The 53,875-nt window shown below is 38.0% G+C and carries 48 protein-coding genes and 2 other annotated features (1 of these 50 running past the window's edge); of the genes, 14 read left to right on the top strand and 34 right to left on the bottom strand.

The window, feature by feature from the left end; genetic code table 11:
• Positions 1 to 482: 482 nt before the first annotated feature.
• Positions 483 to 2,831 (top strand): nitric-oxide reductase large subunit, encoded by a 2,349-nt coding sequence (locus J2Z82_RS14225; RefSeq protein ID WP_209481440.1) that lies wholly within the window; start codon positions 483 to 485, stop codon positions 2,829 to 2,831.
• 116 nt (positions 2,832 to 2,947) lie between these two features.
• Here the strand turns inward: J2Z82_RS14225 and J2Z82_RS14220 are convergent, their stop codons facing one another.
• The 7 genes from J2Z82_RS14220 to guaC all read right to left on the bottom strand — a co-directional run bounded on the left by J2Z82_RS14220 (position 2,948) and on the right by guaC (position 12,095).
• The gene (locus J2Z82_RS14220; RefSeq protein WP_209481439.1) at positions 2,948 to 4,765 is read right to left on the bottom strand and encodes a M6 family metalloprotease domain-containing protein; all 1,818 of its coding nucleotides are present in this window, start codon (positions 4,763 to 4,765) and stop codon (positions 2,948 to 2,950) included.
• Positions 4,766 to 5,075: 310 nt separating this feature from the next.
• On the bottom strand, positions 5,076 to 5,954 hold the full coding sequence (locus tag J2Z82_RS14215; RefSeq protein WP_209481438.1) for a glycine betaine ABC transporter substrate-binding protein: 879 nt from the start codon (positions 5,952 to 5,954) through the stop codon (positions 5,076 to 5,078).
• A gap of 249 nt (positions 5,955 to 6,203) precedes the next feature.
• On the bottom strand, positions 6,204 to 6,812 hold the full coding sequence (safA, locus tag J2Z82_RS14210; protein WP_209481437.1) for a SafA/ExsA family spore coat assembly protein: 609 nt from the start codon (positions 6,810 to 6,812) through the stop codon (positions 6,204 to 6,206).
• Positions 6,813 to 7,071: 259 nt separating this feature from the next.
• Entirely contained in the window at positions 7,072 to 8,325 is a 1,254-nt protein-coding gene (locus tag J2Z82_RS14205; RefSeq protein WP_209481436.1) for a YeeE/YedE family protein, read from the bottom strand.
• A gap of 149 nt (positions 8,326 to 8,474) precedes the next feature.
• Entirely contained in the window at positions 8,475 to 9,095 is a 621-nt protein-coding gene (locus tag J2Z82_RS14200; RefSeq protein WP_209481435.1) for an NUDIX hydrolase, read from the bottom strand.
• A gap of 128 nt (positions 9,096 to 9,223) precedes the next feature.
• Entirely contained in the window at positions 9,224 to 10,396 is a 1,173-nt protein-coding gene (locus tag J2Z82_RS14195) for a hydroxymethylglutaryl-CoA synthase (RefSeq protein ID WP_209481434.1), read from the bottom strand.
• A gap of 715 nt (positions 10,397 to 11,111) precedes the next feature.
• Positions 11,112 to 12,095, bottom strand: coding sequence for a GMP reductase (gene guaC / locus J2Z82_RS14190; protein WP_209481433.1), 984 nt, complete (start codon positions 12,093 to 12,095; stop codon positions 11,112 to 11,114).
• A gap of 199 nt (positions 12,096 to 12,294) precedes the next feature.
• Here guaC and J2Z82_RS14185 point away from each other — a divergent pair, with 199 nt between their 5' ends.
• From J2Z82_RS14185 to J2Z82_RS14175, 3 genes are all read left to right on the top strand, one after another.
• A complete protein-coding gene (locus J2Z82_RS14185) occupies positions 12,295 to 12,756 on the top strand; it encodes a divergent PAP2 family protein (RefSeq protein WP_209481432.1) in 462 nt (153 codons plus the stop codon).
• 200 nt (positions 12,757 to 12,956) lie between these two features.
• Entirely contained in the window at positions 12,957 to 13,304 is a 348-nt protein-coding gene (locus tag J2Z82_RS14180; protein WP_209481431.1) for a four-helix bundle copper-binding protein, read from the top strand.
• Between the two features lie 58 nt (positions 13,305 to 13,362).
• A complete protein-coding gene (locus J2Z82_RS14175; protein ID WP_209481430.1) occupies positions 13,363 to 14,817 on the top strand; it encodes a Na+/H+ antiporter NhaC family protein in 1,455 nt (484 codons plus the stop codon).
• A gap of 53 nt (positions 14,818 to 14,870) precedes the next feature.
• On the opposite strand, the gene J2Z82_RS14170 is transcribed toward J2Z82_RS14175, so the two are convergent.
• The 4 genes from J2Z82_RS14170 to J2Z82_RS14155 all read right to left on the bottom strand — a co-directional run bounded on the left by J2Z82_RS14170 (position 14,871) and on the right by J2Z82_RS14155 (position 18,582).
• Entirely contained in the window at positions 14,871 to 15,593 is a 723-nt protein-coding gene (locus tag J2Z82_RS14170; RefSeq protein ID WP_209481429.1) for an amino acid ABC transporter ATP-binding protein, read from the bottom strand.
• Positions 15,594 to 16,259 (bottom strand): amino acid ABC transporter permease, encoded by a 666-nt coding sequence (locus J2Z82_RS14165; protein ID WP_092493900.1) that lies wholly within the window; start codon positions 16,257 to 16,259, stop codon positions 15,594 to 15,596.
• A 224-nt stretch (positions 16,260 to 16,483) separates the two neighbouring features.
• Positions 16,484 to 17,260: a transporter substrate-binding domain-containing protein gene (locus J2Z82_RS14160; RefSeq protein ID WP_209481428.1), complete on the bottom strand. Its 777-nt coding sequence runs from the start codon at positions 17,258 to 17,260 to the stop codon at positions 16,484 to 16,486.
• Between the two features lie 245 nt (positions 17,261 to 17,505).
• Positions 17,506 to 18,582: a bifunctional 3-deoxy-7-phosphoheptulonate synthase/chorismate mutase gene (locus J2Z82_RS14155; RefSeq protein ID WP_209481427.1), complete on the bottom strand. Its 1,077-nt coding sequence runs from the start codon at positions 18,580 to 18,582 to the stop codon at positions 17,506 to 17,508.
• Between the two features lie 231 nt (positions 18,583 to 18,813).
• Positions 18,814 to 19,048: a binding site (T-box leader), on the bottom strand.
• Positions 19,049 to 19,094: 46 nt separating this feature from the next.
• Positions 19,095 to 19,324, bottom strand: a binding site (T-box leader).
• A 346-nt stretch (positions 19,325 to 19,670) separates the two neighbouring features.
• Between J2Z82_RS14155 and J2Z82_RS14150 the strand changes: the two genes are divergently transcribed.
• A complete protein-coding gene (locus J2Z82_RS14150) occupies positions 19,671 to 20,555 on the top strand; it encodes a GNAT family N-acetyltransferase (protein WP_209481426.1) in 885 nt (294 codons plus the stop codon).
• A gap of 220 nt (positions 20,556 to 20,775) precedes the next feature.
• Here the strand turns inward: J2Z82_RS14150 and J2Z82_RS14145 are convergent, their stop codons facing one another.
• Positions 20,776 to 21,537: an SDR family oxidoreductase gene (locus J2Z82_RS14145; RefSeq protein ID WP_209481425.1), complete on the bottom strand. Its 762-nt coding sequence runs from the start codon at positions 21,535 to 21,537 to the stop codon at positions 20,776 to 20,778.
• Positions 21,538 to 21,800: 263 nt separating this feature from the next.
• Here J2Z82_RS14145 and J2Z82_RS14140 point away from each other — a divergent pair, with 263 nt between their 5' ends.
• From J2Z82_RS14140 to J2Z82_RS14130, 3 genes are all read left to right on the top strand, one after another.
• Positions 21,801 to 22,034, top strand: coding sequence for an SPOR domain-containing protein (locus J2Z82_RS14140; RefSeq protein WP_209481424.1), 234 nt, complete (start codon positions 21,801 to 21,803; stop codon positions 22,032 to 22,034).
• 206 nt (positions 22,035 to 22,240) lie between these two features.
• Positions 22,241 to 22,621: a cupredoxin domain-containing protein gene (locus tag J2Z82_RS14135; RefSeq protein ID WP_209481423.1), complete on the top strand. Its 381-nt coding sequence runs from the start codon at positions 22,241 to 22,243 to the stop codon at positions 22,619 to 22,621.
• 71 nt (positions 22,622 to 22,692) lie between these two features.
• Positions 22,693 to 23,109, top strand: a complete 417-nt coding sequence (locus J2Z82_RS14130; RefSeq protein ID WP_209481422.1) for a hypothetical protein — start codon at positions 22,693 to 22,695, stop codon at positions 23,107 to 23,109.
• Between the two features lie 77 nt (positions 23,110 to 23,186).
• Here the strand turns inward: J2Z82_RS14130 and J2Z82_RS14125 are convergent, their stop codons facing one another.
• The 14 genes from J2Z82_RS14125 to J2Z82_RS14060 form a co-directional block, all read right to left on the bottom strand.
• A complete protein-coding gene (locus J2Z82_RS14125) occupies positions 23,187 to 25,256 on the bottom strand; it encodes a heavy metal translocating P-type ATPase (protein ID WP_209481421.1) in 2,070 nt (689 codons plus the stop codon).
• 291 nt (positions 25,257 to 25,547) lie between these two features.
• Entirely contained in the window at positions 25,548 to 25,793 is a 246-nt protein-coding gene (locus J2Z82_RS14120; protein WP_209481420.1) for a hypothetical protein, read from the bottom strand.
• A 90-nt stretch (positions 25,794 to 25,883) separates the two neighbouring features.
• The gene (locus J2Z82_RS14115; protein WP_209481419.1) at positions 25,884 to 26,552 is read right to left on the bottom strand and encodes a response regulator transcription factor; all 669 of its coding nucleotides are present in this window, start codon (positions 26,550 to 26,552) and stop codon (positions 25,884 to 25,886) included.
• Positions 26,545 to 27,933: a sensor histidine kinase gene (locus J2Z82_RS14110; protein ID WP_209481418.1), complete on the bottom strand. Its 1,389-nt coding sequence runs from the start codon at positions 27,931 to 27,933 to the stop codon at positions 26,545 to 26,547. Before J2Z82_RS14110 ends, J2Z82_RS14115 begins: the two co-directional genes overlap by 8 nt.
• Before the next feature lie 48 nt (positions 27,934 to 27,981).
• On the bottom strand, positions 27,982 to 28,887 hold the full coding sequence (locus J2Z82_RS14105; protein ID WP_209481417.1) for a F510_1955 family glycosylhydrolase: 906 nt from the start codon (positions 28,885 to 28,887) through the stop codon (positions 27,982 to 27,984).
• Between the two features lie 39 nt (positions 28,888 to 28,926).
• Positions 28,927 to 29,535 carry a class I SAM-dependent methyltransferase gene (locus J2Z82_RS14100; RefSeq protein WP_245251719.1) on the bottom strand — a complete coding sequence of 203 codons (609 nt, stop codon included), beginning with the start codon at positions 29,533 to 29,535 and terminating at the stop codon, positions 28,927 to 28,929.
• Positions 29,536 to 29,540: 5 nt separating this feature from the next.
• Positions 29,541 to 29,759, bottom strand: a complete 219-nt coding sequence (locus tag J2Z82_RS14095; protein WP_209481415.1) for an SHOCT domain-containing protein — start codon at positions 29,757 to 29,759, stop codon at positions 29,541 to 29,543.
• 291 nt (positions 29,760 to 30,050) lie between these two features.
• Positions 30,051 to 30,323, bottom strand: a complete 273-nt coding sequence (locus J2Z82_RS14090) for a hypothetical protein (protein ID WP_209481414.1) — start codon at positions 30,321 to 30,323, stop codon at positions 30,051 to 30,053.
• Positions 30,324 to 31,001: 678 nt separating this feature from the next.
• Positions 31,002 to 31,568: an NADPH-dependent FMN reductase gene (locus J2Z82_RS14085; protein WP_209481413.1), complete on the bottom strand. Its 567-nt coding sequence runs from the start codon at positions 31,566 to 31,568 to the stop codon at positions 31,002 to 31,004.
• 11 nt (positions 31,569 to 31,579) lie between these two features.
• The gene (locus tag J2Z82_RS14080; RefSeq protein WP_209481412.1) at positions 31,580 to 32,638 is read right to left on the bottom strand and encodes an LLM class flavin-dependent oxidoreductase; all 1,059 of its coding nucleotides are present in this window, start codon (positions 32,636 to 32,638) and stop codon (positions 31,580 to 31,582) included.
• A gap of 381 nt (positions 32,639 to 33,019) precedes the next feature.
• Positions 33,020 to 34,597, bottom strand: a complete 1,578-nt coding sequence (locus tag J2Z82_RS14075) for a BCCT family transporter (protein WP_209481411.1) — start codon at positions 34,595 to 34,597, stop codon at positions 33,020 to 33,022.
• Between the two features lie 503 nt (positions 34,598 to 35,100).
• Positions 35,101 to 35,313 (bottom strand): hypothetical protein, encoded by a 213-nt coding sequence (locus J2Z82_RS14070; RefSeq protein ID WP_245251727.1) that lies wholly within the window; start codon positions 35,311 to 35,313, stop codon positions 35,101 to 35,103.
• Positions 35,314 to 35,421: 108 nt separating this feature from the next.
• Complete coding sequence (locus tag J2Z82_RS14065; protein ID WP_342453651.1) at positions 35,422 to 36,063, bottom strand: hypothetical protein; 642 nt, start codon at positions 36,061 to 36,063, stop codon at positions 35,422 to 35,424.
• Between the two features lie 39 nt (positions 36,064 to 36,102).
• Positions 36,103 to 36,837 (bottom strand): gamma-glutamyl-gamma-aminobutyrate hydrolase family protein, encoded by a 735-nt coding sequence (locus J2Z82_RS14060; protein WP_209481410.1) that lies wholly within the window; start codon positions 36,835 to 36,837, stop codon positions 36,103 to 36,105.
• A 431-nt stretch (positions 36,838 to 37,268) separates the two neighbouring features.
• On the opposite strand from J2Z82_RS14060, the gene helD reads away from it, so the two are divergent.
• A complete protein-coding gene (gene helD, locus J2Z82_RS14055; RefSeq protein ID WP_209481409.1) occupies positions 37,269 to 39,557 on the top strand; it encodes an RNA polymerase recycling motor HelD in 2,289 nt (762 codons plus the stop codon).
• A gap of 254 nt (positions 39,558 to 39,811) precedes the next feature.
• On the opposite strand, the gene J2Z82_RS14050 is transcribed toward helD, so the two are convergent.
• Positions 39,812 to 39,970, bottom strand: coding sequence for a hypothetical protein (locus J2Z82_RS14050; RefSeq protein ID WP_209481408.1), 159 nt, complete (start codon positions 39,968 to 39,970; stop codon positions 39,812 to 39,814).
• 325 nt (positions 39,971 to 40,295) lie between these two features.
• On the bottom strand, positions 40,296 to 40,703 hold the full coding sequence (locus J2Z82_RS14045) for a hypothetical protein (RefSeq protein ID WP_209481407.1): 408 nt from the start codon (positions 40,701 to 40,703) through the stop codon (positions 40,296 to 40,298).
• 101 nt (positions 40,704 to 40,804) lie between these two features.
• On the opposite strand from J2Z82_RS14045, the gene J2Z82_RS14040 reads away from it, so the two are divergent.
• Entirely contained in the window at positions 40,805 to 41,680 is an 876-nt protein-coding gene (locus J2Z82_RS14040; RefSeq protein WP_209481406.1) for an AAA family ATPase, read from the top strand.
• A gap of 44 nt (positions 41,681 to 41,724) precedes the next feature.
• Complete coding sequence (locus J2Z82_RS14035) at positions 41,725 to 43,650, top strand: vWA domain-containing protein (protein WP_209481405.1); 1,926 nt, start codon at positions 41,725 to 41,727, stop codon at positions 43,648 to 43,650.
• 110 nt (positions 43,651 to 43,760) lie between these two features.
• Here J2Z82_RS14035 and J2Z82_RS14030 read toward each other — a convergent pair whose 3' ends face one another.
• Positions 43,761 to 45,536 (bottom strand): Xaa-Pro dipeptidyl-peptidase, encoded by a 1,776-nt coding sequence (locus J2Z82_RS14030; RefSeq protein ID WP_209481404.1) that lies wholly within the window; start codon positions 45,534 to 45,536, stop codon positions 43,761 to 43,763.
• A gap of 218 nt (positions 45,537 to 45,754) precedes the next feature.
• On the opposite strand from J2Z82_RS14030, the gene J2Z82_RS14025 reads away from it, so the two are divergent.
• Positions 45,755 to 45,910: a hypothetical protein gene (locus J2Z82_RS14025; RefSeq protein WP_209481403.1), complete on the top strand. Its 156-nt coding sequence runs from the start codon at positions 45,755 to 45,757 to the stop codon at positions 45,908 to 45,910.
• A gap of 58 nt (positions 45,911 to 45,968) precedes the next feature.
• Positions 45,969 to 46,334, top strand: coding sequence for a DUF1360 domain-containing protein (locus tag J2Z82_RS14020; protein WP_209481402.1), 366 nt, complete (start codon positions 45,969 to 45,971; stop codon positions 46,332 to 46,334).
• 363 nt (positions 46,335 to 46,697) lie between these two features.
• Here the strand turns inward: J2Z82_RS14020 and J2Z82_RS14015 are convergent, their stop codons facing one another.
• Positions 46,698 to 49,739: a glycoside hydrolase family 84 protein gene (locus tag J2Z82_RS14015; protein ID WP_342453650.1), complete on the bottom strand. Its 3,042-nt coding sequence runs from the start codon at positions 49,737 to 49,739 to the stop codon at positions 46,698 to 46,700.
• 273 nt (positions 49,740 to 50,012) lie between these two features.
• On the opposite strand from J2Z82_RS14015, the gene J2Z82_RS14010 reads away from it, so the two are divergent.
• Positions 50,013 to 51,059 (top strand): FUSC family protein, encoded by a 1,047-nt coding sequence (locus J2Z82_RS14010; RefSeq protein ID WP_209481400.1) that lies wholly within the window; start codon positions 50,013 to 50,015, stop codon positions 51,057 to 51,059.
• A 51-nt stretch (positions 51,060 to 51,110) separates the two neighbouring features.
• On the opposite strand, the gene J2Z82_RS14005 is transcribed toward J2Z82_RS14010, so the two are convergent.
• From J2Z82_RS14005 to J2Z82_RS13990, 4 genes are all read right to left on the bottom strand, one after another.
• Complete coding sequence (locus J2Z82_RS14005) at positions 51,111 to 51,254, bottom strand: hypothetical protein (protein ID WP_209481399.1); 144 nt, start codon at positions 51,252 to 51,254, stop codon at positions 51,111 to 51,113.
• A 127-nt stretch (positions 51,255 to 51,381) separates the two neighbouring features.
• Complete coding sequence (gene metA / locus J2Z82_RS14000) at positions 51,382 to 52,290, bottom strand: homoserine O-acetyltransferase MetA (RefSeq protein ID WP_209481398.1); 909 nt, start codon at positions 52,288 to 52,290, stop codon at positions 51,382 to 51,384.
• Positions 52,291 to 52,577: 287 nt separating this feature from the next.
• Positions 52,578 to 52,880, bottom strand: coding sequence for a DUF3892 domain-containing protein (locus J2Z82_RS13995; RefSeq protein WP_209481397.1), 303 nt, complete (start codon positions 52,878 to 52,880; stop codon positions 52,578 to 52,580).
• A 24-nt stretch (positions 52,881 to 52,904) separates the two neighbouring features.
• On the bottom strand, positions 52,905 to 53,875 hold the 3' portion of the coding sequence (locus J2Z82_RS13990) for a peptidase (RefSeq protein ID WP_209481396.1). 214 nt of this gene lie beyond the right edge of the window; 971 of the gene's 1,185 nt are visible here — the last part of the coding sequence; the start codon falls outside the window, past its right edge; the stop codon is at positions 52,905 to 52,907.

The following is a 53,875-nucleotide window of genomic DNA, read 5'->3' as shown; positions in this document are numbered from 1 at the left end:
CTCCTGTGGGACAGCGATCCTAAGAGACCCCACAGGGAGCGTTCTTTGCGAGCGAGGAGGCTCGTGGTGAGCCCACGGAAAGCGAGTATATTCCAGCTGCGTCGTTAGAAAGCCTCACAAAATGCTTTCAATAGGACTCCCTTAGTTAGTTCGCAGTTTATATCAATTACGTATTAGATTCAACCATTGATAATGAACGTTCTAAACAACTTATCCTGTTATTATTTGTCTTTAGAGTAGAGATTTTTAGTTATGTCTTAGCCTCTTTTTATTTTCTACTACCCCATGTGAACAATTCTTTACAATCCTTTCTGGACAAACAATCTTCAATAAAAATTTGACCTGCGTCAACGTTTTCCATCTTTAAATATATGATATTGGAACCAAGGGGATGGTCCCTATCGATAAATTAGTAGATATAAATTATTTCTAGCAGCAACGATATTTGTGAACAAACTCACAGAATGAGAGGATTGATGGAAATGGCTTCAAACAGGGGAAAACAAACGAATAAACCAACTACGGTCAATAGTCTTCTAAAATCAGTAACTATTGTGACACTATTACTCAGTTTCACCGCCCTGATTGTCGGAGGGTACTGGATATTTGAAAACAAGGCCCCTACCCCATTGGAGGTTGTCGCACCTGACGGGGAGATAGTAATGACAGAAGACACAATTAAAGGTGGTCAGGCTGTTTTTCAAAAATATGGGCTGATGGACTACGGAACTGTTCTTGGAAATGGATCTTATATGGGTCCTGATTATACCGCAGAAGCATTGAAAGTGTACACAGAAGGCGTTCAGGAATTTCATGCCGAGAGTCAATATAATAAAGCTTTCGATGAGCTTGAATCCGAGGAAAGAGCAATTATTGAAGATAACGTTATTAAGGAAATACGGAAAAACCGGCTAAATGATGATCAAACGATACTTCAGGTTACAGATGCACAATTTTTTGGAATTAAACAAGTAGAAGCTTATTACCACAATGTCTTTCAAAATGGCGATAATTGGGGGCTCGCCGGTGGGCTTATCCAGAAATCACATATGCCAGAGGAAGATAGAGCCTATGTTGCAGATGGCGACCAAATCGAGCAAATATCTCACTTCTTTTTCTGGACTGCTTGGATTTCCAGCACTGAGAGAATTGGAGAAGAAATTACTTATACCAACAACTGGCCTTATTATGAGGATGCTGGCAACACCATGTCCTACTCAGCCATACTATGGAGTGGCGTAAGTATTACAATTCTGGCCCTTTTTATCGCTATTATTTTATATGTTTTCTATCGATATCATTTTGGTATGGAACCAGCATTTACAAAAGATAATTATCCAGTTTTTAATCTAAACAAGAAAAAACCTACAGTCTCACAGGTTAAATCGGCAAAATTCTTCTTACTTGTAGCAATAATGTTTTTCGTACAAGTAATGTTTGGTGCACTATTAGCACACTATTACACCGAGCCAGACTCATTTTTCGGTATAGATTGGGTTTATGACATCCTGCCATTTGGAGTTGCAAAAGGATTCCATCTTCAATTAGCTATTTTCTGGATTGCAACTGCATGGCTTGGTATGGGAATATATATTGCACCAAATGTCGGAGGAGTCGAACCAAAGCGCCAGGGACTTCTTGTTGATATACTTTTCTGGGCACTTGTTGCCGTTGTGGGTGGTTCTATCATCGGTGAATGGCTCGGGGTCAATGGATTCCTCGGAAATATGTGGTTTTTGCTCGGTCATCAAGGATGGGAATATCTTGAGCTTGGACGAATATGGCAAATTGGTCTAGTAGCAGGAATGGCTATATGGCTGTTCATCGTATACAGGGGTATTCATAACGGACTTAAGAAAGAACGGGACAAAGGCGGATTAATCCATCTATTGTTCTATGCATCAATTGCAGTACCAGCATTCTATATCTTTGCATTCTTTATCAATCCAGATGGTAACTTTACAATGTCTGACTACTGGCGCTGGTGGGTTGTTCATCTATGGGTAGAAGGAATCTTTGAAGTATTTGCAGTTGTTATAATCGGTTTTATGTTAGTCAGTATGAAGCTTGTCACGCGAAGATCCGTAACCCGTATGCTTTACTTCCAGATAATACTTTTGCTTGGGACGGGTGTACTTGGAATAGGGCACCATTATTATTATAACGGATCACCGGAAGCCTGGATTGCAGTGGGAGCAGTTTTCAGCGCTCTTGAGATCATTCCGCTGACTCTTCTTGTACTTGAAGCCTATGAACAATATAAGATGATGAAGGAAGGCGGCGTTGATTTCCCTTATAAACTCACATTCTGGTTCCTAGTTGCAACATCACTTTGGAACATTGTCGGAGCTGGAGTTACTGGATTCCTTATCAATCTGCCGGCAGTTAATTACTTTGAACACGGTCAACAGCTGACCCCGGCACATGCACATGCTGCCATGATGGGTGTTTACGGTATGTTTGCAATTGCAGTATTACTATACTCTTTGCGGAATGTCGTGAAACCTGAAAAATGGAATGACAGATGGCTGAAATGGTCATTCTGGACATTAAATATCGGGCTTTTCGGCATGGTATTCATCAGCCTAATGCCAATTGGGTTTATCCAGCTGAAAGAAGCATTTGATAATGGTTATTGGGCAACACGAACCAGCGACTTCCTCCAGCAGGATATCATCCAAAACCTGATGCTGATAAGAGCCATTCCCGATACAATATTCATCATCGGTGTTGTCATCTTAGTTCTGTTTTGTATCAAAGCAATGTTTAATTTGAGAAAACCCGGACACACACCCGAAAAAGCATTACCTGATGATGAAACCGAGGTTTGAACAAAGCACAGCGCCGGCTATACTAAGCGGATCCATGTTGCCTGCATAACTGCAAATGAAAACAAACCGGGAAATAATAATATTCCCGGTTTGTTTTATATACTTATTTAGCTTCATTACTCATAATAGAAATCAGCAGTAATTGAACCATCTTCATTTTCTTGAATGTCTGTTACATGAATTCCACTATCAGCTGGAACATTACTATTACCTTTCCAAAAATAATAGGAACCTGTATGAACGTTTTTAGAGTTCGGTCTTAGTTGATCCCCTGTTTTAAAGAAGTCACCAGCGTCACCACGGTTTTCATATTTTTCAAGATCATAGTTCCCATCTGCTTGAAGAACAGAAAGACCATAATGCGTTACAACTGTACCATCACTTGCCGTATCCGATTGGTTATATTGGAATCGTTTATTCTTCCAGTTCTCTACATTGTTAGGACGGAACCCGGCAGTTCGGTATAGATTGATGATATTCTCATCAACGTGCCATGCTACCAGTCCGTTCGAATCTTTACCTTGACGAATTAATCCTTCATTAAAACCGCTTTGCTGAATGTTCTCAAACAAGAAATATTCTGTCCCATTCGAACCTGGAACTTCCATTTTCACAACACCATTATCTGCATCGGCTTGATCAATTGATGGAAGTGTAATAGTTTGCTTTGCGTCCTCAGGTGTTACTTCGATTGGTTCTATCCAATTTAAGAAAATTTTAGAGAATGGATCAAAATGCGTTGGTGAATTCCCTGAGTATGCAGCAGCATCAGGATAACGCATCCACGATCCACCTGCCATCATAGAGTAGTTACCTACACCTTCTGAAGAATAAGCAGTGTCATAGAAGTCAGGTAATCCCAATGCATGACCAAATTCATGTGCGTAAACACCTGGCTGTGCAGGAAATGGTCCTGTTTTTAAAGCTTCGTCATAGCCACCTGTTTCCAGGTTATAACCTGCAACGTTCCCGCCAATTTCAGGTTGAATATTGTAATTGTTTACTACCACGTCGTCATAAGTCATATCTTCTTCTATAGTTTTATTTATCCATTCATTATATTCCATACCCTCATACTGTGGTGCAGGTATACCTGTTTCATAGTACTTTCCATAATAAAGTGCACTGAGTACACTCCATTTATGCGACCAGATTTGTGCCGGATCTCTACTGAACTCTGCTCCGGTTCCTTCATGGATGATAAATACGTTAGGAACCTCCCCATTCTCAGCATACTTGCTAAAATCAACATCACTATCAGCCGACTTTAAAGCATCTCGAACAAACTCACCCATATGGGCATCACCATTTGCATTACCCAGAAGATACTCTCCACCATCAGCATAAGTCCCATCCTGATCTAAATAATAGGAGGCCCCTTTAGGGAGTTCTACCCATGCATAATCTGTATCTTCCAATCTAACTAATTCTACATTGCCATAGCTGGATTCCTTATAGGCATTTTGCATCGTCTTATCCGTTGGTGCTTCTTTTCCATTAAATTCAGCGAATTGCTCAAACTGTGGTAATTCATAAGGATTATATGAGTCGCCGAAAATCAAATCCTTAAAATATTTAGCATCAACCTGCCCTTTTGGATCCCCTACTGGCTCATCGCCTTCCTTGAATTTCGCCAGTATTACTAGCATTGGAACTTCGCCTTCAGATTCTTGATAGGCTACATGATTATCACCAGCTTGTTGAAACTTTGTACCGTTATTTAACTTTTCAGCAGGGTCAGTTTTAGATAAGTTCACCCCTAACTCCTTTGCCTTTTCTGCAAGATCTGGTGATGCTCCAATCTTATCGACCAAGCTTAAATTAAAGTCTGTAGCTTTCTTTGGTTGTGGGTCAACTTGTTCAGAATTACTTGAAAAAGCAAAACTTCCTACTAAAGTTGCAGATAATGCTAAAGCGGATAATTTCTTAAACAATAGATTTCCTCCTTTAAAATAATTGCTATACAGCCTATTTATATAGTACAACCTTCCTATAATTTATTGTATGGGTAAAAAGTATGATTATTTAGACAATTTTCTATTATTCGACATTTTTACTTGAAATATAGGTGTAGAAAACTCGATATACATTAAAAGGATTCATACAAAAGTGTATTTTCACTTTCTTACATTCGCCTTATATGGATTGAGTGTCTTACTTAACTATATAAAAAATAGGATAGACAAGGCATAATTTGCCATATCTATCCTGTTCCATATCTTCCTATTTAAATGTTATCCAGCTTTATTTCTCCAGCCATTTATTTACTTTGTCCTGATTTTCCTCAACCCAGGCTTCTGCTAATTCTTCAGGTGTTTTACCCTCAGAATCAATGGCCATAATCCACTTCTCAACTTGATCAAGCGTCAGTTTCATATTTGAAAACAGCTTATATGCTGTCGGCGATTGTTCTTGTAAGTCAGGAGTAACACCTACTTGAACATCATCAAGCTTCCATGCATTTTTGGGATCATCTAAAAATTTCAAATCCATTCGCACGAACATCGGATGAGGACGCCATGCATTAAAAACAATTCCACCTTTATCTTTCATTACACTTTCGACCTGAGCAAGCATCGCTGCTGTACTGCTGTTTTTTATTTCAAAGTCCTTCATGTCATATGTTTCTACCATTTTCTCTGTCGTATCTGCCATCCCACTGCCTGGATCAATTGCATAGACTTTATTGTCGAATTTCTCTTTATATTTGTTTAAGTCCGCAATTGAATTAACATCTTCCATGTATGCAGGGACAGCAACTCCTAATGGCATTTCGGAGTACAATGTACCCGCAATCTCAAATTGGCCTTCATATTCCTTTAAATAGGAACTTTGCAGGTTCGGTGCCCAAATATCTATGAATGCATCAATTTCTTTATTGGCTAAAGCTTCATATAATATACCAACCTGACCTTCCTCGATTTTCACTTCATATCCTTCTTGTTCCAAGATTTCTTTAGAAAGATATGCAGGTACAGTAGCATAATCATATGGATCTAACCCAATTGATATATTTTTTTGTTCTTTTTCATTTTCATTATCCTTGTTATCTTGACTTTCCTGTTGATCCCCGTTACATGCTGTTAGTACAAGAATAAAGGTCAGACTTAAAAAAAGTATCATTCTTCTTACACTTTTTGCTGAATTACTAATTTTACTCACTCTTTCGTGTATTATTTTAAGTACGGTTTTAATTCCACCTCCTATTATCCTCTACGCACTTCGAATATTATAATAACACAATCAAAATCGTTTTCAAAAAACTTTTAGACATAATGTTAATAGTGAAAATTTATAATATAAAACTCTATTTCCTAAGTAAAAATAATCCGTGAACTCTTTATAGAATTCACGGATAAACACTAATTACCATTATTTTTTAATAAACATTTGAGTCCAGTGGCGACCATCTTCCACGTACCCTACGCCAATGTGGGTGAAATCATCACTCAAGATGTTTGCTCTGTGTCCAGAACTATTCATCCACCCGTTGACAACTTCTTCAGCAGACGCATGGCCCTTTGCGATGTTTTCCCCTGCTGAGTTATAGGAGATTCCAAAGTCTTTCATCATAGTAAATGGTGAACCATAAGTTGGACTATTGTGGCTAAAGTAACCAACATTATTCATATCTCTAGATTTATACTTCGCTACTCTGGCAAGCTCCCAATCATATTTCAATGCAGGTAAACCTGCTTCTGCTCTTTCTTTATTTACTAGTCTAATAACTTCTTGTTCTTGATTATACTCATCATTTACCACTATATTAATTTGCTGTCCTGGATAAATTAGATCAGGGTTTGAAAGTTGAGGATTTGCTTCAATCAGCTCACTTACCCCTGTAGTAGTTTTTAAAGCGATCTTCCAAAGGGTATCACCAGGTTCAACAGTATATGAATCTGCTGCCATTGTAGTAGCAGGAAATAGTAGAGCTAATGACAAGATTGATATAATAGCAACTTTACTAAACTTGTTAATCATAAGAACATCCTTTCCTTTAGGTTATATTGCTAGAATAAAGAAGTATAGATATTTAGTCATTACAAAATATTTGGAAAGTTTATTACAATACAATTACATTGATGCATAAAGGATCGTCAAATGTTATGATAACGCACTCTCTATGACTATCCATCGTAATATAATCGAAATATGAAGGAGTATTTTTTTTAAAAACATTAATTGAATATACAGAGAAAAAAATCACCATGCGATTAATACACATGGTGATGCTAATAGATTAACAAAACGAATCTTTTGGTTTAGGAACTGATAAACCAAACAATGGTCTGAGATATAGCGCCACAAAGGTTCCAGCTAATGCCAATATTCCCCAAATGTACCCATGAAGGCTGAATGATGCGATCCCGCCAAAGTATGCGCCGATATTACAACCGAATGCGAGACGAGCACCATAACCTAACATCAATCCTCCAATTACAGCCGCGGTAACATTTTTACTGCTTATTTTCGTAAATTTGAAAAGTCCACCTGCTGCCGAAGCAAGAAACGCCCCTAGGATGACACCAAGGTTCAACACAGTTGTAGAGTCCATAAAAATCGATGACTCTAGAACAGCTGCATTTTCACCTTGCCAATATCCCCAGCTGGCTACATCAATTCCCAGAAATTGTGCTGCTTTAGATCCCCATAATGCGAAAGCTGAAGTAACACCCCATGGAGCGCCACGAGTCAATAATGTTATCGCATTAAGAACCGCCAATGCAATTGCAGCTGCAAACAATGGCCAGGATCCACGTAAAAGTCTCTTCCAGCCTGTTGTTGACGGAACAGATGCCATTTTAGGCGCTTTTTTCTTTTTTTCCACAACCAGGGTAAGCCAAGAAATCAGTCCAAACAACCCAATCGACAAGATCCAGGCACCTCCGTAACCTAACCCAGTAGATGTTGCTAGAGAAATAGGTTCAAAGGCCGGTAACTCTTGCGTCCAAAATGGTAAGTGATAGGCACCGATTGTAGAACCAACAATAAAGAATAAAAGTGTTACAAACATTACAGTGCGTCCACCACCAACAGCATAAAGCGTACCAGAAGCACACCCTCCTCCAAGCTGCATACCTATTCCGAACATAAAGGCACCAACAAAGAGACTAACGCCAACTGGTGCTACGTATCCAGCAACGCCTCCTCCAAAGAACGAGTAACCAAATGCTAAAATTGGAGCGAATAACGTAACTGCAACAGCTAACATTAACATATGCGATCTTAGAGCTTTTCCATTCCCTACAGACATTAGCCTACGAAATGCCGATGTGAAGCCAAAACGAGCATGGAATAACGTATATCCAAGCAACAGACCAATTACGAGCAGTAACGGTTGAACAATGTTTTGCGTAACCATTAGATATATCATTAACATAGCCCCAATAACTAGTCCCCCAATTATTAGTGGCATTTGAGGCTTATTTAAATCAGTACTATTCTGTTGTACTGGATCTTTCACTTCATCTATAGGTTGAACTTTGGCAGCCATTTAAAACATCCTTTCCTTATAAAATTAGTAGGAATTACTCCATACATAATAAAGGTTTATATTTTTAGTGTCAAAGGCAATTTGACCATATAAATGGTCCTGAACAATAAGATTTATTAAATCAAATCTTGTTCAGGACCAATAACATATTATTCATCTTGAATTATTTCAGTAAAATGGGATATAATTCTTGCAGTCAGACCCCATATAACCTTGTTATCATAGGTATAGAAATATTCATCAATCTTGCCGCTGCGCCAGCTATAATTACGACCACCAACAATTAGTTCATAAGGAAAATTCTCCTCAGGTTCAATCCCCATGTTTACTCGATGAATTTCCGGCTCCGTTTCCACGAAAAATTTCAGTGGGACCATAAAAACTTCTTCTACCTCTGAAGGGTTTGGTTCGATATGATCAGTCCTTCCAATGAAACCTGCATATGGATAAACAATCATTCCAAAAGGAGAAACAAGATAATCTAATGGGTGAACCTCTGAAATGTCAGCCCTATTAATACCTAGCTCTTCTGTTGTCTCCCTGATAGCAGCATCCTGTTCTGTTTGATCCTGATCCTCAAGCCTTCCCCCAGGAAAGCAAATTTCTCCCGGCTGCCTTTTTAAAGAATGTGAACGAACTTCAAATAGAATATTAATCTCATCATCCTTTTCAACAAGTGGGATAAGTACTGCAAATTTTGAAAAGCTTTCACTTCCAAGGATTTTAGGGGTATGCTCTTTCACTCTAGTGAAGATTGCATTTGTATCCATATATTCACCTCAAGACTTTGTATATATTTCCGAACGGGATAATAGTTTAATAATACCATTAAATAACAATACTCCCAAAACCGAAAAACTCTGGAAAGAATATATCCATCCAGAGTACCACTTTAGTTTTATTTTACCTTATTTACATATTGCCGCTTATTATCATCCATACCTGATAAGCAAATGGACGCAGGATCGTTATTTATATCCAAGTTAACGGTTGATCCATCAGTTGGCAGCGTCTGCTGGAAAATTTCTTCATATTCTGGAACCGTTACTTCTTTTCTTGCGGAAAATAAATTGTTATGCTTTCCCACATACAAGTGTTCTCTGTAGTTTGGCTGCAAGATACCGGTGAAGAATTCTCCAACAGCCCCGGAACCATAGCTGAATAACCCGATTCTTGACCTTTCAGCCAAATCATCCTTTTGTTCAATAAGAGAAAGCAAACTTAGGTATAATGAGCCAGTATAAATGTTTCCTACATTTCTATTATAGCCTGTACTGATTTTGTAGTTTGCTACTAATCGTTCTTTCGCATCTTCTGATCCTTCATCCAATACAGTCTTTAACGCTTTAAGTCCCATCTTTGTATATGGAAGGTGGAAACAAATTGCCTCAAAATCATTTAATTCCAGACCGGATTTAGTCTTGTATTGCTCCCATACTTTAGAAAAGAATGAAATGTATTGTTCATTGGACAATTTCCCGTCAACAAAAGCTTTGTCAGAATAGACTGGACGCCAAAAGTCCATAATATCAGAGGTGAAATATACACTCTGATCTTCAAGTGCCATAATATTAGGATCTGCACTAATTACTAGTGCAACTGCTCCAGCCCCCTGGGTTGCCTCTCCTGGTGTATCCAAACCATACCTTGCAATATCTGAACCAAGAACCAATACCTTGCTTTTTGGATTCAATGCAATATGCCCTTTTGCCATTTGGATACCAGCTGTCGCCCCATAACAAGCCTGTTTTACTTCGATAACGCGAGCGTATGGATTTAACCCTAATAAGTCATGCACATAAACGCCAGCTGATTTGGAACTATCAATACCTGACTCTGTTCCAAAAATAACAAAGTCAATCGCTTCCTTATCTTTCTCGTCCAATACTTCCAAGGCGGCATTCGCTGCTAATGTAACCGGATCCTGTGTAATCGGAGGTATTGACATCTTTTCCTGTCCAATACCAATTGTAAATTTCTCAGGCTCTACATTTCTGCTGACAGCCAGTTTGTTCATATCAACAAATAAATGAGGTGCATAAAAGCCTATTTTATCTATCCCTATTTTCACGATGAGTTCTCCTTTACTTCCCAATATTAGAAAAATAACTTGGCATTCGCCAAGCATCAATGACGAGTGCCTTAGTTGCACTTATGCAGTAAGAAAGGATTTATACTTTCTTACCTGCTTAGAAAACTTGGCATTCGCCAAGCATTAATGGCGAGTGCCTTAGTTGCACTTATGCAGTAAGATAGTTTTTATACTTTGCTTTCTTACCTGCTAAAATCAGACCACAATATATACATAAAGTGGCTAAACTACATTTTACTATAAATAACAGCAGAATTAAATTTTCATGATGATGAGAAACTCTATTCATTATTAAGTATCCTGCTCAAGCTGTAATTTAATATAGATATTTATTGTTATATGAATGAGGAGTCAGTAATCGAATTAAAGCAAATCGTGGATAACGGAATGAGGATCCGACAAATCAACAGGATGAATCCTCATTCCGCTAAAAGGCGGAAAAGGTCTTTCAAGAGGGATGAATCGGATCCTCGTTCCGCTAATCGCATAATATTTATGGAATATGAGGTTTAAACAGACAAATAACGGAATGAGGATACGAAAGAAGCCTCAAAACGAGGAGTTTTCAAGGAATAACGGAACGAGGATTCATCACCCTAAATCCTCTAATGAAATTATTTAAGCGGACACCAGTATGTCCGCTTACAGCTAGATTCAATGCCTGCTTTCGTGATAAAAAGCGGAACCCATTTATTTAATATACTTTATCTCCATTAAAAATGGAATTTTTTACAACGACATAATCTACATTTCGAATTGCTTGCAGTTTGTATCCGCCCGCATAAGAAATGGCTGATTGAAGATCCTGCTCCATTTCAACCAATGTATCTTTAAGTGAACCTTTATGCTCCACAAACATTTTCTTACCTTCCACATTTTTCTTTTCGCCTTTTTGAAACTCTGAGGCTGAACCAAAGTATTCTTTAATGAACTTTCCATCTTTTTCAATCGTTTCACCCGGAGATTCCTCATGTCCAGCGAACAATGAACCAATCATTACCATAGATGCCCCAAATCTAATCGACTTTGCTATATCGCCGTGCGTACGAATTCCTCCATCAGCAATAATCGGTTTACTTGCTGCCTTTGCACACCATCTTATTGCTGCTAATTGCCAGCCGCCGGTTCCAAACCCGGTTTTTATTTTTGTTATACATACCTTCCCGGGGCCAATACCTACTTTTGTTGCATCCGCACCAGCATGCTCTAGTTCTCTTACTGCTTCTGGAGTACCGACATTTCCTGCGATAACGAAACTTTCAGGCAGGTTTTTTTTAATATGCTCAATCATTTTAATGACTGCATTGGAATGTCCATGTGCAATATCAATTGTTATGAATTGTGGTGAAAGCTGTTCATCAGCTAATTGCTGTATGAAATCATACTCTCCAGCTTTTACCCCTACACTAATAGATGCGATTAATCCACGTGAAATCATATCTTTAATAAAAGCGATACGCGACTCAGGTTCAAAGCGATGCATAATATAAAAGTAACCATTTTTGGCTAAGGAGAGTGCAATCTTTTCATCTATAATAGTTTGCATATTTGCTGGAACTACAGGCATTTTAAAAGTGTACCCACCTAAGCTTACAGTTGTATCACATTCAGACCTGCTATTTACCACACATTTTGCGGGAATTAATTGAATATCCTCATAATCAAACGCATTTTCCATAATAACACCTCTTAAAAACGAATATTTTATATTTATTTAAATTTAATGTTCGTACATTAGGTAATTTACATTATTATTTGCATTATGTCAAAGAATTTCATAACTAGTTAATATATATACTTCTTATTCAACGAACTATTTCCTCTTTACTTTGTATAAAAAGCAGATTTTTTTCTCATCCTATTCTTGAGGTGACGATATGTTAAATCGATCTATGATAACTGCGTTAATAGGTATAGGTGCAGCTCAATTCCTGAAGGTACCCCTGAAATATTTAGAAGAAGGTACATGGGATTGGAAGAGGTTGATTGGTTCTGGTGATATGCCAAGTTCCCACTCTTCAGCAGTTACAGCACTTACCACTTATGTAGGACTTAAAAAAGGTGTTCCTTCCATTGAATTCGGTGTCAGCAGTATTTTTGGTTTAATTGTCGTATATGATGCAATGGGAATTCGCAGGCAAACTGGTGAAATTGCCATGGAAGTAAACGTATTAAACGAACAGTTAGAAAGATTTGCAAATGAGCATCCAGGTATTTATCACAAAGAACGCAAGAAAAAACTTGAGGAACTGCTTGGGCACATGCCAATCGAAGTAGCTGGCGGCGCGCTTTTAGGTATTACTATAGGAGCTATTAGTTATCTAACAGAAAAAAACTAATACACATTTGATACATATCAGTGATGTACCTTAAACGAGCTTTGACCCTCCAAGCTCGTTTTAATTACTTATAAATTCAACTTATGATGATTTTTATGGAGGCTGTAAGTGTCACAAAACTATTTTTTGACCTACAAACGGTATGAAATAGTTTCGAGCTACACATATTAATATCGACTAAAAATCTTGGAGGTTTTAAAATGGGAGTATTATCAACATCACCAACAAACATGGATAACTGTATTGAAGCATGTCTTAAGTGCGCTCGAGCGTGTGAGGAATGCACAACCGCTTGCCTGCAAGAACCAGATGTTCAGGCCAGAATCAGATGTATTCAAACGTTAAATGATTGTGCTGAAATTTGTTTTCAAGCAGCAGCTTACATGTCACGAAACAGTACTTTCGCCAACCAGCATTGCCAGATTTGCGCAACTATCTGTGATGCGTGTGCAGTCGAGTGTGAGAAATTCAAGGATAACCATTGCCAGGAGTGTGCAAGAATTTGCCGTGAATGCGCGGAAATATGCAGGAATATGGTTTCTTCTTAATTTTATCATCCCCACTTATACGTGGGGATTTTCTTCATTAATATAAAGGAGAGATAGTATGGATTTATGGTTATCAGTGATTCCACCAATTTCGGCAATTATTTTTGCTATATGGACGAAACAAGTAATCCCATCCTTGTTAATTGGTCTTTGGATTGGCAGTTTCATATTAACACAGTCGTTTTTTGGATCGTTTTTTAAAACCGTTGATTACATAACCGGTGTTTTAACCACCTCTGGCAATATTCACGTTGTATTATTTCTATATATTTTTAGCGGTCTGGTTGCTCTAATCCAGGTATCTGGAGGGATACAAGCCTTCGCAAAGTTTGTTGGAAAATATATTGATAGTAGTCAGAAAACGTTTGCCGCATTGTGGGCATTGTTGCCTGTTACATTTGTTGATTGTGGTTTTCGTGTTGTAGCTACTGGAGCAATTATTAAACCTTTAGCTGAAAAATACAATATAGCTAAAGAAAGATTGGCATACATGTTAAATAACTCATCGAGTCCTGTCATTTTGTTAATCCCTATTGCAACAACCTTCGTAGGTTATATTATCGGAGTTGTTCAAAATGGAATGGACACTACTGGTATTGAGGGATCTGCATTTTCATTTTACTTGCAGTCCCTTCCTTATCAATTTTTTAGTTTTTTTTCTATTCTCATTGCGCTGACCACGATAATGCCCAAGTTAAATTTGGGTCCAATGAAGGAACTAATTCGAAACCATTCTTCTAAAAAAGCAGATTTGCAAACTGAATTTGCGGAAGATATGTCCCACCAACATAAAGCGGAAACAAGTAAAGACCAAACTGGTAATGCAATGAAAGGTAATATGGAACATAACCATGATATGGATCAGGAACCCTCGCTTAAGCCAAAGTTAATTAATCTTTTAATTCCTTTGTTAACTTTAATACCGCTGAGTTTTTTTCTAATGATCGGGAGCGAAGAATCATCAAAAGCAATGTTAGTAGCATTGATTCTTACACTAATTGTGACCTTTCTTTTATATTTGGTTCAGGGACTTAAACTAGCTGAACAAGTGGATAATTTCATTAAAGGCGGAAATAAACTTATAGTTACCATAGGTATATTAATTGTTGCTTGGCCAATTTCAACTGTGTCACAAGACCTTGGCTTAACAACACTCATTGAAAACACCCTTTCCAATACGATTAGTGCCACTTTTGTCCCGGTAATTACTTTTGTTGTAACAGCTGCTGTTTCTTACTTCATTGGTTCGTCTTGGGGGAGTTGGGCTTTAATGATGCCTGTTGCATTTACATTAGCTGTCGCAACTGGGTCTTCCATCCCTATAATCGTGGCGGCAGTATTATCAGGTGGAACATTTGGGGATGTTACCTCGCCAGTCTCAGGAATGACTGCAATGTCTGCTGGTATTGCAGAAGCAGACCATATGAAATATGTAAAAGCTATGTCTCCATATAATCTAGGAGCTGGCGTGCTGGCAGCCAGTGCATTTTTTCTTGTACCAATACTTTTTTGATACGATACAAAAAGGCAATCCCGGACTAACAGCAGGATTGCCTCTAATTTAAATTATAGAATCTTACTTAAAAATGATTGAGTTCGTGAATTTTGAGGGTCATCAAAAATTTGTTGTGGACTTCCCTCTTCCACAATAATACCTTCATCCATAAATAACACGCGGTCTCCCACTTCCTTAGCAAAACCCATCTCATGTGTCACAACAACCATTGTCATACCTTCTTCTGCTAAATCCTTCATCACCTCAAGCACATCCCCAACAAGTTCAGGGTCAAGAGCAGATGTAGGCTCGTCAAACAGCATAACTTTCGGATTCATTGCAAGAGACCTGGCAATTGCTACACGTTGTTTTTGTCCACCGGAAAGGCTATCCGGATAATCATCTGCTTTATCAGATAATCCAACTTTTTCGAGAAGTGAAAGGGCGACATCTTTGGCTTCATTTTCGGATAGATTTTTTACTTTGAGTGGACCAAGCGTAATATTTTCCAAGACCGTTTTGTGTGGGAATAGATTAAAATGTTGAAAAACCATGCCCACTTGAGAGCGGACTTCATTAATATTGACGTTTGGATCTGTTAATTGGTCCCCGTCAATCGTAATTTCTCCTGCTGTGATATCCTCGAGAAGGTTAATACATCTAAGAAATGTACTTTTTCCGGAACCCGACGGTCCAACAACGCAGACAACCTCACTCTCATCAACTTTAGCATCAATCCCTTTCAACACCTCTAAGTCACCGAACGATTTGTGTAAATCTTTTACTGTAATCATTTATACATCCAGCTTCCTTTCTAGTCTGTTCAAATAAAGTGCTGTTGGCACCGTGATACATAAGTAAAGTAAACAAACCATAACTAATGTTTCAAAAATTTCAAAGGTAGTGTTGTAGTATTCTTTTGCCATAAACACAACATCATGTACTACAATAACTGAAAATACAGACGTGTCTTTTAAACTAATAATAAATTGGTTTCCAAGAGGTGGAATCATTCGTTTAAATGCTTGTGGCCAAATAATATAACGCATCGTTTGGTTTTCAGTTAATCCCATCGAGCGTCCTGCTTCATGCTGTCCTTTATCAATTGAATAAACAGCGCCACGAACAATTTCAGCAATATATGCACCAGCATTAACTGCTATTGCAATAACCCCGGCATTAAATGAAGATATGTTCAAACCTATTAGGTCTTCGGAAACACCATAATAAAGAAATAGTGCTTGAGCCAGTATTGGTGTCCCACGAACAACCTCAACATAAACTGACCAGAACCCTCTGATTATTTTGTTTTTAGAGAGTTTCCCTAAACCAGCTAAAGACCCAATAATCATCCCAAAAAACAAACCAATAACCGTAATCATTACAGTGATTTTCAAGCCATCTATTAAGAAAGGCAAACTTTGAACATATGCTGATTCCATAAACGTTGTATAAATCATTCTGTATCTCTCTCCTTTAGAAAACTTGGCATTCGTTAAAGGGATTCTTATGAAAGCGTATTTTGCCTTCTTAGAACCCCTTATACTCTGGAGTGCAAGCCTTAATATAGATAAGCCTTAATTGCACTTATGCAGTAGATAAGTTTTTATACTTTTATAACTGCTAATAAAACAGCGTAACAAGCAATTACTTGTTACGCTTGAATTTTAGTCTGCAAAGATGACTATTCTGTTTCTGGTGGCTCTGTTCCAAACCACTTCTTATAAATTTCTGCATATGTTCCGTTTTCTTTCACAGCCGCTAAACCTTCATTTATAGGCTCAACCAGATCTGATCCTTCCGGTAGTGCAATACCATATGGCTGACCTTCTAATACTTTACCAACTGTTTTTAATTTATCTGGAGCATTTTCTTTAATATAATATTTCACGTTTGGTAAATCATATAAAACGGCATCAAGACGTCCTCTTTCCAGGTCCATATATGCAGTAACAATTTCCGGATATGCTTCAACTTCAGCATCGGTATTTGCTTTTAAATAATCGTTACTTGTCGACCCTTGGCGCGCTCCAACCTTTAATCCGCCTACATCTTCTATTGACTCAATGTCTGAATCAGCAGGGACTGCAAGAATTAAACCAGAATCATAGTATTTATCAGAGAAATCGATGAACTCTTCACGTTCCTCCGTAATAGAAATACCAGCGATACCTATATCATTCTTACTTGTTCTCATTGATGCAAGTAAACCATCAAATTCCATGGTTTCAAATTCTACATTAAAACCAGCTTCATCAGCGATAGCTCTCATCAATTCAATATCAAAGCCTTCCATTTCACCAGTGTCGGGATTCTTATATTCAAAAGGCTGAAAGTTAGAATCTGTAGCGACTGAATAAGTTTTCCCTTCTCCATCGCCACTAGTCTCACTTGATCCACAAGCAGCAAGTAAGCTGATTGAAATAATTGCAATAAATAATAACGTTAGTTTCTTTTTCACGTTAACTATTCCCCCTTATAAATTATAATTATAGTGTATTTTTATATATTCTCATAGTATTCACACTTTTCAAATTCCTGTTTAAGGCTAAATACCTATAAAAATTGTTATATTTCAGATTCTTGCAAATTTAGTTTTAATTTGTGTACAATATCTCTGATATACACGGTATAACTATAATACATGCAATAATTGATAGATAATATTACATGTAATGGAAGAAAACTTAAAATCCATTATAAACCTTACGCTAGTTTCCCTTTAAAAACCTTTAATTCCTCAATAAACGTATTAAATTCAGGAATATTCATCTGTTGAGCCGCATCGGACAACGCAACTGCAGGATCTGGATGAACTTCCGCCATAATTGCGTCTGCTCCAATAGCCAAAGCTGCTTTTGCCGCTGGAAATAGTAAATCTTTTCTTCCGGTAGAGTGCGTTACATCAACTACAACTGGTAAATGGGTTTCTTTTTTCAAAATAGGTACAGCAGAAATATCCAATGTATTTCTTGTTGCTTTTTCGTAAGTTCGGATTCCGCGTTCACATAAAATAATCTGGTCATTTCCTTGTGAAATAATATATTCTGCTGCATTAATAAATTCTTGAATTGTTGCAGAAAGACCTCTTTTCAGCAATACAGGTTTCTTGACTCTCCCCACCGTCTTAAGTAATTCAAAATTTTGCATGTTGCGGGCGCCTACCTGAATAACATCAACATAGTCCAAGGCCTCTTCAACGTCCTGTGGTGTAAGAATTTCACTAACAACTGACATGCCTACTTCGTCAGCAACTTTTCTTAAAATATGCAAACCTTCTATTCCCAAGCCCTGAAAGTCATATGGAGAAGTACGAGGCTTGAACGCTCCACCCCTCATTAAAGTAAGGCCTTGTTCCTTCATTGCTAGGGCAACTTCTTTCACTTGTTCATAGCTTTCAACAGCGCATGGTCCCATTATAAATCCTTGCTCACCATTACCAATTTTCTCCCCATTAATATCTACAATTGTATCTTCAGGGCGTGCTTTTCGTGAGACTAATAATGCCTTCTTATGGTCATCTTCCTGCAGTTCTAAACTTGCTTTAAAGATCTCCTTAAAAATATGTTGTATAGTTGATCTCTCAAAGGGACCGTCGTGGTGCTCATTAATTAAATCAAGAGATTGACGTTCACGAACAGGATCAAACCGGACTGTACCTTGTTTCTCCTTTTGATGGCCAATCTCTTGCACAACTTCAGCTCGTTGATTCAATAATGTTAAAATTTCCAAGTTGATATCATCAATTTTATTGCGTAGCTCATTTAATTCATTTGTAGACATAAGTTCATTCCTCCTGATTTTATATTATTTTTGGCTCACTTTGTTGCTTTATAATCTCCGTAGTTGATATAACTACGACGCAGTGCGAAAAAATAAAACAAGACTTAGACCAATTAAACTATTTATTCAATGTTCACATGAACCTTTTCACTATAAACCTGCATTTGCTTCTTATCGGAAACAGCGTCACCTCCCTAAAAAAATAAAAAACCGCCCACTGCCGTCATAAACGACAGGGACGATTTCACACGCGGTACCACCCATATTGTGAACAAACAAAATAGTTCACCTCTTTAAGATTGTTAACGATCAATTGACCGTCTTTCCTTTCATAAGTAAAAATTCCTTACTACGAGAAAGAAGCTCAAGGATTGTAATTCATGCTTATCTGTGACTGATTTCCACCACCATCAGCTCTCTGGAACAGGGAGATATAACACTACTTGATTCCTTTCATTGCCTATAGCATTATTTAATTATACTAAAAAATCCCTACTGGTCAGTTAATAACCAATAGGGACGATTGATATCGCGGTACCACCCTAGTTGTGAAGAATTACGCTTCACCACTTCAGAATTGTTAACGTACAATTTACCGTCTTTCCCTTCATAAGAATTTCTCCTTACTACGAAAAAGAAGCTCAAGGACTGTAATTCATGTTTATCTTTGACTGATTCTCACCACCATCAGTTCTCTGAAACAGGGAGATAAAACACTACTAAATCCTATCATTGCCGGATTATATTAATTTATTTTCTATAAATTATAGTTTCACAATTATATTCTAAAATTCAGTCATTTGTCAACTCTTTTTTGAATTTTATGACTAGAAAAAGTTAATTTTGAAATCTATTGTTGTCATGACACTTTTTGAGGTTAGCATTCGATTATATTTACAGGAGGGTACTATACTATATGCAAAACAAAAATTTAAGTGCCCAATTAGTAAACATGGTTTATCGTCATTCGTTAATGCCTTAGTTATATTTAAATATACATTCTTAACTGCCAAAAAGGTTTATCATTTAATACGTAAGGTGGTAAAATTATGTTTTGAGAAAAGGAAACATTTAAGGAGTGGAGTAATATGGATAAAACCATCCGAATTCTTAATAGTGATGATTTTAAACACTTAGAGAAAATGGACACGGGAATTGAGGATGATTATATAAAACGTATTTTTAATAGACTCATAACTGGAAAGAATCGTTTATATGGATTATTCTTGGATGACCAAATGGTTAGTTTGGGTGGACACTCTATATATGCCAGCCGTTACGCAATGTTAGGCAGATTAAGGACAGATCGCCGATTTATGGGAAATGGTTTTTCAACAGAACTGATGTATCATATGATGAGTAAAGCTTTTCAAATTAACGGAATACAATGGGTAGGGGCAAATACACAGGAGCATAATACACCCGCAAGACGTGTAATGGAGAGAATCGGATTAACGCCGTATATCCCACAACATGCTGCCCAGACAAAAGATACCACAGCACTTGAGACAGGATCAGAACCATGGACACCTGTAACAGATCTACAGCGAAAAAAAGACTGGCTTAAAGAAATGTATAGTACACCAATATCAATATTCCCATACGAGTGCTACTATTCATTCCCGGTTTCAAAAGACTTATTTCAAGAACATGACCTAATAAAATGGTCTTTTTATGAAAATCAATCAAAAACGCGGGCGCTTATTACAAAAACTGATCAAAAGAAACACCATTATTTACATGCCATATACCCATGGAACGACATCACTTCACAGGAAGGGCTATGGGAGACAATTGCAAACGATTATCAGCAGCTTCTAAATCAGACAGAAGAAGAAACATATATATGGATGGATCTCACTAAAGAGCAGGCAAATGCCCTCCCTATTAATCACCAGTTCACACTGCCATCACCATGGATCTTATATGGAATTGATAAATCAAATTGGGAAATGGGGCAGGCCCTTGCTTAGAACCCTCATTCCAGAACAAAGGTGCTAGGCGCTGGCCGGTGAGAACGCCACGTCCTGTGGCGTCACCGGCACTAGTACATCCTGTACGTCGGAGCTGGACGTGGCTGATTCTGGAGTCCAGTTAACCACAGCACTTAAATTTTATAGTTTCCTACAATAAAAACAAGACTGAACACTTCACTATACAAAGCGTTCAGTCTTTTTTAATGAAATTGCGAGATTAGAATGCAGCAGTCCAGCCACCATCAGCTGTTACAACGGTCCCGTTAACAAAACTAGATTCATCAGAAGCTAAAAACAGTGCCACTTGTGCAATTTCTTCCGGTTGACCCGACCGAGGCATTACTGCGTGTGCGAGCTGGGCACGGCTTGCTCCGAACTCACTAATATTTTTCATACTGGATGCAATGTTTGTTTCTACACCACCTGGTGCAATAGCGTTACATCGAATGCCTTTCTCTGCATACATGAACCCTGTATTCTTCGTTAAACCAACAACTGCATGTTTTGAGGCACCATAAGTAGCACCAGCATGAGCGCCATTTAGCCCACCAGTGGATGCGGTATTAATGATGACGCCTTTTTCTTTTTCTAAGAAGATTGGCAGCGCTTTACGTATTGCCCGCATAACACCTTTTGTATTGATATCAAAAATTAAATCCCATCTTTCATCTGTAACTTCTCCGACTGGCTCCATTCCATCCATAATTCCAGCATTATTAACAAGAATATCTAGCGTCCCATACTCACTTACTGCTGTATCAATCATATTTTCAATGTCAGCAAGTTCTGCTACGTTTACTTTTACCGCCTTAGCTGTTCCACCATTGTTAGTAATCTGGTCCGTTACTTTTTCAGCTCCTTCAAGATTAAGATCAGCTAATATAACTTTAGCCCCTTCTTTTGCATAGAGCTCAGCTATTGATTTTCCCATTCCGGAAGCTGCCCCTGTTACAACTGCGACTTTTCCATCTAATTTCATACTGTTCCTCCTTGTATTTTAATATTTAGAAATAAAGTTCATATCGTTTTCTACGTATTGAAAACATTAACCTCCCTCAACTCCATATATTTAGTATACTATAACCTTAGTATAAAATTACTCGCATATTCAGAATAAACTACTTAACTACCACCATCATAATTCAATAGATTATTTAATCATTTTTAAAAGATCCATGTTTAATGACCATTCCTTTACCTAACATCCGAGTATACTATTAAAACAAGTTAGGGAGGATTTTTATGGCAAATTATAAAATAGTAGTTGAAACTACTGGAATGAAAAAAAGTGCACAACAACGGTACAACTTAATTACTAGAAATAAAATAAATGCTGACATTAAGACATATAAAACTGATGGTGGAGAAATTTATAGTGTAGAAGTTGGACCATATTCAGGGAAAAAGCAAGTTCTTCAAGATGTTGATAAAATTAAGAGGTTAGGAATAAAAAATGCCTTTATTACAAGCGGATAAAGTTGGACGACCAAAATAGCGACACCTTCAAAAAGCAATCTTCTATTAATAGTAGAAAATTGCTTTTTTACACTGGTATCTACATATAATATGAAAAATATAGAAGTTCACACATTTGACTCAGTTTCTCCATAAAAAATGGATATTTAGTAATTACAATTAGCACTGTAGTAAACAAATAGACTTAAAGTTTGAGGAGGATTTATATGAAAAAAGGATTATTGGCAGTACTGGCTCTAGGACTTATCCTATTTCTTGCAGCATGTGGCGGAAGTGACTCAGGTGACTCAAGCAGTGGGGATGACAGTTCATCAGCATCAGCTTCCAGCAATGAACTAAATATAACTGCATCAAATTTTGATTTTGATAAAGATAAATATACCGTAACTGCAGGTGAGGAAGTTGCAGTTTCTCTTACAAATGAAGAAGGCATGCATGGTATTTCAATTGACGAGTTTGATGTGAAGATTGAAGGTGAAGGCGAAGCATCCTTTACCCCTGAAGAACCAGGTGAATATACTATTTACTGCAACATCCCTTGTGGTGAAGGGCACGCTGACATGCAAACAACACTAGTTGTTGAATAAATGCAGGAACTAAGAAGCTGTTCTGATGGAATAGCTTCTTATTTTTGTACATAAAGTGAGGGAGAGCAAATATGCATAAAAAGACAATTGGAATTGGTCTTATAGTAATCATTGGACTAACACTTGTATTATTCGTTACCTTAACATCAGAAAATAACACTGGTGGAGACAGTCTGACACAGGAAGAAGCAGAAAGTGGACTGAACTTACAGAAGAACGGGGCCAACGGAACATATACTGTCAACCTTATTTCCGGAGACTTTGGTCAAGAATCAGAAGGAAAAGTACTTAATGATACTGACTGCACACCAGACGAAGAAGGCATCAGCCGCTGCCATAACGACATAGAACTATCAGACTCAAACAAGAAAGTCACCATTGTTAACCCCCATAACATGAAAAAGAACCGGTGCTTGAGACCTGGTGAAACAGTTCATTTATCAAGAAATCAGAATGGTAAGGTAACAGTTAAATTGATGGAATTATAATTAAGTAAAAAACGGTGCCAAAAGCAGTTTTGCTTGGACACCGTTTTTTACTATGCAGTAGGAAAGTATAGGGGGTTCTACGCTTTTAATAATTTAGCGTTAATCGCAACGATTATCGTGCTCAAACTCATTAATACCGCCCCAACTGCCGGACTCAATATAATGCCTATTGGTGCCAGAATACCAGCTGCCAATGGAATGGCAAAAATATTATAGCCTGCAGCCCACCATAAGTTTTGTACCATTTTCTGATACGTTTTTTTCGATAAATTCATTAAAGAAACAACGTCTTTTGGATTGCTTTTCACAAGTACAACATCAGCTGTTTCCATTGCTACATCGGTTCCTGCGCCAATTGCAATACCTAAGTCAGCTGTTGCCAGTGCAGGTGCATCGTTAACACCATCACCAGTCATGGCTACCTTCCAGCCTTTTTCTTTAATTTTTTTCACTTGATTTGCTTTATCATCAGGCAACACTTCTGCATATACCTCATCGATACCCAATTGCTTAGCGACCCAGTCAGCCACTTTTTGATTGTCGCCAGTCAGCATAATGGAATGGATGCCGTTTTCTTTTAAAGATGCAACTGCTTCTTTTGCTGTTTCGCGTACAATATCAGCAAGTGCAATCATTCCAATCAATTTATCTTCAACGAGTACAAATACAACCGTTTTTCCGTCTTCGGACATTTGATTGAATGTTTCATGATCATATTCCATATTCTGCTGATCGACGTACCCAGGACTGACAACATTCACTTTTTTCCCATCTACTTTTCCTTCAATACCTTTTCCGGTAATCGATTCAAAGTCACTTATTTTTTTCAGCGTCAGTTCCTTCTCTTTTGCCTCATTCACAATACCTTCCGCAAGAGGATGCTCGGAATTTTGCTCCAGACTTGCAGCCCAAACTAATATATCTTCTTTTTTTATTTCAGCAGAAGGGACAATATCTGTTACACCAAACTCTCCTTTTGTCAATGTGCCAGTTTTATCAAAAACAACTGCATTTAGATTCCGTGCACCTTCGAAATTGGCACGATTACGAATTAACAGACCCTGTTTTGCTGAAAGGGATGTGGAAACTGCTACAACAAGTGGTGCCGCAAGTCCCAGTGCATGTGGACATGTAATGACCATAACCGTTACCATGCGTTCCAGTGCAATAACAAAAGAATATCCTAAAATAAGCCAAATAAATAAGGTAATGAACCCAGACGCTAATGCAATATAAAATAACCATTTAGCTGCTCTATCCGTGAAGTCCTGTGTCCGCGAGCGCGATGCTTGTGCCTCTCTAACCAGTTCTATCACTTGCGATAAATAGGAATCATCACCCGTTTTCTCTACTTGAATTGTTAGGGATCCCTCATTGTTAACCGATCCCCCTATTACTTCATCACCTTTATATTTCTCAACTGGAACAGACTCACCGGTGAGCATGGATTCATCTACGGCGGATTTGCCATCAAGAATTTTCCCATCTACTGGAATTTTTTCACCAGGTTTAACGAGTACTCTATCTTCATTTTGTAAATCAGATATTGCTACATCTTCTATATTATCCTTCTCATCCAATTTATGCGCTTCACTTGGCATTAGTTTAACAAGTTCTTCTAACGCATTTGATGCTCCCATTACGGATCGCATCTCAATCCAATGACCAAGCAGCATAATATCAATCAGCGTGGCCAGCTCCCAGAAGAAGTCTTTTCCTTCCCAGCCAAAAACAGTAAGTGAACTATACCCATAGGCAACCACTATCGCTAGTCCGATCAATGTCATCATGCCCGGGTTTTTATCCTTCAGCTCACTAATACCACCAGTAATAAATGGCCAGCCACCGTAGAAAAATACGAATGTCGAAAGTGCGAACAGGATGTATTGATCAGCCGGGAATCCCCAATCAACACCAATAAAACCCTGGATCATTGGAGACAAAATTAGAATAGGGATTGTTACAATAAGGGATATATAAAACCTTTTTTTGAAATCATTGACCATATCACCATGATCATGATGACCATGACCGCCGTGATCATGATGATTATGTTCATCGTGTTGGTGTTGTTCATGATGTTCATGATTCTGATGTTCATGTTGTTTGTGATCATTTTCAATAGACTTGCCATCTTTTTGTTTCATACATGGACCTCCTTACATTTACTTACTATATTTATTATCTGCTTGGTACTATACCCCTATACAGTATTTTTAAATCATTACTTCCATTAATTATCTTAAACAACATAGCATTCGTTCTTAAGCTTTCCTGATTGTTAGAAAACTAAGGATTATCGCTAAGCCTTTATATAGATAAGCCTTAGTTGCACTTATGCAGTAAGAAAGGATTTATACTTTCTTATCTGCCTAAAAAAATAGAACCATCTCTAAGAAAGATAGTTCCATTCATGTCGTTAGCTAATATAATTAACACTAAAATTGGTTATCCATGTGTCGGTCAGGAAATTCATTACCATTGGAACCATGACAGTCTTGATACATTTGCTCCATCTCTTGTTGGTCCATGTTTGGGTGCATATCCTTCATAAAAGGAACCATATCTTCAAAACTCCACCCATTTTCACCACCGTTATCGGCAGCACCATGTGCGAAAACAACATTACCTATACCTAGTGTCACAAAAGCAGCCAATGCAATTGCCAAAAGTTTCTTTTTCATTATGTGTTCCTCCCTTCATTCACTACTATAAAGAAGAGGTTTCAAGAACTTATCAAGAAAATGTTACAACATAATGAACATTTACGACTGCTAGTTTATCCACTTATAACCAACCCCCCAAACAGTTTTAAAGTGATCATCAACCGGAAATCCTGCTTGTCTGATTTTCTCTCGCATATTCCGTACATGTGAATCAACCGTTCTTCCTTCCGTATTTGTATCAAATCCCCAAATCAAATCAATTAGCTGCTCCCTGGAAAAAACTTGATTCGGCTTTTTCAAGAGGTGACCAACCATAGTAAACTCCTTAGGGGTTACTTTAATAGGCTGGTTCTTATAAGAAAGCTCATACCTTTCCTCGTCCCATAACAGTCCATTCGTTTCTATGCGATTCGCTGGAGTTCTTCTTCGTAACAAAGCTTCCATTCTGGCCAACAATTCATTTTCATCAATAGGTTTTGCGATATAATCATCTGCACCTAACTTTAAACCTTTAACAATATCTTCTTTTTGGTCACGAGCTGTTACCATAATGATAGGCACATCAGATATACTTCTTATTTCCTGACAGAGCTCCCACCCATCCATTTCAGGCATCATAATATCAAGTAAGACAATATCAAAGTCTTCCTCTTCTAAAAATAGTAATGCTTCATTAGCCCCTTGTGCTTTTTTACACGTATAATCATGTGGTCTTAAGTACAATGCTAATAAATCTAACATACGCTTTTCGTCATCAATTATAAGAACACTATTCATCGTTGCCACCTCTAATTAATCTTATGATAACGCTGGTACCTTCGCCTAGTTCACTTTTAATTTCTAACTGGCCACCGTGTGCTTCTATTATTTCCTTGGCAATAGTTAGTCCTAATCCTGATCCACCGCTTTCCCTTGACCTTGATTTTTCTACCCGGTATAAGCGATCGTATATATACGGCAAATCTTTCTCAGGTATGCCTTCTCCTTCATCGGTAATGGTTATGATAACTTCTGCTGCTATTTGACTGACTTCAAGTTGAACATTAGTGCCTTCAGAAGAATGTTTTTTTGCATTATCGAGAATATTTACAAGAACTTGTTCAAATCTTTCAGGATCAACAAAGGCAACTATATTTTCAGGACAGTTTATCGAAAAGGCAATATCTTTTTCAGCAAAAGCAGGCTTAATCCGATCAGCTATAGAATGAATAAGTTCACACAAAGAGACTTCTTCACGCTGAATTGCGAATCTGTTCCTGTCCATCTTAGCTAATTCAAATAAATTCTTAATCAGTATCGATAAGTGCTCTGACTCTTCACGAATAATCGTGGTATATTCTTTCACTTCAGATTCAGTTATGTCTTGGCGATTAATAATATCAGCATATCCCTTTATATAGGTTAAAGGAGTTCTAAGTTCGTGTGAAATGCTGGCTAAAAACTCATTTCTGGCAGTTTTTAGCTGGTCAAGCTCATTTGCTAGTTTTGTAATAGACTCAGCCAATTCTCCTAACTCGTCCTTTCGATCGGTATGTAATTCAACTTTATTTCTTCCCAAGCCTAATTGCTCTGTTGCTTCCTTCATTTTAATAACTGGATGCGTGATAAACCTGGACAAAATAAAGATAGTGATAATCGTTAAGCCGATTGTCAGTAGAGCAATTACAATAAACTGATTGCTAAGCTGATTAACATTTTTCTTTACATCAGCCGTGTCTGCAAACATAAAGACATGGCCTCTTTGCTCCCCATCAATAATCACAGGACTTTCAGCAGCAATATATTGTTTATCATCCCAACGGTCTTCAACAACTCGTCCTTCCGTTTGGTCTGAGTTGTAATTAATGGCTTCAAGCACTGGCCACATTTCCTGCTGAATAGTATCAGAATGATTGATTACATTACCTGATTCATCTGTAATAACAACAACAAAATCAGAAGCTGATTCCATTATCCCAACATGTTCCAGGGTTGATTCGTCAAAATTCAACTGCAGTACCTCGCTATGTGTATTGGCACGTGCTAATAAATTATCTAGGACATCATCGATTCGTTCATTCGCTATATTTGTGTATAATATAAAAAATAAAAGCGATTCAATAATTAAAATAAATACGAAAAATAGAAATCCAATTTTAAATGAAAGTTTAGTAAACATAAATTACCTCTTTTATTTCTAAATATAGATCACCGATTTCTTGTAACGCTATTTTACCTTTCCATTTTCCAAAATCTGCAACCACGTTTTAGCTGAATCCTCAGATATATAAGCATTTCCTTTTGTAGTATAAATAGCTAACTCTTTATTATTTTGTTGATTTCCAGCAATATATACAGGCCCATCTTCCGTTAACTCTGGAAGATTAATTGTCACTTGCTCGCCAGTTTTGATGTTAAATTTAGCAAGGGATGGTGCAGAATCATAGGTTGCATAAAACAAATTTTCCTCATTAAAATAAACAGCTGTCCCCTGTACACCTTCTGTTATCATCTTAAAATTCTTTCCTCTGTCACTGGACAGATAAATACCAGTAGTTGTTGCTGCTGCTAAATAGTCAGAGTCAGACGGATGAATAGCTAATGCAAATACCTCACCTTCTATACCTGAACCAACTAAACTTTCCCACGACTCTCCATTATCAGAACTTATATAAAAACCTGCTCCCAGCTTAGAGTTTTCCTTGTGATTTTTTAAAAAGATATCATGGCTAGTATAAGCTACAGCCATTTCATGAAAGTCTGTTTCACCTACAAAATCGATACTTTTTAAAGTTTCTCCACCATCAAAGCTACGCTGAATACCTAGCGGGTTCGGTAAGTCTGAATCTTTACCAGGATGTCCTGATGTGTAAAAACCTTGATCAACTGGATTAAATCCCATATAATCGTTAAAATTCTTCGTCGTTTCAAACCATTCACCATCCCGATAAATTTTCAGGCCAGTATGAGATGCAAAATATAATCCGCCATCATTTCCAGCATACCCCATTCCATGAACATGCTCTAAACTCCCATCATACGACTCTTCAAATGCTTGATCGTCATTACTGTTACATCCAGTTATTAAAATACCCGTTAAAATTATAATAAGAAATACTAACTTTTTTATCATTTGGTACTACCTCCATTTAGTTATGGTAATGTGCAGCGTTTATTTATCAGGAGTCAATACCAGCTTCCTCATAATAGATGTCATTAAATAGTTTTGCTCCTCAACTGTTAAGCCAGCCTTTTCTATGTTTTCGATCGTTTTACGATTAACATTAGCACCTACAATTCTTACTGTTAGCGGGTTCACAGCATCAAGTATTCTGGCTGCAAACGGATGCTCACTCCGCATATGCTCAAGCATTACTATCTTACCGTTAGGTTTCACTACACGGCGAATTTCTTTAAATCCGGCAACCGGGTCAGGAACTGAACAAAAAACACATGTTGAAACAACAACGTCAAACATATTATCAGGGAAATCCATTTGTTGTGCATCCATCTCTTTTAATCTAATAGCAGCTTCAGTTTTATCTATTTTGCCATACGCCTTTGCCAGCATTTTGGGACTAAAGTCAATTCCGGTGACATTTGCATTTGAAGGATAGTATGGAAGGTTGGACCCTGTACCCACCCCAACTTCCAAAATATCTCCGTCCAAATTACCAAGTAACTCCTCACGCCATGATGACCGAATCATATGATCCATCACATCGAAAACAGATGATATTCTATCATACCTTTTCTTAATGATATCTGTATGACGGTTCATGCTCATCACCCTCTTTCATCTCGTTCTAGTACGGATTTTAACTGTTCATACTCTGCTTCACTTATTTCTCCTTTTGCCAAACGCTCCTTTAAAATCTGTAATGGTGTTCTCTTGCGACCACCATTAAGATAATTTGTTATTAGAAGAATTCCTAAAATAAATAATCCAATCCAAAATATGATCATTACCCATCCAAAAAAACCATAACCATTCATCATGTGCATCGCATAACCACCTCCTAGGTTGTCTCAGTATATCTCAAAATTATCAAGAAAGTATGCAAATTTGCTAAGAGGTCTTATGTTTTACTATCTTTTTATCTTAATTCCAATTATTTCAAACTCCTGCAATAAACTCAATTTTTTAGTTGTATTTTGAATTGCTTGGGCCCTTAATTGCACGAATACAGCTGAGTTAATTTCATAAAACAATAATAAAGCAGTTTATGAAATTGGCTTAACTGCAAAATAAAAGCGCCTTCCTTCATTAAGGATAAGCGCTTGACCTAAAAAGCTTTATAAAACATCACTGTTATTTTGCTGTGCTTCCTGCACTTGCTGACGCGTATCATGCAGCTGTTCATATGCTTGCTGAAATTGCGGATTTTCTGTCGCTTCAGTCCCCGCCTGCTGAGCCTTCTGTAATACCTTTTCTGCTTGCTGTAACTGGTTGAGAGCTTGCTCTAACAATTGGGGATCTGATCCTTGCGCAAGCCTTGCAGCCTCTTGAGCATCCTGTATCTGATGACTCGCTTGCTGTAACTGTTGATGTAGATTCTGCTGTACCATAAAAGCAACCTCCATTTGTTTTATTAATCGATAAAATTCATCTATATTATTCCTTAGATTGGATGTTTTATGCTATTAAAGAAACAGTCTGGGACATAACTAAAACTTTTAACTTTAAAGATGAATAATAACAGGAAAGGTTTTTTAATCGTTCATTTTCAATGGTTTGAACGAATACGTAGTTGATATAAACTGCGAACTAGTTGGGTGCAGTAAACCGCTCCGGAAATACACTTCGCTTTCCGTGGGCGGCTGATGAGCCTCCTTGCTCCTACGTCGCTGCGTAGTCTCATCTAGGCCTCAGCTCCCACAGGAGTCTACGTGTATTTCCTCCGCTGGGTATTGCTCTCTAGAACATAAAAAACAAGATTTTATACCACTTAACTAGCAGTTGGAATATGCGAGACTCCTGTGGGACAGCGATCCTAAGAGACCCCACAGGGAGCGTTCTTTGCGAGCGAGGAGGCTCGTGGTGAGCCCACGGAAAGCGAGTATATTCCAGCTGTGTCGTTAGGAAGCTTCACTAAATGCTTCCAATAGGACTCCCTTAGTTGGTTCGCAGTTTATATCTAATCAGCACAAAATAATCCGAACTAATTCAAATTCTAATTCATGAATTTGAATCATAGTTCGGATTTTAAACTTTTGTCCCGGCCACTTCTAATTGCATTTATTCTTCTAAAAGTCGTATTCCGCTTCTTTTGCTTCACGAATACTCGTATATGTTTCTGTTAATACGACTGTATCCTCAACTAATCGATCAATGCGGAATAACACATCATCATTGGTGATTTCTTTTCGATAGAAATCCTCTTCTTCGATAAATACATACGTCTGCACGATTTGTGCTTTCATATAACCTAAAATAGGCTTTAATTGGTTTTCTGCAATCAAGTAATGCTTTGGCGAACCTGCTGTCACCAGCATACTGACAACTTTGTCTAGAAATGCGCTTACAGGAAGTAAATCAAATATATTCTTTAATGTGGCTGGTATGGATGCCTGAAAAATTGGTGTACCAATAATTATTGCATCTGCTTCCATCAATGTTTGTGTGATATATTTTGTATCGCCCTCATATTCCAAATAATTGCGTCCATCACTAAACTGAACATTATATTCTGCTAAATCAATTAATGTTGCTTCTACATTCGGATATTTTTCAGCGAGTGCTTTCATTGTGTAATCCATAGCTGTTCTAGTTTTTGAACCAACTATTGAACCAGATAACCCAACAATCTTCATATTCATCCCCCCTATTTTTTTGCAGTATATTTTTTAATGGCTGGTAAAATTTCTGTACCAATCAGCTCAATATTTTTCATTAACCGATCGAAGGGAACACCACCAAAATCGATTTGCGCAATATAACGCTGGTGACCAAATACTTCATGCTGATAGAGAATTTTTTCAATGATTTCTTGGGGACTGCCGATGTTCATGACATTATGTGGATCAACCCCCTGTGCAAAGTGCTGCTTAGGAAATCCTTGTCCGTTCGTTCTCTTCATCCCTTCATTGATATGAGGATACATATCTTTTAATGCTTGCTGGGAAGTCTCTGCTGCATAGAAAAAACCAGCAGTCGCAACCGGGAGTTCAGCTGGATCAAATCCGCTACGCTGCGCAGCATGACGGTAGGCATCAACAGCTCGTTTAAATGCAGTGACCGGCCCCCCTAAATGAGCTAAGAACATCCCAACTCCAGCATTACCAGCTTTTCTGGCACTGGCAGGTGAACCACCAACAGCTCGCCAAATTGGCATTGATCCATTTTGCGGACGCGGAATAACCCTAGCGTCCTTTAATGGCGGTCGATATTCCCCACTCCAATTGACAACTTCCTCTTCATTCAGTTTCAGCAGTAAATCAAACTTTTCTTCATATAATTCCTCGTAATCACGGAGGCTATAGCCTAACAAATCAAAGTTTCCTACTCTGGATGCACGGCCAGCGATAATCTCCGCACGACCCTTTGAAATCAAATCGATTGTTGCAAAATCCTCATATACACGTACAGGGTCTAATGTACTGATAATCGTTGAAGAACTGGATATTTTTATATTCTCTGTTGCCTGGGCAATAGCTGATAATACAACAGAATGTGCCTGCGTTGCAAAGTAATCCTGATGACTTTCACCAACACTAAAAAAATCTATACCTGCCTGATCAGCAAGCTTTGCATATTCAATAATTTCATTAACACGTTGTCCAGCAGATATTCTCTCTCCTGTTAAAGGGTCTGGTAAATGGTCACCTAATGTATATATACCAAGCTCCATTCCCTTAATTTGATCAATACGATAATTTTGCATTATTTTCCTACCTTTCCTAATTGCCTTTAGAGGAAGAAATATTTCTTCTGCAAAGTGCTTAAGGTTTTCTATTTGGGCTGTTTATAACCAGCGTAAACACTAGATAAACTCAAAGGTTGTTCACTTCTGTTTTGAAACAAAGTTATTTTTCATAAGTACAATTATTTCAAACTACGTAAATTTAATCAATTACTTAGTCTGATCATAAGTAAAAAATGCGCCAGGTGGAAATTCCGCCCGAGGAAAGCTGAAAACTGAATGATCGCTATGAAAACTGAATAGTGGCTACTTTTTCACCATTTACCTCAAAACTCATCAAAAAAAGCAGCCCAATTAAGGGTACAAAACGCTTGTACTCCGAAACCGAACTGCTAACACTCTTTATTTATTCTGCTGCATAGATTTATCTTTCCTCACATTATTTAACCATGCCTTGTCCTCATCCATCATTTTCTTAGCGGCGTATATTGTCAGGAATTGTATCACGATAATTGGTATTCCCATTAGACCCGAAAGTACTTCCAATGGAGCTAAGCCACCAATCCGCATTAGGATCAAAGCAATCACAGTTATGATTGCAGCAACAATTATTCGTAAACTCCTTGAAGGCTCTGCTTTACTCATGTTTTCTGTGCCCGTATACGATGCAATCGTGTACGTTGTCGAATCCAGAGTCGTAGTCAGGAAAATGGTAGCCACAATAATAAACACTGTAATAGCAATAGTTGAAAGTGGCAATGAAGCCAATATTTGTGGTATAGCTGCCATAGAATCCTCCTTTACTGTTTCCAATACAGGAACAGCCCCGGTCAGATACCTGTGTACGCCAAGACCTCCAAGTACACCTGTTGCCACCCAAGATATGAGTGTTGGCGCAAGTAAGTAGGTTAATATCATTTCTTTTATTGTCCTGCCCCGGGATATCTTTGCAGCAAATACACTGTGTAACATTGCCCACGTTGCACTATAAGCAAACCAAAACACGGTATAGCTTTCAATATGTGAGCTGCCTTCCATATCCAGAGAGTTGGTGTAAAGCGACATATTAACATAGTTAGATAATAAAAATCGAACACTGTCTGTAAAATAATTAAGAATTAATATTCCAGGTCCTGCTATAATCACAAATAAAGCAAACGCTCCAGCAAGATACATATTAAAGGTACTCAGTCGTTTAATACCTCTTTCTATTCCTAAATAAGCACTCAGCGAGAATAAGAATACCCAGATAATTGTCACGCCAAGCGTTAAACCAAACGATAGCTCTATATTAAATAAACTTGATAAGTTATAGGTAACAATCGGCGCACCAAGTCCTAAGGTAACAGCTGCACCCGCTAGGATACTGACAAGAAAGATTACATCCAGCACTTTTCCACCAACACCATCAGTAAACTTGTCGCCAAAGATAGTACGACATGCTTCGGATATTCGCATAAATGGTTTTTTGCGAACATGCAGGATATAGGCCATTGCAGGTGCTGCCATGACAAAGATGGCAAATACTTGAAAACTCCATAGAAACATACTGTACGAATTTCCCCACATTAATGCTTCTGTTGTCCCAGCACCCACACCAGCAGGCGGGTCATTTGCAACAGATGCCCATTGAATCATTCCAGTCCGCATAATCGTTGATCCAAGACCCATGGCAATTAAAATCGAGGAATACTCGAACAATGTGAACCTGGGTTTCTCTGTCGGATCACCTAAAACAACATTGCCATACTTAGAAAATGACAAATATAAGGCTGCAATTACTAATATAATTGCATACCAGATATATCCCCATGTGAACACTTCCACAATCTTTTCAAAAATGCTATTCAGCAGATTCAATGATTTCGTCTCATACATCGAAAAAGGTATAGTAATTAAGATAACAATAAGTAAAGATGGTGCAAAAATTCGATAGTCTATTAATTTTCTTTTGCTTGATCCTTTACTCTTTTTATCCATTTTGAATCCTCCAATTACAATAATTTCTGCAGTGAACGATGATAGAACTAATATCTCCTATCAACAGCATAATTATTTATTACCACGTGAATATTGAAATAAACTTAAAGATATTTAGAAGAACATTTTTAGAAAACTAGGCATTCGTTAAAGGGATTCTTATGAAAGCGTATTTTGCTTTCTTAGAACCCCTTATACTCTGGAGTGCAAGCCTTTGGGCGAATTGCCTTAGTTGCACTTATGCAGTAAGAAAGTAGTTATACTTTCTTAACTGCCCATAAAAAAAGCACCTATCCTTTTACAGATAAGCACCCGGGCCATAAGGGGCAAGAATCAATACGAGATTATAATATATTAAATCAAATGATATTGACGTTTTACCCAGAAACGGAGTACAACAAACAAGACTGCTCGCGAGAAGTCGTAAACTGTTAGATGAGAAATCTATTATTCAGGGTGGATATCAGACAAGGAGCTTTTTGCCCTCTTGTCTGACCACTAAATTAAGGAGAATCTTCCAATGAGGCTTTAGCTCCCATATTTTTCTTCTTTTTATTAAATCCTTTGTCAAGTTGCCCGGCATTTTCAATATCTCCAGACATTTCATAACCTTCAACCTCTACATTGCCAGTGGTTCCATACAACCCCATACCACCAAGCTCGGTAGTTACATTTTCCTTTGTTTTCTTCTTCTTTTCGTCAGCCAACTTTTTCACCTCCATTACTCCTAACTTTCCCAGTGAAAAAGATGTTATCCTGCTATTACCTGGAATGTTGGACAGACGTCCGTCCTGCATAAAGTCAGTAATTCTGCACAAATATCACTACAATAGTTCTTCAATTTCGTTTCTATTATAATTATCAGCGACGCCTGGTTTTGAACTTAAATAATTTAAAACTTCAGTATCTTCGAGCTCTAAAGTTGTCTTTAAGCCATTAATTATCATACTTAGATATTCTTCAGATGGTTTATTATAAGGAACATCTAAGTCCCAATAAGCTGTGAAAGTTAAAATTGGGTACCCGTCCTCTTCACCTAAATATAAAATAGTTCCATACCATGAATCTCTTAGTGTTTTTGATCCATTCTTTATAATTTCAATTAAATCTATATCGAGTTCAGCACCGTTATTTTCCTGTTTTACTACATCCATAAATTGCTCTACTGTTATTAAATATTTCCTGCTGTATGTATGATGTTCTTCATCTTCATTTAATCCGATGAAAGCTACTCCTTTGTTTTGCCAACGACTTGATGATTTTGCGAAATATAAAGGATAACGCATTATATATGTCGTCTCTTTTATAGGAAGAGATTTATCTTTACACCCAACCTCAACTTTTTCAGATCCTTTTGGTTTACCACCTTTTATGTAACATAAAAATCTATCTCTGCTTAAATTGGAACCATAGCTCGCATACCACACATATTTTATATCTTCCAGCCTGCAATCGATCACAATCACATCCCTATAAATCTTATAATATTAGAAAAGCTATTACCTTTACTGTACTGTATTTATACACTGACCGACAAACGCTTTAAATAAATTTTGCATATTTGGATCCTCACTAGCCATCTCTTCAGGGTGCCATTGTATCCCCAATAACTGTTTGGTGTATTCGCCTGTTCCTTCAACTGCTTCAATGACACCATCTGGAGCAACCGCTACAACTCTAAGACCAGATGCGATTTCATCAATAGCTTGGTGATGAGTGCTATTAACTCTGGTGGTTGAATTATTGAGAATTTCATAAAGCCAACTATTACCCTCAATTTGAATTTCATGAGTAGGCTCCGGTCTTGCTGCTTGCTGATAATGATTAATAGCATTTGGATTATTGAATTCTATGTCTTGTATAACTGTTCCGCCTAACGCAACGTTTAGCATTGTAGCCCCTCTGCAGGTGGCAAGAATCGGCTTTTTCTGTTTTAGAGCATGTTCCACAAGCCCTATCTCCGTTTTATCACGTTTTTCATTGGTCTTTTGTACTCTTGGATCAGGATTTGCTCGATAAGAATTTGGATCGACATCCTCTCCACTGCTTAAAATAATTCCATTACAAATGGAGACCCATACTTCTGGCATTTCTTTTGTACCAGTTGGAATTATAATTGGGATTCCCCCCGCCTGTATTACAGAACGAATAAATCTCTCGTGCAAATTAACACTCTTAATATTATTGTGATTGACAATAGAACTGGTAATTCCAATAACGGGTTTGATTGACTGACTCATTTCATTATCTCCTTCTCCGTGTCTCTAGGAAAATAATTATTTACACTTATTTATGTTTTCCAATAGACAAAAGACAATTCATAGAGACAGGAGAATCTGGGTCCTCCCTTTTATTAAATTAGTTGAAAAAATAAGATGATCAGCATTTGTAATTGTTATTTATAGCTCATAGGGTATAGATGTTTTTCATTACTTTGGGGCATATAAAATGAGGAATTCGGGATAAAGCTAAATGATGGAATTAGACTAAAATACCTTAATACAAAATAAAAAGACAACAACAGTAAAAACTATTGCTGCCCATAGCTAATTATGGTAAACTAATATAATGATCATTGATTGTATAATTGAATATAAATATATCCAATTATATTATATCATCAGTTATATTTAAAGTCAATAAAAAAGTTTTTAAGAATGGGGTTGGTGGCATGAGCCGTGAAGCGGAACAGCATCGAGTCAATGAAATTATCAATGAAATTAACAACAAAGAGGAAATAATCTATAAAAAATCTGCAGGGTTAAAGGATACAATCATCAATCTTCGCGAGAATTTTTGGGATGATGTGACGGTTAACCTCGATGAACCTGATGATGTAATCGAAACGCAAGCAAGCGTTAAACAACAGGCCGAGTTGCTGACTGAACGGGAACAGCTCCACGGGAACATGGACAAGGAACTGAAAAAACTCAAAAAACTAAAAGACTCCCCCTATTTTGGACGGATTGATTTCATAGAAAGTCCGGGAAGTGAAAAAGAAAAAATCTATATTGGTACCTCCTCCCTGATGGATCTGGAGGAAGAAAACTTCCTTATATACGATTGGCGTGCTCCCATTTCCAGCCTTTATTATGACTACGCTCCCGGGAAGGCGCAATATGAAACAATGGATGAAACAATAACTGGAGAAATTTCATTAAAGAGACAGTTCATTATCAGACAAAGCAATATTATAAGCATGTTTGACACTGGACTTACAATCGGTGACCAGCTTCTCCAGCAGGCTTTGGGAGACAACGCAAGTACAACAATGAAAAGTATAGTCGCAACCATCCAAAAGGAACAAAATAAAATCATCCGAAATGAACGGAGTAATCTTTTAATTGTCCAGGGTGTTGCCGGGAGTGGAAAAACATCTGCAGTCCTGCAGCGAATTGCGTACCTTATGTATCGATTTCGAAAAGAGCTTAACGCCAACAATTTACTGCTCTTTTCACCGAACCCGTTATTTTCCAGTTATGTCGCCAACGTACTTCCTGAATTAGGGGAAGAAAATATCCAGCAATCCACCTTTTATGATTTTTTGGAAAAGCGGATCGAAAAAGGGATCACAATTGAGTCCCCTTTTTCCCAAATGGAATATACATTAACGGAAATGGACCAGGAAGATTATGATGACCGTCTAACGAACATGACATACAAATCAAGCCTGGATTTTAAATCGCTATTGGATGAGTACATCTCTCAACTGAACTATCACGGTATTCAGTTTAGAAATATCACGTTACATCACGAAGTCCTCATATCAAAAGAACAAATTGCGGACTACTTCTATTCACTGGAGGAGTTTTCTCTTCCAAACAGAATGGAAGCTGTTGCCACGTGGCTGTTGCATGAATTACGACAAAGCCAAAAGCAGGAAAAGGACAAGGACTGGGTAATGGAAAAGGTTGAATTAATGGATAAGGAAGAGTATTTAGAGGCATACCACTCCAGCCAGCAGGAAGATGAAGAAAATTCAAGCCTGGAAGAAGAACTCCTTCGTAAAGAAGTTGTAAAGCGCCACTTCGCGCAGATTAAAAAACGGGTGAAACGCTTTGACTTCGTTCATGTGCTGGCAACATACCGTGAGATGTTTCGTAATTGGAAACCCCACCAGGCACCAGCTGAATGGGAAAAAATACGAACCCTGACCGCTGGGAATTTATCGCAGAGGTTCTTAACCTGGGAAGACGCAACACCATATCTTTACTTTAAGGGCAGATTGCTTGGTGACGATTCAGAACGATCCGTCCGTCACCTGTTCATTGATGAGGCGCAGGATTATTCAGCATTCCAGTTTGCATATATCAGGCATATTTTTCCTTATACCAGGTTGACATTACTGGGTGATATTAATCAGGCGATATACGCGTACGCTACTGAGGATAATCCGCTGATACCTGTAACACTTGAACGGAATCACGAACGAATTACCCTTACAAAAAGTTACCGATCAACGAAACAAATCGTGGAATTCACAAAAGCCTTTGCCCCTGGTGAAGCAAAAATCGAATCATTTGAGCGATCCAGCAACAAACCTAAATTAATCACACTGGAAAATAAATCCAATATAACCGACACCTTAATCGCTGAGATTGAAAAACTTCAACATGACGGAAATGAAACAATCGCGATTATTTGCAAAACATTCAAGGAAAGCAATGAGCTTTACCAAAAGCTTCAGGATAAAGTGTTAATCAGACAGATAACAGAGCAGACTTATTCATTCGAAAAAGGATTGCTTATTCTGCCTATTTACTTGGCCAAAGGAATCGAATTTGATGCTGTTATTATCCCTGAGGCTTCTGCCGGGCACTATGCCAGAGAGTCAGATCGCGCACTCTTTTACACCGCCTGCACCAGAGCAATGCATGGTCTCCATATGATCACGTCAGAAAAACCTTGCAAATTTATTAAAGAGGCAGAACCGGAAACATTTGAAGTTATCCACATATAATACGAAAAGGCGTCGGCTGGATATTATATCCCCGGCACTTTTTTTGTTTTTAAATAATTTTGATGCCGGCCATCTAAATCTGCTTTCAAGTTGTGAACATCAGCGGGGAAACTGTGAACTTCGAGCAACCTTATTGTGAACATCGGCGAAATCAGTGTGAACTTCAGCGCTGTCCTTGTGAACTTCAGCATTGCGCGACAAACAAACTTCAACAGCAACTAAAAGAGCATGCCACTATGGACATGCTCTCCCATTTATCGCTTTCTCTTGTTTCTTTTATTATCCTGATTTAGAAACTCGGTGTCCTCTGCTATCTCTGTGTCATTCTTCTCGCGCTTCGGTTCTGTATCATACTTCAATACATTCTGCTGCTTACCTGTATCCCGATTGTGGTTTTTATTTTGTTCTGACATGTAATTAACCTCCTGCTGGTTATCTTGGCGGCCGGTTTTGCCGATATTTTTTATCATCCTTCATATCGTTTAACTCTTCCTTGCTCTTGTTCTTTTTCTTCTTACCCTTACTCAAAATAGATTCCTCCTTTTTTGGCAGTAAAAAAGTATAAATACTTTTTTACTGCATAAGTGCAACTTAGCCTTTCGCCATAAAGAATTGGCGACAAGCCAAGTTTTCTAATTAGTTTTTACAAATCATTCGTTTTAATACTCCTGACAAAATCTCATCTGCAGTTCCGTATAGCAAGTTTTCTTCTGCGAACGTTTTGTTAATAATAGAAACTTAACTGTTATTGTCCCTTTCCCCCAGAACATCCTTAATTATCTCAATATGTAAAGCAGCCCATGCTTTTTCCTTAAAATGAAAAAAGGCACTTACCGTTAGTAAAATCAGGTATATTGTAATGAAAATCGCCCAAATCAGAATACCATCCTTAAATAAAAAGTCCTGAATTTTATCCGAAAATAAAAATAAAAGCCAGGGAATTGCCGTGACAAAGATAGGAATAATACCTGTTCCGTTTTGTTCTTTTACCATACGATAATAAATTAATCTGAGCGTATCGCTTTCAAGGGTTTTATAAAAAGATTTAATTTCAGCAGTTTCTTTAAGATCCTTATTGGAATGAATATCCCTCTGACCCTTTAAATCAAGAAATAACTTATGCGCATCGCCACGAAAAGAAAACATACAACCCCTCCTCTAACGGGACGGAGGGTCAGGTTCCTCGTCCCGCAATCTTTGTCAACTCCCGCGATAAGGTTTAAACTATCGTTGAAAGGAGTTTATCAATGCACACAAACTACAATCTTCCCGAAAATATAACTAATATACTTAATACTAACCAACGAAAGGATGATAATACATTTCAGGAATTAATCCGACAAGGCGGTTATGTGCCACCACATACAGATTTACTAATTGATGCGATTTCAGCACTAAGCATGGGTAAAAATATCTTGCTGAAAGGTCCAACTGGGGCTGGAAAAACTAAGTTCGCTGAAACACTGTCAAACTTATTCCACCAGCCAATGTTTAATGTCAATTGCTCAGTCGATCTAGATGCAGAAAGCTTAATGGGCTTTAAAACCTTGGCATATGAGGACGGAAAACAAGTAATTGATTTCGTGCCAGGTCCAGTAACAAGCGCAATGAATGGTGGAACCTTCCTCTACATTGATGAAGTCAATATGGCGAAACCCGAAACATTACCGCTAATTAATGGTGTACTTGACTATCGAAGAACGGTAACGAATCCATTCACTAACGAAATCATAACTGCCGAAGAAGGCTTTAATGTTATTGCTGCAATTAACGAAGGCTATGTTGGTACCGTCCCATTAAATGAAGCGCTGAAAAACCGATTTATTGTCATTGATGTTCCATATCTTGAAGGTGAACAATTAAAGGAATTGATCCAATCAAACACAAGGCTAACCAACAACACAACAATCGACTTATTTGTTACGTTTTCCAGCGATTTGATTCGTTCAGTTGCTCAAGGGAAATTATCCGAAGAAGCAGCGTCCATCCGTGCTTTGCTTGATGCCTGTGATCTGAGTTCGATTATCCCGCCAAAACGCGCTATTTTAAGGTCAATCGTGGATAAACTGGAAGAAGAACGTGAGAAAGAATTCGTGAAAAATTTAGCAGACACCCTATTTTAATAGGAAAATAAATTCCACAAACAGATGAGAAAGGAGGATACTAAATGAAATATAACCGCTGGGATGATTCCAAGATAGATACCGATCTTTATTTGCAATTACAGGACCTATCCACCATATTATCGGATAATCCGGACTTAAAATTCGACTATAAGTATGGTTCGTTTATTGACCTCACGAATGGTAATGTTACAGGCAGTCATTTGTGGGATATTAGCACTCAGGAAATTAAGGAACAGGGTTATAAAACGGATGTGTTTTTGCGGACAATTGGAACGCTGCATTATTCACAAGTCCCCTTTATGAAGGAATATCTTAAAAAAATAAACGAATCAGGCATGCCGAATTTTGCTGCTCAACTTATTACATTGCTGGAGGATATACGGTTGGAAGAAATCATAACCAAAATAAGACCAGGCACAAAAAGAGATTTTACCGTCCGAAGAAAGCACCTGAAGCACTACTTTGAAACTCAATTAGGAACCAACGTGACAAGAAACCATCCGCTTGATGAATTATTTTGTCTCATTTACTTGTTAATTCAGACAGACCAGCCAGACCCAAGTTTCCCTAAAGCGAATAAACATCAGCTTAGCAACCTGGATAAACTTAAACCGCATATCTATGCCTCGTTTGAAGCAAAAAATACAGAAGACATTACAGCTATTGCTGAACAAATGGTCTTGCAAATAGAAGATGATTATAAAGACATGATCAATGTCTATTTTTCGTTTCCGATTGCACACATCGAAAAGTATGAAAAGAATACTTTATTCGATGAATTAACCCGGACAGATGACATACCAAACGAAGAAAAAGAAGATGTCGATGAAGAAAATAATGAGTCTATGGATGAACAATTACCTTCCTGGCACCAGGAAAATGAAAACAGTGACAGGAAACAAAACTTCCTTCAATTTGAATTAGAATCAGGTACAAAGACAAGTATTATCGGCAGTGGAGCAAGAGAAACTGAGGATGAAGATCAGGCCATGGGTACAATTCAAGGTGCTTCGGGGGCTAGTGATAATAACGATTACTCGGAAGTCGATTCGCTTGAAAAACAGAGTTCCAACAAAGGAAAGCATTCGAATGACAACGAGCTAAACTATGGCGAGGAAAATAAAAATGCAGTAGCAATTGTCGAAAAAGCTAACACACCATCAAAGGAAGAGCAACTAGCCTATGAGAATGCTGTTGGAACAATTGAAGCTTACAAACGCAAGCTTGCCACCACCATTGAAAAAGTGCTCGAACACAAAATGAATGCACCTCGAAAAGATTTAATCATTGGCCGATTATCAAAAAAACTGTTGCCCGTTATTATTGAAGAAAACCCAAGGGTATTTTATAAAAAAAATCAGGAATCCAAAGACATCGATGCCGTTTTCACCCTGCTTGTCGACTGTTCCGCTTCCATGCATAATAAAATGGACGAAACAAAACGTGGCGTAGTTCTGTTTCACGAAGTATTAAAACAACTCAAGATCCCCCACTCCATCGTTGGATTTTGGGAGGATGCAAATGACGTAAAGGAAAACTATCAACCAAATTATTTTCACGAGATTCATTCCTACACAGATTCCCTTTATCAAAACAACGGAGCAAGAATTATGCAGCTTGAGCCACAAGAAGATAACCGGGATGGTTTTAGTATACGTGTTATTACAAAGGAATTAGCAGCCAGAAGAGAAAGGAATAAATTTCTGCTCGTATTCTCAGACGGTGAACCTGCTGCTGCGAACTATGATCAGAATGGAATCATTGACACAAACCTGGCTGTGTCTGAAGCACGCAAAAAAGGAATAGATGTCATCGGAATGTTCTTAGCAGACGGAGAAATCGACGAAAGAGAAGATTTAACAATGAAGAATATCTATGGAAAAGAACGCCTAATGATCCCAAGCGTCGAAGAACTCCCAGAACACTTCGCCCCACTCCTGAAAAAACTGCTATTGCGAACAATCTAACCGGGATTATGGGGTCAGGTCCCTTGTCCCGCCTTTCCCTTGAGTGGGCTTCCTACACAACTGAAATAGCAAAAGCGATCACCTGTTTAGGATGATCGCTTTTCCTCTTTTCATCGCAGCTCTTTTATATCACCGACTAATGGAAGTGTCACATGGCTGCGCTCGGGATCAATTGAAATTGTCGTTCCAGATTCAGGACGAATTGTATATTTATTATCACTGGAAATAATAACGATACCAATTTGATGCCCAGCTTTAAACTGGTAATCATCCGGCTGCATATCCCAGTCAAAAGTGTATTGACGGTTTGGGATGAGCGCCTTTGATTTAGACATCGAATTAATATTTTGCGGATCCATCCACCCACGCGTAACAATTTCAGCGCCATCTGGTCCATAATCAACAAGTAATCCTGTTAAATTCGCAGTCGGCTGATCGATGCTGGCACGAATAGACACATTTGGTGTTCCGCTCATACGATAGGACTCTGTTAATTCCTTACTTAAATAAGCTTGACGATTTGGTGATTCCGATAAAGGACTTTCAACTAACTCACTAGCTTCTATTAGCGCATTATCTATTAAACTATCTGCTTCTTTATTTTTATTTGGGACAGGTAGAACACTTAAACCACCTGCTTCATTACTGCCAGCGGTAAAATGCAGTTTCGTCTCGGTGGCATCCGCATTTGGCCATGCTTGTGTTGTCTCCCATGAATCATCTTCACGTTGGATATCGACAACTGGCTCATCCATTATTCCATTATCTATATCGTATAACCAATGATCGAACCATTTATTTAGTGTATTTAACCACTCTTCATTTCGGAAGTAGTATGGACTGGAGTGGCCGCCTTGATGCAGCCATAACTTTCTTGGAACATTATACTGCTTTAATTCTTCCCACCATTGTGAGAACTGCTGTGTTTTTACATTCCAATCATTTAAACCATGGACAACAAAAACACTAGCTTCAATATCTTTAACATCATTCAAATAGTTACGTGCGTCCCAGAATTCGTTATAATCTCCGGTATTACGATCCTGATCATCCTCTATTTGATTCATTAAATCTGAACAGACTTCAGGATTATCACGAGTAAGTACTGCTTTTCCTAATACATCAGCATCCTCACCTTGATAACCTCCTGGAGCAACAACAGCCCCATTGGAACGATAATAATCATACCAGCTGCTAATCGCACCAATTGGAACAATAGTTTTTAGTCCTTCCACGCCAGTAGTTGCAACGCCGTTTGGCAATGTGCCATTATAGGATACACCTGTCATGCCAACATTCCCTGTTGACCAATCAGCAGATACTGCTTGTCCATCTTCCGTAAATGCATCTGCCCGGCCATTTAGCCAATCAATGACAGCCTCCGTAGCACGAATCTCCCGTTCATCTCCAACAGTAGGACAACCATCAGAAAGACCACTGCCAATACTCTCAGCAAGGACGACAGCATATCCCCGCGGCACAAAATAATCGTCATAATAGCCTGGTAAATCTGCTGCATAAGGTTTACCCTTCCCATTCTTTTCTACTGGATTTAATTCGACATCTACATCATGAAAATCCAGTGAGGAAAGTCCGGCGCGATATGGGCTCATTTCAAAAATAACCGGCACATCAAGCCCTTCCTCCGTTTCTTTCGGACGTATAATTTCAGCATGAACTCTGTCATTTTGTCCATCGCCATCACTATCAACCGCTGTTTCAATATAAACGGTTTCACGTACTGCATCCTCCTTGGAGAATACTGCTTGGGTCACCCCGTCTTCAACCTTGATTTGCGGTTCTGCGTCTGGATTAGCTGGTTTGGCAGCGACATTCATGCCGAAAACAACTAGTAAACATACGGTGAAAAACAATGTCTTTTTCATCTTCTGTTTCCTCCTCCTTAATATGACAATAAATTTAACACAATTCGCAGGAAAATTTTGTCGATTATTGGAGAAAGATTGAAAGATAAAACTATTATCCTAGTATAGTGTTTATTACCTAGTCACTTCTGATTTCCTGTCATAAAAACATATAAATTTGGGAAACTAAACTCGATAGCCAGAAATTAAATACATTTCATTAAGGAGGATCTATCTCAATGAATGATAATAATTTTAACGATAAACCGGCAAAAGAACAAATTGGCAAAGTTAAACCCTATCATGAAACGAACGAGGAAATTGCAAAAAACGATAAGTTAAAACAGAAACAACCAACCCCTAAACCAGATGATTTTGAGGAGATCGAATATTAAAACGATCGTCTTTACATGGTAAACGAATGTAATGTTCTTATGGAGAGGGTCTGGTTAAATGGAAATATCGTGGATCTCATTTGTAATGATTATACTCGCCAGCTATCGTCTAACACACCTAATCGTATTTGATAAAATAACCGAATTTATCCGGAAACCTTTTTTAACGAAGAAAAAGATTTCCGCTAACGAATCAAAAGAGGTGCCAAAATCGAAAATTGGTTACCTTCTAACCTGCTATTGGTGTGCCGGGATTTGGTGTGCCACATTTCTAGCAGTGCTTTTTTTGTGGGTTCCCTTCATAGCTAAATACCTGATTTTCATACTATCTATTGCTGGTGGTCAGGCAATATTAGAATCGTTTGTTGGAGTAAATATAAAACAAACTGCCTTGTATAACGAAGAAACGAAAGAATTGAAATAGGTAATAAATGAAGCCTTGCAACTTTACTATACACCACAATTGATATTAGAAAACTTGGCATTCGCCAAGCTTTTGGGCGAATTGCCTTAGTTGCACTTATGCAGTAAGAAAGTAGTTATACATTCTTAACTGCCTAGAAAACGTAGCTTATCGCCAAGCCTTTTGGTGAATGCCATAGTTGCACTTATGCAGTAAGAAAGTAGTTATACAACTAATTCGAATTCTGTTTCAAGAATTTTGAATCATAGTTCGGATTTTACTTTGACTAAATACTTTTGTCCCACCCACTAACAGCCTAAAAAGGTCATCCCAAGAAATAATCCTGGAATGACCCTTTTTACGTTTGAGTATAACTAACCTTTTTTAGTTGTCCCACTTTGGAATAACTTCATAGATAGTAGGTGCCTCTGAACTTTCTTGCCAATTTAATCTAATTTTGTTTGTTTCAAAACCAGCTTCCACCTTTGAATATATTCCTGAAAGTGTTCCGACTGACAGCCACTCACCATCCTGCTTCTCGATTTGTATTGTCGCTTTTGCTTGGGGTTGCTCCCCCTGCAAAATGATTAACTCTTGAAGCATACGTTGCTTAGGATATGTTAATACGATGGATTCTCCTGCTTCTGGTGTTCTTTTCGCCTGATATGCACTAGACAATGAATCATCTGCAAGATCACTAAGGCTTGTTCCATCTGCTGCTGGTGGTCCGCCACTCACATTGTCAGTTCCTTTATTACTTTGAACATAAAACTCCCTAACCTGAAGCCAATTATCCTGATCAGACAGTGCCCTGTACCGGATATACCTTGCTTGAATATTGTCAGTATCCAGCGAGACTTCTTGTTGGTCACGCCTTTCCGTAAGCGTTGTCCAGTTCTCGCCATCTACTGAATACTCCAATGCACCATGATCAATGTAATCATCTGGGCTACCCTTTGAACCCATTAACACCTCAATGCTATCTACCGTGTAAGTTTCACCAAGATCAATCCCCACAGCATCATTTGTGTTAACATGCTCGCCACTCCAATAGATCGTATTATTGTCCCCATCAATCATATTGGACGAAGCATAATTTTGATAAGTTCCCATGGTCGTTAAAGGCAGTGTTTCAATTTCGCCTTCGATTTTCACATCAAACTCTCTTACCTGGACCCAACTAACTTGATCTTCTATTGCGCGGAATCGAATGTATCTTGCCTCAATACCTTCTGTCTCAGCCTGTATTTCTGCCTGATTATGTTTTTCAGTCAATGCAGTCCAGTTTTCTCCATCTAGGGAATACTCTAGTACACCATGATGAATATAATCAGCAGACTTTTCACCTGTACCCATTAGTAGTTCAATAGATTCAACTGTGAAACGATCACCAAGGTCAATTCCCACAGCATCTCCAGTCTTAGCTGCCTCATTACTCCAGTAATACGTATTTAAATCTTCATCAGTCATATTTGAAAGCGAATAATCCTGATAAGTTCCTAATGTACTCGTACCACGACTTGCTTTGATACCAAACCACTCATTATTTTTTTGAATGGCGTTGGTTAAAAACGGTTTAATTACGCCTTCAGCAACTTTTTGTGATATGTCATCCGCATCTTTTAATGCCTTCTGTAAAATTAGCCGCTCAGTCCATGCAGACTCGCCATTGTCTTCTTCTTGTGCCATCAGCATTTTAACTGCAGCTTTTCCCGCTTTTCCGTATAGCTCCGACTTCTCAAGATATGGAGCAACTTCATCAAGAAAATTTTGATTATCTAAATTGTTTTGAAGTTTGTCTGGCGCCTTTTCAAGCTGTGCAAATTCTTCTAGTAGTTCTTGGCTAACCCCGTTTGTAATTACACCTTCATAACTATCCCAAAACTGTTGAATAAGTGGTCTGAGCGTTAATGATTCAGAACCGTTAATTGGTGATGAGTAGTTATTTTCTGCAAATGTTTTTAAAGCTTCCGATACGTCTCCACCAAACGATTCAATACTACTCTTCCAAGATTCGTGTGGATCATAGGCTTTTGGATTCCATGTATAATCTGCAATCGTATATAATGGTATTTTAGAAGCTTCAGCTTCGTTCATTGGGTTTGCTGTCAAGCCAATGACACCATGGTCTGCTAAGGTACTATCCCTGTTTACCAGCGGCCCAAGAAACAGACGATTTCGGTCATAATCATTAACCGGATAATTGTCCCAAATTAATAGGTCATGTTTAAAAATCCGAGAAACCTGTTCTGCTTCATCTGATCCAATTTTTTCGGGGACTACTGCAGAACCGGTCCACATGACGACAATGTCTTCATCTGCCAACTTAGCAAACCTTTCTCTGTATACTGTCGAATCATTTCCTGCATAATCTGTTGGAACCGTAATCAGAGGCTTAGCACCTTCATGAGTCTGAATAAATTCTTCATTAAAACGATTTAATAGATATGCTTGCGCTGCAGCCGTTGGATTTTCATCGTCTCCAAACTTTTCCTGATCCTGTTCACAGTGAAGTTCATAACTGATGTCATCCAGAAAAATGGCGTAGGAACGAACACCCAAGTCCCATACAGCTTCCATTTTATCCATTAATAATTCAAAATCCCTGTCCCCTGAATAACATACGGTGTTACCCGGAGAGAGCGAAAAGGTAAACTCTACATGATTTTGATTTGCTTTATCGACCAATTCTCCAAGTTGATCCAATTCATCTTCCGGATATGGTTCGCGCCAATCCTCTCGATGATATGGATCATCTTTGGGCGCATAGATATACTCGTTCATTTTATGTTCACTATAAAATTCTATTTGATTTAATCTGTCTTCATGTGACCATGGTGGACCGTAAAATCCTTCAATTGACCCTCGCATTGCCATCTCAGGCCAATCACGTATCTCAACTGCTGGAATCCAGTCACGTCCCTGCTTTTCCTGAATTAATTGTTCAAAAGTTTGGGCAGCATAAAACGTCCCTGCTTTATTCTTTCCAGCAAGCACTATCCGCTTTTTATCAGTATATTTTGAGACTAGCACATGTCCCTCATCGTTTAACATTTCAGGACCATCCACATCAAGTTGTTGCAGGATATCTAAGGACGCCTGATTCTCATCAGGGCCACCGATCCAAATTGTAACAGGAGTGTCAGGTGCAGGCTCATCGGAACTTTTACGGATAATGCGCTTGACATCTGCTTCTTTTAAAGCCTGTTCAACCTCACGAATCGCAGCATCATCAGTACCTTCCCCAACAACAATTCCAACAACAGGAGTTAACGGAAAACCTTCCCCTAGCACTTCCATCTCCTGTGGTGAAGGATTAATCTTTAACTTATGTTCTTCTGCATCTACATAGCTACCTGGTAGAAATGGAATTAGTAATAATAAACTGATACCTAGCAAAAAGAATTTTTTTGATCGACTAGTCACGAGATTCACCTTCCTTTAATTTAATTTTTTAAAAATTGAAAACCCTTACATAAAGGTTACCAACTTGATTTATGCTTGTCTATGCGTCATTCGGTCTATCAAACAAGGCCAAATAGTACCTTAGTAGTAGTAGTTTTATAGACCAAAAAATAGCCTTAAACCGGAATCGGAAATAAGGCTTCCTCTGTCAGTACATACAATTATTCCATAGGTCTGTCCTATAATTCCCCGCATATAAATAACACTATAAGTTACATTACAGGGGTGCTAAACATGGAATTCAATATTGGCCCGCGCATGGTAAAAACAGGCCTTGCGGTTGTATTAACGTTACTGATTACAGGTATGCTGGAACTCGAATTGGAAATTGTGGCGGCGATTGCTGCTGTTCTGGCTATGCAGCCCTCCATTATGCGGTCTTATAATTATATAAAAGAGGTAGTTGTTTCCAATGGGGTTGGGCTTGCGTTTGCTTTGCTGGGGACTTTTCTGCTCGGACATCATCCACTTTCAGTTGGTTTAGTCGTTATCATATCCATTGCAGTTAACGTTAGGCTTGGTCTGCATAAAACTGTAAGCTTAACGGTATTAACCATTATCGCATTGATGCTTGGAAACGAAGATGGGTTAAGCATTATGTATATTGTTGATCGATTATCACTGGTGACAATTGGAGTGTTTTCTGCGTTTATCATTAATATGATTGTTTTTCCACCGGATCATCAAAAGAATTTATTCAGTCTAATTAAAGATGCCAGCGAGAAAACGAACTTTCTATTGCGAGTAATACCGAATAAGACTATGAATATTCCTGAAATGAAAAAAGAAGACGGGGAAATTGAAAAAATAATTAATGATGCAACAGATTATTATGACATTATATCTGACGAGAGAGGCCGTCTGTTTATTAAAAATCGGCGAAGCTTTTACAGAAACGTTATCATCTATAAACATATGATCCAGATGCTAAGCAAAAAACAGACATTAATTCGACAGTTAGAGAAGAACATCAACGACATAGAGGCAATTCAAGGCAATAAAGCTTACCTGATAAAAAAACTGGCAAAAGAAATGAACAATTACAGTGAGAATATATTACTTTTATATGAAAATAAAATCAACCTCAATATGGATCTGCAGAAGGAAACAAAAGCTGCAATGCAAATCACAATTAATAATCTTATCGAGGAACTGCAAGGAGCGGAACTTGATAAATGGAATTTTGTTTTTCCGATTGCAAACAGTATTATTGAACTCTTTTTCGTATTGGATAAGCTGGAAAGATTGGTTCGCATAATAGAATTGAAAAGAGACAATTAGCGCACGGTACCATAGACTGCCAGTCCAGAGTACCATGCGCAACTGATGAACTTATTTATTTTTCCGGTTCATCTGCTGGTTTCCAGCAACTTTATTAGATGTATTTGCACTGCCTTGATTTTCATAATACTTTGCTTCCGGATTATATAATTTGTTTTCATCAGCAAAATCTTTTTTGCTTTTACCTTTTGCCATCTGAATTCACCTCCATATAGTAGGATGTGTAATACAGATAACGTTATTCCAATCAAAAAAACTGCAATCCTCACGGTAAATGAGATTGCAGTTTTAACTATTTAAATGACCACATTGGCAAATGAAACTAATCCCATTTAAACGGTGTTTCCTGATAGACATAGTAATTCAGCCAATTTGAGAACAGTAAATGGCTGTGTGAGCGCCATATGTTAGGCGGCTGTTCGTTAACATCATTGTTTGGATAATAGTTGGCTGGTATATCGATTTCCAGCCCTTTGTCAATATCACGTTCATATTCCTCAGCAAGAGCTGTTGCATTATATTCCAAATGGCCAGTAATCATAATATTTTTGGCATCTTTGGACATGATGATAAACGGTGCATCCTCTTCAGAAACGGACAAAAGTGTTAAGTCCGGATTCTTTTCAATTTCCTCCCTTGGAACATTCGTATACCTTGAATGTGGCGCATGGAAAATATCATCAAAGCCGCGCACAAGATTAACAGTAGGATCCGATATGCGATGCTTAAAAATACCAAAGCTTTTCTTCGGCATCATAAATTTTTCAATCCCATAATGATAATACAGACTTGCCTGAGCTCCCCAGCATATGTGTAGGGTTGAGGTGACATTCCTGTTCGCCCAGTCCATAATTTCCTGCAGTTCTTCCCAGTAGGTTACATCTTCAAACTCCAATGTTTCGATAGGAGCACCTGTAATAATCATTCCATCATAACGGCGATTTTTGACATCTTCAAAGGTTGTATAAAAATTTTCCAGGTGGTGCCTGCTCACATGTTTTGAACGGTGTGTTGCAGTCCTGAGAAAACTGATATTAACCTGCAGCGGCGTGTTCCCAAGCTGCCGTAACAGCTGCAGTTCCGTTTTTTCCTTTTCAGGCATTAAATTTAAGATTAATATATTAAGAGGACGGATATCTTGTGTTTTGGCACGCGCTACATCCATAACAAAGATTTTCTCCTGCTTTAAAGAATCACTGGCAGGCAATTCTTTTGGAATATTAATTGGCATTTGACATCACTCCCCTTTAAAGATTCAGACATTTCTTCCATTATAGAATTCAATCATATGGTTGGCAATCATTTTAATGGATAAATTTTAGAAAACTTAGCTTATCGCAAATCCTTAGTTGTACTTATGCAGTAAGTAAGAATTTATATTATTGTATGAGAATACCTATCCAGCTCGATTACAAGTTCATTTTCATGATAGTTGGTGGCACACTCGGCAGCCATTTTGGTTTCATAACTAAAAAAGCCCAGACCTCCAAAGGAATGGGCTTAATCATAGCTTATTATTTAAAATGTATCCAGATTATCCAAGTTATTCTCTTTCACACCATCCGGTTCACTGCGGATTATGTCCCTGCCATACTTATGGAATACGTCTACGTGAGCCAGCTTACCTTCTTTTGCTTCACTAAGTGCCACCACGTAATCAAGCTCTCTTCCGGTTTCTGTTTTAAATGCGATGATATCACCATCATCATTTTTGCGAACAGCAACTATTTGTTCCTGGTATGGGTCTGCTTCAGGTTGTGCTGGGGCTTCCACCTGATTCTTATAATCATTATATACCTGCTCTAAATCTTTGTTATCCATAAAAAACACCTCCAAAACTTATACTTAGTATGTTCTGGAGGTATTGGATTTATGCCAGGAATAAATCAGTAAGCTACCTATAAGTATTGTTTGTCCAAGAAAAACAACCGCATCCCAAAAAAATGGGTTCCCACCAGGATGTAATAATTCAGGTAACGTTTGTGAGTACGCATAATATAGTTGTGGTATAAAATAAATGATAAATATACTAAACGTTAAAAGAACCCCACCTAAATAGAAAAAACTATAAATACGAACAATTCTCGCTTCGTCCTCAAACGTTTCAGTAGAGGAATCCTGCTTAATAAATGGCAGCCATTTGCTTAAATACTGTCTTCCGTTTTCCATCAAGTTGTAACACCCTGTCAGATTTTCGCAAAGATAATATATATCTGTCTTCATATAAAAACAGCATTGGTAAATCGTTTTAATAAAGATATCAAGCACGACAACTCCCAGGATACCAATGAAGAGTGAACTAGCCTCCGGAAAAGACAGTTTTAAAGTGAATGCAATAAGAATCATCAGTTGATCAAAACAAATCCCAGCGAGATACAAAACATTTCGTTGCTTTGGTGGCAGTTTCCATGCTGGTGATAAGTCTGTTTGGAACACTACAAATAATAATCGGTGCCCAACCTCTAGCTTAGCTGGTAAGCCATGAGAACGAACAGCCAAAATATGACCAAATTCATGAGTAACAATCAACAATAAACTAATACCCATAAACGTTAAAATGTTAAATGTCATGGCATCGAAAATAAATAAATCCTGGTATGTAGGCAGTAACTGTGGATTTACAATTACAAGAAGGATATTTAGAATTATAATTGCCATAAAAAGCTTTGTTGTCACTTTATTAAAAAAGAACTGTCCGACTTTAGGTGAAAGCCACGTAAACCCTCGAGGAGAATCATTATTTTTGGTAACCTGAAGCGTTTCACCATCAATTTCCTTAACAAGGCCAAGCTCTACAAGTTGTTCAGCAAATTCAA

Origin of the sequence: Virgibacillus litoralis, from assembly GCF_017873675.1 — a bacterium.
GTDB classification, from domain to species: domain Bacteria; phylum Bacillota; class Bacilli; order Bacillales; family Amphibacillaceae; genus Lentibacillus; species Lentibacillus litoralis.
The sequence above is the reverse complement of the archived record's forward strand: the minus strand, read 5'-3'. Positions and strand labels throughout refer to the sequence as shown.

Bases quoted from the DNA above. Each gene is read 5' to 3' on its own strand.
- J2Z82_RS14145 (WP_209481425.1), bottom strand. From the start codon at position 21,537: ATGAAATTAGATGGAAAAGTCGCAGTTGTAACAGGGGCAGCTTCCGGA.
- J2Z82_RS14035 (WP_209481405.1), top strand. From the start codon at position 41,725: ATGAAATATAACCGCTGGGATGATTCCAAGATAGATACCGATCTTTAT.
- J2Z82_RS14125 (WP_209481421.1), bottom strand. From the start codon at position 25,256: ATGAAACAAAAAGATGGCAAGTCTATTGAAAATGATCACAAACAACAT.
- J2Z82_RS14040 (WP_209481406.1), top strand. From the start codon at position 40,805: ATGCACACAAACTACAATCTTCCCGAAAATATAACTAATATACTTAAT.
- J2Z82_RS14010 (WP_209481400.1), top strand. From the start codon at position 50,013: ATGGAATTCAATATTGGCCCGCGCATGGTAAAAACAGGCCTTGCGGTT.
- J2Z82_RS14170 (WP_209481429.1), bottom strand. From the start codon at position 15,593: ATGATTACAGTAAAAGATTTACACAAATCGTTCGGTGACTTAGAGGTG.
- J2Z82_RS14060 (WP_209481410.1), bottom strand. From the start codon at position 36,837: ATGAGTCAGTCAATCAAACCCGTTATTGGAATTACCAGTTCTATTGTC.
- J2Z82_RS14175 (WP_209481430.1), top strand. From the start codon at position 13,363: ATGGATTTATGGTTATCAGTGATTCCACCAATTTCGGCAATTATTTTT.
- J2Z82_RS14200 (WP_209481435.1), bottom strand. From the start codon at position 9,095: ATGGATACAAATGCAATCTTCACTAGAGTGAAAGAGCATACCCCTAAA.
- J2Z82_RS14225 (WP_209481440.1), top strand. From the start codon at position 483: ATGGCTTCAAACAGGGGAAAACAAACGAATAAACCAACTACGGTCAAT.
- J2Z82_RS14080 (WP_209481412.1), bottom strand. From the start codon at position 32,638: ATGCAAAATTATCGTATTGATCAAATTAAGGGAATGGAGCTTGGTATA.
- J2Z82_RS14115 (WP_209481419.1), bottom strand. From the start codon at position 26,552: ATGAATAGTGTTCTTATAATTGATGACGAAAAGCGTATGTTAGATTTA.
- J2Z82_RS13995 (WP_209481397.1), bottom strand. From the start codon at position 52,880: ATGGATAACAAAGATTTAGAGCAGGTATATAATGATTATAAGAATCAG.
- J2Z82_RS14135 (WP_209481423.1), top strand. From the start codon at position 22,241: ATGAAAAAAGGATTATTGGCAGTACTGGCTCTAGGACTTATCCTATTT.
- J2Z82_RS14090 (WP_209481414.1), bottom strand. From the start codon at position 30,323: ATGGTACAGCAGAATCTACATCAACAGTTACAGCAAGCGAGTCATCAG.
- J2Z82_RS14100 (WP_245251719.1), bottom strand. From the start codon at position 29,535: ATGAACCGTCATACAGATATCATTAAGAAAAGGTATGATAGAATATCA.
- J2Z82_RS14140 (WP_209481424.1), top strand. From the start codon at position 21,801: ATGGCAAATTATAAAATAGTAGTTGAAACTACTGGAATGAAAAAAAGT.
- helD (WP_209481409.1), top strand. From the start codon at position 37,269: ATGAGCCGTGAAGCGGAACAGCATCGAGTCAATGAAATTATCAATGAA.
- J2Z82_RS14215 (WP_209481438.1), bottom strand. From the start codon at position 5,954: ATGATACTTTTTTTAAGTCTGACCTTTATTCTTGTACTAACAGCATGT.
- J2Z82_RS14110 (WP_209481418.1), bottom strand. From the start codon at position 27,933: ATGTTTACTAAACTTTCATTTAAAATTGGATTTCTATTTTTCGTATTT.
- J2Z82_RS14020 (WP_209481402.1), top strand. From the start codon at position 45,969: ATGGAAATATCGTGGATCTCATTTGTAATGATTATACTCGCCAGCTAT.
- J2Z82_RS14205 (WP_209481436.1), bottom strand. From the start codon at position 8,325: ATGGCTGCCAAAGTTCAACCTATAGATGAAGTGAAAGATCCAGTACAA.
- J2Z82_RS14085 (WP_209481413.1), bottom strand. From the start codon at position 31,568: ATGAAGATTGTTGGGTTATCTGGTTCAATAGTTGGTTCAAAAACTAGA.
- J2Z82_RS14165 (WP_092493900.1), bottom strand. From the start codon at position 16,259: ATGATTTATACAACGTTTATGGAATCAGCATATGTTCAAAGTTTGCCT.
- J2Z82_RS14025 (WP_209481403.1), top strand. From the start codon at position 45,755: ATGAATGATAATAATTTTAACGATAAACCGGCAAAAGAACAAATTGGC.
- J2Z82_RS14050 (WP_209481408.1), bottom strand. From the start codon at position 39,970: ATGTCAGAACAAAATAAAAACCACAATCGGGATACAGGTAAGCAGCAG.
- J2Z82_RS14155 (WP_209481427.1), bottom strand. From the start codon at position 18,582: ATGTCTACAAATGAATTAAATGAGCTACGCAATAAAATTGATGATATC.
- metA (WP_209481398.1), bottom strand. From the start codon at position 52,290: ATGCCAATTAATATTCCAAAAGAATTGCCTGCCAGTGATTCTTTAAAG.
- J2Z82_RS14185 (WP_209481432.1), top strand. From the start codon at position 12,295: ATGTTAAATCGATCTATGATAACTGCGTTAATAGGTATAGGTGCAGCT.
- guaC (WP_209481433.1), bottom strand. From the start codon at position 12,095: ATGGAAAATGCGTTTGATTATGAGGATATTCAATTAATTCCCGCAAAA.
- J2Z82_RS14120 (WP_209481420.1), bottom strand. From the start codon at position 25,793: ATGAAAAAGAAACTTTTGGCAATTGCATTGGCTGCTTTTGTGACACTA.
- safA (WP_209481437.1), bottom strand. From the start codon at position 6,812: ATGATTAACAAGTTTAGTAAAGTTGCTATTATATCAATCTTGTCATTA.
- J2Z82_RS14150 (WP_209481426.1), top strand. From the start codon at position 19,671: ATGGATAAAACCATCCGAATTCTTAATAGTGATGATTTTAAACACTTA.
- J2Z82_RS14005 (WP_209481399.1), bottom strand. From the start codon at position 51,254: ATGGCAAAAGGTAAAAGCAAAAAAGATTTTGCTGATGAAAACAAATTA.
- J2Z82_RS14180 (WP_209481431.1), top strand. From the start codon at position 12,957: ATGGGAGTATTATCAACATCACCAACAAACATGGATAACTGTATTGAA.
- J2Z82_RS14045 (WP_209481407.1), bottom strand. From the start codon at position 40,703: ATGTTTTCTTTTCGTGGCGATGCGCATAAGTTATTTCTTGATTTAAAG.
- J2Z82_RS14105 (WP_209481417.1), bottom strand. From the start codon at position 28,887: ATGATAAAAAAGTTAGTATTTCTTATTATAATTTTAACGGGTATTTTA.
- J2Z82_RS14095 (WP_209481415.1), bottom strand. From the start codon at position 29,759: ATGCACATGATGAATGGTTATGGTTTTTTTGGATGGGTAATGATCATA.
- J2Z82_RS14030 (WP_209481404.1), bottom strand. From the start codon at position 45,536: ATGAAAAAGACATTGTTTTTCACCGTATGTTTACTAGTTGTTTTCGGC.
- J2Z82_RS14075 (WP_209481411.1), bottom strand. From the start codon at position 34,597: ATGGATAAAAAGAGTAAAGGATCAAGCAAAAGAAAATTAATAGACTAT.
- J2Z82_RS14130 (WP_209481422.1), top strand. From the start codon at position 22,693: ATGCATAAAAAGACAATTGGAATTGGTCTTATAGTAATCATTGGACTA.